This window comes from Bradyrhizobium sp. CIAT3101 (assembly GCF_029714945.1).
GTDB lineage: Bacteria > Pseudomonadota > Alphaproteobacteria > Rhizobiales > Xanthobacteraceae > Bradyrhizobium.
The window spans coordinates 5890950-5945688 of the sequence record NZ_CP121634.1 but is presented as its reverse complement, the minus strand read 5'-3'; the positions used below and the strand labels follow the sequence as shown (position 1 = coordinate 5945688).

Sequence of the window (54739 nt, the reverse complement as noted above, 5' to 3'; positions counted from 1 at the left end):
AGGAGAAGGACGCCTTCAAGGCCAAGTACGGCTACGACCTGGCGCCGCCAAAGACCTGGAAGCAATATCTCGATATCGCGGAGTTCTTCCAGCGCCCCGACAAGGGTCTCTGGGGCACGGCGGAAGCTTTCCGCCGCGGCGGCCAGCAGTTCTGGTTCTTCTTCAGCCACGCGGCGGCCTACACCAACAACCCGAACTATCCGGGTGCGATGTTCTTCGACCCCGAAACGATGGACGCCCAGATCAATAATCCGGGCTGGGTGAAGGGACTGGAAGAGTACATCCGCGCTTCCAAGCTTGGCCCGCCCAATGCGCTGAACTTCTCGTTCGGCGAGGTCAATGCCGCCGTGGCCGGCGGCCAGGTGGCCGAGTCGATCGGTTGGGGCGACACCGGCGTGATCGCCGCCGATCCCAAGCAGTCGAAGATTTCCGGCAAGGTAGGCTCCGCGGTGCTGCCCGGCTCTGACGAGATCTGGAACGCCAAGACCAAGAAGTGGGACAAGTTCCCGGCAGTGCTGCCGGCACCCTTCATGGCGTTCGGCGGCTGGCAGATTGCCGTGCCGAAGGTGGGCAAGAACCAGCAGGCGGCATGGGATTTCGTCAAGACGCTGACAAGTCCTGAAGTCTCTGGCCAGGCCGCGATTACCGGCGGTACGGGTGTCAACCCATACCGCAAGTCGCACACCGCGAATCTGGAGCTGTGGAGCAAGATCTTCTCGCCGCAGGAGGCCAAGGAATATCTCGGCGCCCAGGCCGACTCCATTAACGGCAAGAACGTTGCGCTCGACATGCGTCTGCCCGGCTATTTCTCCTACACCGAGGTTGTGGAGATCGAGCTCGGCAAGGCGTTGGCCGGCCAGACCACGCCGCAGGCCGCACTGGACGCGGTCGCGAAGGAATGGAATCGCCTGACCGACGAGTTCGGCCGCGCGAAGCAACTTGCCGCCTATCGCGCGGCGATGGGCCTTCCGCCCAAGAACTAACTGAAGAACTGACCTCCGCTGAGACTTCCCCGGATGATGCGTCAGCATCATCCGGGCTTTGTTGGCCGTCGATATGAGGGACGGAAAAAGGAATCCATGGCGCACGTCGAGATCGAAAACGTCAGCAAGGCATATGGGCCCTACAAGATCATCGAGGGGCTCGATCTGAACGTCGCCGACGAGGAGTTCGTCGTGCTTGTCGGCCCGTCCGGCTGCGGCAAGACCACGACGTTGCGCATGATTGCAGGGCTGGAGGCGGTCACCAGCGGAAACATCCGCATCGGCAACCGCGACGTGACGCAGCTGCGTCCGGGCTTGCGCAATTGTGCGATGGTGTTCCAGAACTATGCGCTCTACCCGCATATGACGGTCGGGGAGAACATCGGCTACGGCATGAAAGTGCGGGGCGACTCGCGCGCCGGCATCGCGAAAGCAGTCCAGGACGTGGCGCGCGTTCTCGACCTCGAGCAATATCTGGACCGCAGGCCCAAGCAACTCTCCGGCGGGCAGCGCCAGCGCGTTGCGATCGGCCGTGCCATCGTGCGCAGCCCGGACGTGTTTCTGTTCGACGAGCCGTTGTCGAACCTCGACGCCAAGCTCCGTATCGAGATGCGGACCGAGATCAAGGCGCTGCATCGCCGTCTCGCCAAGACGATTGTCTATGTCACGCACGATCAGGTCGAGGCGATGACCATGGCGGATCGTGTCGTAGTGATGAATCGCGGCCGGATCGAGCAGGCGGCCGATCCGATCACGATCTACGAGAAGCCCAGCAATCTCTTCGTCGCGGGCTTCATGGGCGCACCCAGCATGAATTTCATCCATGGCGAGATTGCCGCACGCGATGGCGCGCTGGTCTTCACCGAGCCGTCGGGGACGTCGTTAAGATTGCCGAAGTCCCGCGAGGCGGCCTATGCAGGGAGCGTCGGCAAGCCGGTTGTGCTCGGCGTGCGGCCCGACCATGTGCTCCGGCAGGATGCGCCGATGGGCTCATCCGTCCGCTTGATGGTGAAGGACGTGGAGCCGCTCGGGCCGCATACGCTCGTGATTGGAACCGTAGGCGCATTTCCGTTCACGGCTCAGATGCCGGTCGGTGTCGCTGCGGCGCCGGATCGCCTGATAGACGTCGCTCTTGATCTCGAGCGAACGCACCTGTTCGACAAGGTCTCGGGGAAGGCCATTAGTTAGCCTTCGGTTCTCGCGGGCGTCGTTTCCTTGCGTTCGCTTCAGTTCTCTGCGGGGACCTGGCGGTTCCCGCCGGGCCTCAGAGCATCGGCTCGAACTGGCAGTGCACGAGCATCTCGGAGACCGAGGCGTTGTTCGGCAGCATGAGTGCGGTTTCCACCATGCCGGCGATGTCGTCCGGCTGGCTCATCTCGTGGCGGGGGATTTCGTCGTCGTTGAGCGTCATGTCGGTGGCAACGTAGCCCGGGCAGATCACCGTCGCCCGAATGCCGGCCGCGCGTCCCTCCCGGCGAATGCCGTGGGTGAGTGCAACAATTGCGAACTTGGTCATGGCGTAGCCGACGTTGCTCCCCACGCGCTTTCCGGAGAGGGACCCCAGATTGATGACCCGGCCGTGACCGCAGACGGCCAAATGAGGGAGGGTGGCTCTGACGAGGCGCAGCGGACCCTTGACGTTGACGCGCCACATTTCATCCAGCTCGTTCTCGCCTTCGTCGGAGACACGGACCTTCGGATTGATGCCGGCGGTGTTGACGATGGCGTCGACGCCGCCCCACCGCGCAACCGTTGCGTTGACCCAGGAGCCTGGGCTCTTGGCGTCCTCGGCATCATAGCGGTGCGTCATGAGCCTCTCGCTCTCGGGGAGGCGGCTTGGATCGCGAAGTCCGGCCGATACCCGGAAGCCCGAGGCCAGGAGCCGTTCGACGACGGCGCGTCCGATGCCGCGCGAAGCCCCCGAGACCATGACGATCCGATTGCCGACTTCCAACATCCTGATCCGTCTCCCATGGGCGAGCGAAGAGCCTCGGAAAATCTAAGGGGATACGTGCGGCGACGAGTAAGAGAAATTCACTCTGCCTGCATCGGGTGTGCTTATGGCTCGCGCCCCCGACGACGCTCGGCCGGGATATTGGATGTCCTTATGAGGGCAGAACAAATCTGCTGTATGCCTGCCTCGGCCTCCGCACGTAACTTTCTGCCGCTCTGGCTGACGGCAAGAGAACCTTGCGGATGGGATTTTCGGACTATCGAACGGCGTTGGTGACGGGCGCGTCCTCAGGTATCGGGGCTGCGACGGTTCGGCGCCTCCGCGCCGAGGGGCTCGAGGTGCACGCACTGGCGCGCGACGTTCGCCGGCTGGCCGGCCTGTCGGCCGAGACCGGATGTCGTACATGCGCGGTCGATGTGAACGATCTCGACGCCCTGAATCATCTTGCGAGCTCGGCCGAATTCGATGTCCTCGTCAACAATGCCGGCCAGTCGCGGCGCGGCAATATCCTGGATACGGCGCCTGATGATGTCGACACCCTGGTCGACGTCAATCTGCGCGCGGTCCTGCATCTGACGCGGTTGATCGCTCCGGGCATGGCGAGGCGCAATCGCGGCCACGTGGTCAACGTCTCGTCGATCGCCGGCCACTATGCCTTCGGCGAGAATGCCACGACATTCAATTCATCCGTGGCCTATCACGCGACGAAGGCGGGCATTCATTCGCTGTCGCAGCAATTGCGCGTCGATCTTTACGGCACCTGCGTTCGCGTCACCGAAGTCTCGCCCGGGCGGGTGGCGACGAGCATCTTCCAGAACCAGAACGCCGCCGACAACCCGGATGCCCGCTTCGTCGGGGGCTTCGAGACTTTGCAGTCCGAAGACGTCGCGGATGCCATTGCGTTCGCGGTGGGGTCGCCGGCGCGGATGAACGTCGCCACGATCGAGGTCGTACCCACGTTCCAGGTCGTCGGCGAATTGCGATTTGCGAGCCGATCCGAGGCCGCACGTTTGAAAGACATGAGAAGTGGAGCTGACAATGCCTGAACTCGCAAACCGCCTCAAAACCGTGAAGGTGTCGGCCTCGGCGGCGATGACGGACAAGGCGCGAGAGCTCCGCGCCGCGGGCGTCAAGATCGTGGGCCTGTCGTCCGGCGAGCCCGATTTTCCGACGCCGTCGCACGCGATCGAGGCCGCACATCGGGCGGCTCTTGCCGGCGATACCAAATATCCGGCGCAGCCGGGAACCATTGCCCTGCGGACCGCCGTCCAGCGCAAGTTCAAGCGCGAGAACAATCTCGACTATGCCCTCGACGAGATCCTGATCGCCAATGGCGGCAAGCAGATCATCTTCAACGCGCTGTTCGCGACCTGCAATCCCGGCGACGAGGTCGTCATCCCGGCGCCGGGCTGGATCACCTATGCGGACATCGTTCTTCTGGCGGAGGCGACGCCCGTCGCGGTGCCGTGCCCGGAGAACAACCAGTTCAAGCTCCGTCCGGCAGACCTTGAGGCGGCGATCACGCCCAGGACGAAGTGGCTGATCCTTAATTTTCCCAACAATCCGACCGGCGCGGCATGCACCCGCGAGGAGATGCGCGCGATCGCCGACGTCATGCTGAAGCACCCCGACGTCTGGATCCTCACCGACGACATCTACGAACATCTCACCTATGACGGTTTCGAGTTCTGCACTATCGCCGAGGTCGAGCCGAAGCTGAAGAATCGCGTCGTGACCGTGAACGGCGCCTCCAAGGCCTACGCCATGACCGGCTGGCGGGTCGGCTATTGCGGCGGCCCCAAGGACCTGATCGCGGCGATGAACAATGTCCACGGTCAGGCGACCGGCGGAATCTGCACGGTGAGCCAGGCCGCGGCCGTCGCGGTCCTGGACGGGCCGCAGGACTACCTGAAGGAACGCGCTGACATTTATCGCGACCGGCGCGATCTGGTGGTCAAGCTCCTCAATCAGATTCCGGGCATCACTTGCCACAAGCCGGAGGGGGCCTTCTACGTGTTTCCCAACATCACGGGCTGCATCGGCAAGACCACGAAGGGCGGGCGACGGCTGGAAACCGATGCCGACTTCATCTCGGCGCTACTGGAGGAGCAGCATGTCGCTGCGGTACCCGGGGGCGCATACGGCATGAGCCCGTATTTCCGCATTTCCTATGCGACCGATACCGAATCGCTGAGGGAAGGCTGCCGGCGTATCGCGAGCTTCTGCGAAAGCCTGCGCTGACCGGGCATTGATATGTCAGGAGGCTTGGCCCTCGGTGGAGAAGGAAAGATGCACCCGGCGGCATTCGTCGACCAAGATCGGAGCAGTATGCCGAACCAATTGTCATAATCGTTCCTAATGCCCCTAAACGAAGATGTTCTTGGTCCTGTAGGATGTCGACGCATAAGCTTTGTGCAAAGAGGGGTATTGCCTTGGTATCGCGCAGTCGAGGACGGCCAGCGATGACCACCAGCGACGATGCGGTGGCGGTCTTAGGTGTTCAAGCTCCACCGGTCACCGGGCGGGCATCGCGGTGGCGTCTGGCTCTGCCGGTCGGGCTTCTCGCCGTCCCGATGCTGGCATTCCTGACGTACTTCTTCTTCTATCCGGCGCTGGGACTGCTGTTCTCGAGCATCCAGACGCAGGACAGCCGCGGCATCATCGGCCGTCCCTTCACCCTTGCGCACTACGCCCGTCTGATCAACGTCGAGCTCTACGCCCGCGTGCTGTGGACGACGCTGCGGATCAGCATCATCACCTCCGCGCTCGCGACGGTGCTCGCCTATCCCGTTGCGCTGGTGATGGTCAAAAGCCGTCCGATGGTCACGCGCATCATCACCTTGATCGTCATCGCGCCCCTGATCGTCAGCGTGGTCGTTCGTGGATACGGCTGGCAGCTCGTGCTCCAGAACGGTCCGAAGGGCATGCTGAACTGGATCCTGATGACGCTGCATATCGTCGATGCGCCGATATCGGTCCTCTACACCGAGGTCGCCGTCGTCATCGGGTCGCTGCATGTGTTCTTCCCGATGATGGTTCTGCCGCTGGCCTCGGCGCTCGGCAAGATCGATCCCAACCTCGAAGACGCAGCCCGGATGCTGGGCGCGCCGTGGTGGAAGGTATTTCTTCGCGTGACGCTGCCGTTGAGCATGCCGGGCTTCGTGGCGGGCTTTACCCTGGTGTTCTCGCTCACCGCCGGCTCCTTCGTCATTCCAGCGATCCTGGGCGGGGCCTCGGCGGTCATGCTCGGCAATCTGATCGAGCAGCAGATCTTCGTCGTCTATGACTGGCCGTTCGGCGCCGCGATTGCCGTCGTTCTCGTCGGCCTGGTCCTCGCGGTCAACGGCGTCTCGATGTGGCTTCTGGAAGGACGGCGTCTCAGGAGGCCCGACTGATGGACGAGCGGTTTTCCGGCTTCGGCGCCTTCATCCTCTACACCATCACTGCCGGCATGATGCTGTTCATCCTGGCGCCGCTGCTCCTCGTCATGGCGGTGTCGGTTTCCGATTCCTATTTCGTGACGTTCCCGCCGCAGGGCTTCACGCTGAAATGGTATGCCAAGGTTCTCCAGGACCGCGACTTCCTCGAGGCGATGCGGCTGAGCATTCTGCTCGCGCTCGGCACGACGGCGGGCTCGCTGCTGTTCGGCGTGCCCGCGGCCTTTGCGCTGGTCCGCGGCAGGTTCTTTGGGCTGGCAGCGATCAAGGGTTTCCTGCTGTCGCCGCTGATTTTCCCGGCGCTGGTCACGGGCCTGGCGCTGCTTCAGGTCCTGACCAAGCTCGGATCGCAGGATGCGCGGCTCAACCTCCTGATCGGGCATGTGGTCGTGACGTCGCCCTATGTCATCCGCACCGTCGTCACCAGCCTCCAGCTGGTGGATGAGAACCTGGAGGATGCGGCGCGGACCCTCGGCGCAAACCGGCTGACGACATTCTGGCGCGTGACGCTGCCGCAGATCGCCTCGGGCGTCGCCGCCGGCGGGCTGTTCGCCTTCATGGTGTCCTTCGACAATTATCCGGTCACGATGTGGCTGGCGAACTCGGAATATTCGCCCGTGCCGCTCGTGCTGATGCGGCAACTGGTCAACGTCTTTGATCCTTCCGTGCCGGCGATGTCGACGATCATCATCCTGATGGCGATGGTCGGCGTGCTGCTGCTGGAGAAACTGGTCGGCCTTCGCCGCGCGCTGGCTGCCTGATGTGCATTGGTAGATGGAGATTAGACCCATGAAGCTGACACGTAGGACTCTCATTAAAGCCGGTGCATCCGCGGTAGCCTTCCCGACGATCATCAGCCGATCGTGGGCGCAGGACGCCAAGCAACTGCACGTCGGCGTCTACAACTCCGCGCTGGGCAAGTTGATCCAGAAGGAGGTCATTCCGAAATTCGAGGCCGAGTTCAAATGCCGCGTCTTCACGATCGAAGGCGCCACGCTCTCCAACATCGCCGCCCTCCGTGCCACGCGCGATACGCCGCGCTTCAGCATGATGATGATGGACGATGTCGGCATCCCCCAGGCCAAGCAGGAAGGGCTGATCGACAAGCTCGATGCCGCCAAGATTCCGAATCTTGCCAAGGTCTATCCGCGCTATCTGTTCGAAGAGGATTATGGCGTCGGCTTCTCGATCTCGAGCGCTGCCCTGTTCATCAATCCACAGGTGACGAAGCCGATCGAAAGCTACGAGCAGATCTTCGACGCAAAATACCGCAAGCAGATATTGCTCAACACGCCAAAGAACACCCAGAGCGTGCTGATGCTGATCGTGGCGACGGCGCTGACGACGGGCAAGTCGCTGAAGGAAGCGCAATATCTCGTCGATAGCGGCTGGGACAAGCTCGCGACCCTCAAGCCCAACGTCCTCACGATCTACGACAGCGAGGCGCAGGTGCTCCAGGTGGCCCAGGGCCAGGCGACGATCGGCGGTATCGAATATTCGAAGGCCATCTATCCGCACACGGCCAAGGGCATGCCGCTCGACATGACGTTCCCCAAGGAAGGCGCCTTCACCGGCATCAACAGCATGACGCTGGTCAAGAATGCGCCGGAGCCCGAGCTTGCCTGTGCCCTGATCAACCGTATTCTCGAGCCATCGGTCGCCAAGATGCTGTCCGAGCAGACGCTCAGCGCGCCGTCGGTGAGCGGCATCGACTTCAAGCCGGAGACGGCCAAGTTCCTGGCCTATCCCGACACCAAGGCCGCCGATCTCGGACTGTTCACGCCGGATTGGAAGTTCATCGTTCCGCGCCGCGGCCCGTGGCTGGAGCGCTATAATCAGGTGTTCACGAGCTAGGACAGGTTGTCATGAGGTCTTCCGAAGTCAGGCTTGACCACCTGGTCAAGGAATATAACCGCACCGTTGCGGTGGACGACGTCTCGCTCACGATCGAGCCCGGCCATATGGTCGCGCTGCTCGGTCCGAGCGGATGCGGCAAGACGACCTGCTTGCGCATGATCGCCGGGCTGATCCGCCCGACATCCGGCGATGTCTTCGTCAACGACCAGAAGATGACCGGCGTTCCCGTGCATCGCCGCAATGTCGGGATGCTGTTCCAGAACTATGCGTTGTTTCCTCATCTGACCGTCGAGGAGAACATCGCCTTCGGCCTCGAGATGCGCGGGATCTCCAAGGCCGATGCCGCAAAGAAGGTCGGCGAAGCCCTCAATCTCGTCCAGCTGTCCAGCTTCGGGAAGCGCTATCCGGCGCAACTCTCAGGCGGCCAGCAGCAGCGCGTCGCATTGGGGCGCGCCCTGGTGATCGAGCCGGCCATGCTGCTGCTCGACGAGCCGCTCGGGGCGCTCGACAAGGGGCTCCGCGAGAGCATGCAGGTCGAGCTGCGCGCCCTTCAGCGCAGGCTCGGTTTGACCACCGTGATGGTGACCCACGATCAGGACGAAGCCCTGACGATGGCCGACAAGATCGTCGTGATGCGCGACGGCAAGCTCGAACAGGTCGGCTCTGCAACGGAAATCTACCAGCGTCCGACCTCGAAATTCGTTGCGCAGTTCATCGGCGCGTCGAATCTGTTCGAAGGACCCGTCGAGCAGCGCAACGGGAGCGGGGCGCTCGTTCGTGTCTCGCCCGAATTGAGCCTCCAGGTCGACCAGATCCCGCAATCGGCAAGCGACGTGATGGTCTCGATCAGGCCGGAAGCAATCGTGGTCGAGCGCATCGGCCAGAGCCCGGCGGCGCAACGCGCCAACAGCGTGATGGCGCGTGTCGACCAGGCCATCTATCGCGGGTTCGTCAGTCACTACTATCTCAAGACGCTGAGTGGCGGCCAGATCATCGTATTCGAGCAGAACCAATCGCAGCAGGCCGGTCTTCGATACGCGGTGGGCGAGGAGGTCGTGGCGCGGTGGGAATCGCCCAGCAATCACGTCATCGCGCGTCACTGAAGCAGGGGACGAGCGCGGCGTCTTGCGGGCAATCGACATCCCTTATACCCGCAGACGAACATCGTCTTGGATCGGCTTGTGTCGCTTGGCTAGATTTGATCGTGGCAGCGCCACGGGCGTTCGACCAGCGAGGCCCTTTTGTCGATTAATCAGCCCAATGCTCCCTTTGTCGGCACGATCGAGAAAAGCCCGAAGATCAGCCTGATCGGCACGCTTGCGATGCTGGTCGAGGCGCCGGGTGACTTCGACCTGGTGCAGCAAGGACGCATCTGGGCTTTTGCGGATGCGGTTTCGACCTGGCCCGACGTCCAGGAGGCCGTCATAGGCGTCACCAATGTGATGCTCGTCTTCGAGCAGCCGCCGGCGGATATCGGCATGCTCAGCGCTTCAATCGTCGAATTGTGGCATCGCGTGCCGAGTCGCAAGGCCGACGGCAAGCTCATCGAGATCCCCGTCGTCTATGGCGGGGAGCTCGGCTTCGACTTGCCGGCGGTTGCGGACCGTGCCGGATTGTCCGCGCGTGACGTCATCCGGATTCATAGCGAAGGCGAATACACCGTCTGCGCCGTCGCGAGCTCGCCGGGGTTCGGCTACCTCCATGGCCTCGATCCGCGCATCTACATGCCGCGCAAATCCGTGCCGTCGCTCAACATGCGCGCAGGTTCGGTGACGATCGGCGGAATGCAGACCGGCGTGGCGGTGCTGACGAGCCCGAACGGATGGAACGCGATCGGATGGGCCTCGGTTGCGATGTTCGACCCGACGTCCGAACAACCGTCGCTCATGCTTCCGGGCGACCGTGTCCGATTCAGAATCGATCGGGTCGAGCTGTGATCGAAATATTGGCCAGCCCCGCTTTCAACACCATCCAGGATCTTGGCCGCCACGGCGCGCGTCGTTTCGGTGTGAGCACGTCGGGCGCCATGGATCCCGTCGCGCTCGCCGCCGGCAACGCGCTGCTTGGCAATGACGACAATGCGGCCGGCATCGAGATCCAGACCTTTCCGTTCCGCCTGCGCTTCCAGACAGATGCCGTGTTTGCGCTTACGGGCGCCGATCACGATTCGACCCTGGCGGCGGCAACCGTCCGGCCGTGGTGGTGCATGCAGGCCAAGGCGGGCGAGGTTCTCGCGATCACCGCGCCGCGGCGTGGCGCGCGGATCTACGCGACGTTCGGCGGGGGCATCGATGTTCCGCGCGTGCTGGGCTCACGGAGCACGCATCTGCGCGGCGGCTTCGGCGGGCTGGAGGGCCGCACCTTGCAGGCCGGCGACGTCGTGCCGGTCGGATGTTCGCCGCACAGGAGCGACGGCCGCTTCGGCTTCGGCGTTGCGCCGCCTGATGTCGCGATCGCGGGCGCCGCTCCCGCGGATGACCGCGTGCTGCGGATACGTGTCCTGCGGGCCGGCGAGTATGATTTGTTTTCGGAGGCGATGCAGGCGGCGTTCTGGTCCACGACGTGGAAGATCAGCGCCCAGAGCGACAGAGGCGGCTATCGGCTCACTGGCGGCAAGCTGACATTGGACGCACCCGTCGAGATGCGCTCGCATGGCGTCGTGACTGGCGTCGTGCAGGTGCCGCCGAGCGGCGAGCCGATCATCCAGATGAGCGACGCCAATACGGCCGGTGGCTATCCGAAGATGGCAGCCGTGATCCAGGCCGATCTCTGGCGCCTCGGCCAGGCGGCGCCGGGCTCGTTCATCGCCTTCAACGAGGTGAGCTACCAGGACGCGGTCGCGGCCATGGCTCCCGTCAACGATTACCTCGCGAAGTTGCGTGCGACCGCGGATCTCTATCGAGCGCTTTAGAGCATGATCCGGAAAAGATCATGCTCAAACAAAAGTGGACGTCAACGATAACAAGAGCAGGGTACGAACATGAAAATCGGCATCAATTCGGACATGGGCGAAGGCTTCGGCAATTATCGCATCTGCGACGATGAGGCGCTGATGGGCATCATCTCGTCCGCCAACGTGGCGTGCGGCTTCCACGCCGGCGATCCCATCATCATGGATCGCATGGTTCGCCTGGCAAAGCAGAAGGGGGTCGAGGTCGGTGCCCATCCTGGCCTGCCTGATCTGCTCGGGTTTGGCCGCCGCGTGATCCAGATGGATGCCGCCGAGCTGGAGAAACACATGGTCTATCAGATCGGCGCCTTGCAGGCGATCGCGGCCAATGCGGGTCACCGCGTGACTCATGTCAGCTTCCACGCGGCGATGGGCAACATGGTCAACGCCGACCCCGATATGGCCGATGTCGTCGCTCGCGCGATTGCGACCATCAATCGCGATTTCATCGTGTTCTCGCAGCCCGACGCCGCGATCGTGCACGCTGCGCGCAAGGTGGGGCTGCGCATCCTCACCCTGTTCCTGGCCGACCGCGCCTATGACGAGAACGGCCATCTGGTGTCCCGCAAGCTTCCCAACTCTGTCATCACGTCGACCGAAGCCGTGGCCGAACGGGTCAAGCGCTTTCTCGATAGTGGCACCGTGCGGACGATCGAGGGCAAGTCGATCAAGGTCGAGGCGCGCTCGATCCTGATCCACAGTGACACGCCTGGATCGGTCAACCTCGCCGGCACGGTGCGCCGCGTGATCGAGCAGGGCGGCGGCGAAGTCACGCCCGCAACGGTCCTGCTCAATTGATCGAGCTGCCCTCGGGCAACGGGCGGATGCGTGCGATCGCAGTGCCGTAGCCGACCGTTGCGCCGGGCTCCGCGATCACGGCATCGACGATGCCGGTGGCGGGCGCCACGATGGGCGCATACAGCAAGCCGATCCTGACGAGGCCGACGATCGCGCCGGCCTCGACCCGCTGGCCCGGTGCGATGAACGGCTTGTCCCGCCAGGGATGGGCCGCGAGGAAATGCCCTGCGACGTCGGCTTTGGCGATGACGGAATGGTCGACAGCCGGGGCCGCAAGCATCGGTGACTCTGCCATGCGTGGGCCGGTGTCGACGACAAGCTTCAGGGATTGGCCGGGCTCCTCGATTTCGATCGTGTCGGCGCCGGACCTTTCGAGGATTTGCGCGAGACGCGCGATCTCGGTCAGCTCTATCGGCATGTTCTGATCTCCTCGATGAGACGCACATGGGTCCTGAGCCGCTCGAGATACGCTGACATCTCGGCCTCGGCCGCAAGTGCGTCGACGTAAGCCGTCTGCTCGAACCGCAGCTTGCTTCCGAGCTGCGCCTGCCCGACGCGCCACAGGTCAGCCCGGATCACGGTTGCGATCTTCGGATAGCCGCCGGACGTCTGGGCGTCGCGCATCTGGATGATCGGCTGCCCGTTCGGCGGAATCTGGATCACGCCGGGGACGATGCCGTGCGAGCGCTTCTCGATCGGTGCTTTCGGCTTCACGGCGGGGCCCTGCAGGCGGTAGCCGTAACGGTTGCTCTGCGGCGTGATCTTCCAGCGACTGGACCAGAACAGCGCCTGCGTGGCGGCGTCGAACCCGTCATATTCGCCGGCGATCACGACCCTGACGACGGTCTCGTCTGCGGCAGCGTTCGGCCGCGCCAGCGTGATCTCGGCCGGCTGGACCCCGAGATCCCCAATGATCGCGGGCGAAGCGACGCAGGGCAGGATGTCGCCGGGCTGGAGCGGCCGTCCGTGCCAGCCGCCGAACTCGCCGCGAAACTGCGTGCTGCGGGAGCCCAGCACCATGGGCACGTCGATGCCGCCGCCGAATGCCAGATAGCTTCGTGCGCCGCGGGGCATCGCCTTGATGATCAGGATATCGCCGGCGCGGGCGTGCGAACGCCACCATGGCGGAATCGCGCGTCCTGCGATCTCGGCCTCGACATCGGCGCCGGTGAGTGCAAAGGCCGTGTCCCGGTCGAAACGAAGCTTGAACGGCAGCATCGGAATTTCGATGCCGGCCGCGTTCTCGTCGTTGCCGAGAAGGATGTTGCCGGTACGCAGCGCGACATCGTCCATCGCGCCCGACGTGCCGACCCCGAAGCGATACTGGTCGAAGCGGCCGAGATCCTGGACGCTCGCAGGCCCTGTGACTGACAGGATCTCGATCACCGGATCACCCGTTCGATCTCGAAGCGGATGGTATCGCCCGGTGCGAGTGCGGCTGGCGTCGGCCAGGACGGATCGAAGAAGGTCCAGCTGGTATGTCCGATGGCGTGCCAGCCGCTCGGTCCGGGCGAAGCGGAGACCCCGGTCTGCGATCCGCCGATCGACACTGAGCCGCCCGCGGAGCGTTGCAGCGGAGTCTGCCGTCGCGGCATGGTGATGCGCGGGTCCATGCCGCCGAGATAGCAATAGCCGGGATGGCTGCCGAGCGCGAACACCGTGTAGAGCGGGGCGGCATGGATCGAGATCACGTCGTCGACGGACAGGCCGCAATGGTCGGCGACGGACTGAAGCTGCGATCCGATCTCGCCGCCATAAGTCACCGGCAGCCTGATCTCGCGGCCGCCGATCGCGAGGCCTTCTGCCGCGTCCCAGCCGTCGTTGAGCGCGGCAATCAAGGTGTCGAGCTCGCAGGGCGGCGTGTCGAAGGTCAGCATCAAGTTGGTGATGCCGGGAATGGCCTCGCGGATTCCTGGCCATTTCGATGCGGTGGCCGCCAGCGACCAGATGCGCCGCTGGTGCGGCAGGTCGAATGCGCCGGGCGCCTCGAACAGGAGGGCCGATGTTCCGAGCAGGCTGATCCGCGGCCGGTCCGGCGTCGTCATGGCGCGGCCACCCGCGCGTTCATCCAGTGTTCGAGATGATGGATGTCGTAGCCGCCGCGGCAGAACGCCGGATCGGCGAGGATCGCCTGGTGCAACGGCACGTTGGTTCGGATGCCTTCGGCGCGCAGCTCGGACAAGGCGACCCGGGCACGCGCGAGCGCTTCCTCACGGGTGCTGCCATGGGCGATGAGCTTGCCGATCAGCGAGTCGTAGTGACGGGGAACGGTGGCGCCGGCGGCGATGTGCGAATCGACGCGGATGCCGATGCCGCCGGGAATGTCCCAGCGGGTCACCGTGCCGGGCGAGGGCGCGAAGGTTGAGGGGTCTTCGGCATTGATGCGGAATTCGACGGCATGGCCGACACGGGCAATGTCGCCTTGCGCAATCCCCAGCGGCTCGCCTTGCGCGATGCGGATCTGCTCTTTGACGATGTCGATCCCCGTCGTCATCTCGGTGACGGGATGCTCGACCTGGACACGCGTGTTCATCTCGATGAAGAAGAACTGCCCGTCCTCGTAGAGGAACTCGAACGTGCCGGCGCCGCGATAGCCGATCCGCCGGCACGCCTCGACGCAGCTTGTGCCGACCCGCTCGATCAGCGCGCGATCGATGCCGGGCGCGGGGGCTTCCTCGACCACCTTCTGGTTCCTGCGCTGGAGCGAGCAGTCGCGGTCGCCGAGCCAGAGATGATTGTCGTGCTGGTCGCACAGCACCTGAATCTCGATATGGCGGGGCTTTTCGAGGAATTTCTCGATGTACACCGCAGCGTTCTTGAAGGCCTTGCTGGCTTCGGCGCGGGTCAGCGCCAGCGCCTCGTCCAGCGCGGCTTCGCTGCGCACGATCCGCATGCCGCGCCCGCCGCCGCCGCCGGCGGCCTTGATGATGACAGGATATCCGATGTCCCGGGCGATCGCGCGAACCTCGGCCGGATCATCCGGCAGGGCGCTGTCCGGCCCCGGCACGCAAGGCACGCCCGCCAGTCGCATCGCGCGCTTGGCCGCGACCTTGTCGCCCATGGTCCGGATACAATCCGCCGGAGGGCCGATGAAAGTGAGGCTGGCGCGCGTAATCCGATCGGCGAACTCCGCGCTCTCCGAGAGGAAGCCGTAACCGGGATGGATCGCCTGGGCGCCGCTGACTTCGGCTGCGAGCAGGATTGCCGCAATGTTGAGATAGGTGCCGCTCGCCGGCGCGGGCCCGATGCAGAGTGCCTCATCGGCGAGTGCGACATAGCGTGCGTCGCGGTCCGCCTCCGAGTGAACGACGACCGTCTTGAGGCCCATCGCCCGACAGGCGCGCTGGATGCGAAGCGCGATCTCGCCGCGATTGGCGATCAGGACCTTGTCGAACATCAGGGCGAACCCACAGCACCGATCCGGAACAGGGCTTGCCCTGCTTCGATCTCGTCACCATTCTCCGCGAGGATGGCAAGCACGACACCGGGCGCTTCGGCGGCGATGTCGATGAAGGTCTTCATCGCCTCGATGATGCAGATCTTCTGCCCGGCCTCGATCCGCGCGCCGACCTCGACCAGGGGCGGCTCGTCCGGCGCGGCAGCCCGGTAGAAGACGCCGTGCATCGGTGCCGGCACGACGACGTCGGCGGCAGCGTCGGGAGCAGGGTTTTCCTGGTGATCGAGAGCAGGGGCCTCGACCTTGTACGCCGTCGCAGGCTGTGCCGGGGCCGCAGGCGGTCCTGCGGGCGCGCGCTTGAGGATGCGAATGCGGGTGCCATCTTGCGTGAGCTCCAGCTCGGCGATTGCGGAGCGCGTCACGAGATCGACGAGTTGTTCGATTTTGGCGAGATCCACAGTCACGCTCCGCGTTGGCGGCCTGCCGAGTTCGAGGCGTTCATGCGTCACTCGGCCGGCGGCCGGCTCTTCTGTGCAAAATTGAGGCCGCCGACGACCTGCTGGGTCGGCAGAACTTCCATGAAGGCGACATTCATGCGCGCCGGCGATCCGACCGCGAATGCGATCGAATTGGCGATGTCCTCGGGCTGAAGCGCATCATAGTCGTCGAAGAAGCGACGCTTGGCTTCGGCCAGATCACCGAGCAGCCGGCCGAACACCTCGGTCTCGACCCGGGCCGGCGATATCTCTGTGACGCGAACCCTGGTCCCGTAGAGGTCGACGCGCAACTGCTGCGATAGCGAATGAATGCCGGCTTTGGTGGCGTGATACACGGTGTTTCCGCCGCCAAATGCGTAGTGGCCGGCGATGGAGGAGATGTTGACGACGTGGCCTCGATCACGATGCGCCATGCCCGGCACGACCAGCCGCGTCAGATGTAGCACCGCCCGCAGATTGACGTCGATGAGCGCGTCCACGTCTTCAGGTGTCGTGTCCAGGATATTGCCGCGCCGGGATTGGCCGGCGTTGTTGACGAGGACGTCGAACTCGGCCGACTTTGCCAGGGCCGCAAGCGCATCGAGGTCGCTGATGTCGACGGCGCAGGGTCGGCATCCGGTCTCCGCAGAGAGGGCGCTCAGGCGGGTGGCGTCGCGGGCCACGGCGTAGACTTCGAGCCCTTCCGCACTCAGGCGGCGAACAGTCGCAGCCCCTATTCCGGAGGATGCGCCCGTCACCAGGGCCGTCCGATAGTCCGAAAATCCCATCCGCGGGGGCTCCTCTGCTACCGTCCGACCCGCTGGAGGCGTCGGCTGCAACGCGAGCGGCGGACGAGTTCAGCACTAGCTATAGGCCCCTCAGGTTCCCAGTGGTAAGAACAATTCCTTCTGATCCCATAGCTTCAGCCTATTGCTGCTGCACTGCTCCCTGACTGGATATCCGGAGACGCCGTATTGGATACGAAACGCTTGGAGGCCTTCATCAAGGTCGTGGATCTCGGCAGCATGACGAGCGCGGCGAAAGTGCTGAATGTGGCGCAGCCGGCGCTGAGCCAGCACATTGCGAGCCTGGAGGCCGATTTCAAGTGCAAGCTGCTCGACCGCAGCGCCCGCGGGGTTAAGCCCACCGAGGCCGGACGAATCCTCTACCGCTACGCCAAGTCGATCCAGCGTCAGATCGAAGAGGCCAGGCGCACCATTCTGGACAACAAGCCGGAGCTGACCGGCAACGTCACGATCGGTCTGGCCCCGCTCAGCTCGGCGGCATTGCTGGCGACCCCGCTGCTGATGCAGGTCCGCGCACGCTATCCCGGCATCGTGCCGCACATCTACGACAGCTCCGGGATCATGCTCAGCGAGATGATGCTGAAGGGGAGCATGGACATGGCTGTCCTGTACGGCGATCGCCCGGTGACCGGCCTCGATTACAAGCCGCTGATGCGCGAGTACTTCTATCTTGTCGCGCCCCGCAGCATCTATCCGGAGCAGATGCCTCTGGAGGAGGTTTCGGCGGCGGAGGTCGCGCAATTCGACCTGCTGCTTCCGTACCGGGAATCCTTCCTGCGGCAGACGGTCGAGCGGGTCTGCGCCGAGGTGGGACTTCGCCCGCGCATCGTCGCCGAGATCCATTCCCAGTCGACCCTCTCTTCGGCTATTGCAGCCGGCGTGGGGGCGGCAGTGCTGCCCATGTCGATCGCAAAGGAGTTGCCGAACCTCGACGAGCTCTGCATTCGGCGGATCAACGCGCCGTCGGCCTCGCAACAGATGTCGCTTTGCATTTCCGACAATGCCGCGTTGTCCGATGCTGCATTCGCCGTCTACAAGATATTGCTCGAGATCATCGTCAAGACGTGGGGGCCGTTCGATCTCCACCTCGGCTCGGCGACCGCCGTCTTGGGCGGCGCAGCGTCGGCTCTGGATGGTCCGAAGGACGAGCCATAACGAAACACGATGCGGCAATCCTAAAATCTGAATTTGCCGCCTCAAGGCGGTTGGATATGGAGGAGTAACGAAGATTGCGACCGCAAGGAGGTTATCATGGTGCATGTGATCAGGACATTCGATCGGCCCGCCGCCGAGCTTGTCGAGCGCATCAAGAAGTTTCCTCCGTCCACCCTTCATGAGGCGCAGGGGCGATTGGGCGCCCTGACATCCCGCATCAAGCCGATCTATTCCGGGATGCGCGCCTGCGGACCGGCGCTGACGGTGAGCTGCCACCCGGCCGACAACATCATGCTGATCACGGCGATTTCGCTGGCCAAGCCCGGCGACGTGCTCGTGGTGAGCGCGGGCGATCATCCCGAGCAGGGCGGCTTCGGCGAGGTGCTGGCGACGGCCTGCGTTGCCAAGGGCATCGTCGGGCTGGTCACGGATGCCGGCGTTCGCGACGGCCTTGCGGTACGCGACACCGGCTTCAACGTCTTCTCCTACGGCCTCTGCATGAAAGGGACCGTCAAGGAAACTCTCGGCACCATCAATCAGCCGATCGTCATCGGCGGCATTGCCGTCCGCCCCGGCGATATCGTCAGCGCCGATGACGACGGCGTCGTGATCGTGCCGAAGGAGAACATCGCCGACGTCTGCGCCAAGTCGGCGGCACGCGAGGACAAGGAAGCCGGCGTGATGAAGGCGCTCAAGGCCGGCGGCGACATCCTCGAACTTTCCGGCATCGGAAAGGTGCTGGAAGCCAAGGGCTGCACGTTCGGCTAAGCGGCCCGCGCCGCACATTTGCAATGATGGGAGATCAGGTGGCAGCCATTCTCGGCTCGGGCGAGCACCGCTACCGCGTCGTCGACAATTGGGCCAAGCTGCCGGATGGCTGGCAGCTCACCGACGTTGCATCCATCGCCGTCGACAGCAAGGATCGCATCTACGTCTTCAATCGCGGCGCCCATCCGATGGTGGTGTTCGACCGCGACGGCAATTTTCTGCGCAGCTGGGGCGAGGGGCTATTCTCCCGCGCGCACGGCCTGCATATCGATGCCGACGACAATCTCTACTGCACCGATGACGGCGACCACACCGTGCGAAAATGCACGACGGACGGCAAGGTGCTGCTGACGATCGGCGTCCCCGAGAAGCCTGCGCCGTTCATGAGCGGCGATCCCTTCCATCGCTGCACTCACACGGCTTTGTCGCCGCAGGGCGAGATCTACGTCTCCGACGGCTATGGCAACGCCCGCATCCATAAATTCACGCCGGACGGCAAGCTGATCAGGAGCTGGGGCGCGCCTGGCACCGATCCTGGCCAGTTCAACATCGTGCACAATATCGTCGCCGATGCCGACGGCTGGGTCTATGTCGCCGATCGCGAGAACCATCGCGTGCAGGTGTTCGACGGCAATGGAAAATACGAGACGCAGTGGAACAATCTGCACCGGCCGTGCGCGCTGTGCCGTTGCGGCGGCGGCAGGAATCCCACTTTCGTCATTGGTGAGCTCGGCCCCGCCATGCCGGTCAATCGCAAGGTGCCCAATCTGGGTCCGCGGCTGTCGATCGTCGATGCCAAGGGCAAGCGCATCGCGCGGCTCGGCGGTGAGGATGGTCCCGGTCTTGCGAGTGGAAAATTCCTCGCGCCGCATGGGATCGCGCTGGACTCCAGAGGCGACATGTATGTCGGCGAGGTCGGAGTCACCGACTGGAAGACCAACTTCCCGGACGAGGACATGCCGGACGTTGTTCGCACCTCGCGCTGCCTGCAGAAGCTGGAGCGCGTAGCTGAGGTCGCTCGTTAGAAGCTACCGGCCGGCGCGCTTCTCGACGCCGGCGCAGCGCCCATGCGATCTCTGAGAGCACTTATTCCACCGCCACGAGCGGAATCGGCAGCGCGGTGATCGACTTGATCTTCTCCATCGCGAAGCGCGAGGTGACGTTCTTGAGCGGGACGGCGTGGATCAGCTTCTTGTAGAACACGTCGTAGCTCTGCATGTCCGGGATGACCACGCGCAGCATGTAGTCGACATCGCCGGCCATCCGGTAGAACTCCATCACCTCGGGCATGGCGCTGACCGCAGCCGCGAAGCGCTTCAGCCAGGCATCGGAGTGGTCGGAGCTCTCCACGGAGACGAACACCGAGAGGCCGAGGCCGATCTTGTTCTGGTCGACCAGCGCAACGCGCTTCTGGATGACGCCATCGCCCTCGAGCCGCTGAATGCGCTTCCAGCACGGCGTGGACGACAGGCCGACCCGGTCACCGATCTCAGCGACGGAAAGCGAAGCGTCCTCCTGAAGCACCGTCAGGATCTTGCGGTCGATGGCATCGAGGCGACGGCCAGTCTCGGCGAGCTGCAACGCAGCGTCGGTCATGTCTTGTTACCTTTATATCGGGAGAGGCGCGGGGCTGGCACTTGGACAGAATAGTCAGCCGTGAGGCGCGAACAGGAAGATCTCGTAAAGGTCGTCCTGATAGTCGCTTTCGCCGCCGGTCTGCGGCCGCAGCGAGCGGCGCATCCATCCGCGTGCCTGTTTGAGCCGGCTGGCGAAGCCGAGATGCAGCGAGACGATGTGGCTCATGTTCACTCCGGACGACATTGTAGGGCGAGAACCCGGTAACGCTATCACGGGTGACGAGAGGTTGAACATCGGCAGGCCTAGGCAACGATCAGTTTGGTTGGTTCGTACTGAAGCGGTCATGTGTCCCAGCAGAAAATTCCATGGCGACGTTTCGCGGGGGACGATTTTCATGAGGTCCACCTGGCGCAAAGGTGTCGGATCAGTCGTTCGCGAGCAGCGCGAGGATGTCGGCGTGCCGCAGCTGTTGTATGGAACCAGCGTTCAACGGTCGGCGACATGAGTCCGACGTCGCCACAAGCATGGGCATGCCCATGCTGCCGAACGATGCGTAGGGCGGGTTCCGGTCGGCGCGCGCGTGCAGATGCGCTCCCGTCATGAGGCCGAGCCCGAACAGGAACGCAATCGTCAGGACCACCGGCACGATCAAGGCCTCATGCCTGCCGATATGGTCCGTCACGGCTCTCGCCTCGATCGCCCGCTCTGCGGGAGAACGAAGGTTGGTCCATTCCAGGGTGAACTCGAACATGCCGGCGCCGTGTCTTGCTCTGTCGCTTCCCCTCACTTCATGTAGTCGGGCAAGGTGAAGCCGTCATAGAAGCGGTCGGCCAGGATCGCCGTCTTGAACGCCGGCGATTTGTAGCCGGCGACGATGTCCTGCGCCCAGTCGGCATTTGCGTTGGCCTTCTTCACGGCGAGAACGTTGACATAGGGCGTCGTCATCTTCTCCAGCGCGAATGCGTTGGTGAGCTTCAATCCGCTGAAGATCGCGAAATTGCCCTGAACCGCGGCGAAATCGACGTCGTCGAGCGCGCGTGGCGCCTGCGCGGCTTCCAGCGGCACGATCTTGATGCCGCCCGGATTCTTGATGACGTCGAGCTCGGTGACGTCGACCGGCTTGCTGTCGCGGATCTCGATCAGGCCGAGATCGCGCAAAACCCACAGCGCGCGCTGCAGATTGACGGGATCGTTCGGCACCGCGACGCTCGAGCCCGGCTTGATCGGCGTGCCCAGCGGATGCTTCTTCGAATAGAGACCCATCGGAGGTGTGGGGACGTGGACGATGCCGACGAGATCGGTCTTCTGCCGCTCGTTGTAGGAATCGAGGAAGATCGTGTGCTGCATCACATTGGCATCGATCTCGGACTTGAACACCGCGTTGTTGGCTTCAAGGCCGGTCGAGAACTCGACATAGCGGATCTTGTAACCCTTCTTCTTCAGCTCCGGCTCGACGCCAATCTTGAATTCGTCGATGTACGGTCCTGGCACGAAGCCGACCCGGAGCTCCTGTTTTGCGGGTTGCTGTGCCAGGGCGTCTCCGGCGGCGAGAGGAGCAAGGGCCAAAAGGCCGGAGAGGAGAAACAACGCTGTCTTCATGTCTGCTTACTGGTCTCAGGTTGGAATATGAGTGCGGAAGCGGCGTCAGGCGATGGCCTTGACCGCGTTGGAGTAGATGCTGGCGGGACGTGCGAGGCCGTAATGCTCCCGCAGCGTTGTTCCGGTGTAGTCCTCGCGGAACAGGCCGCGCTTGCGCAGGATCGGAACGACCTGCTCGGCAAAGACGTCGAAGCCGCCGGGCAGCCAGGGCGGCATCACGTTGAAGCCGTCCGCCGCGCCGCCCTCGAACCAGGTCTGGATGTTGTCGGCGATCTTTTCCGGCGTGCCGGCAATGACCCAATGTCCACGCGCGCCGGCAAGCCGCTGTACCAGCTGGCGAATGGTCGGCTTCTCGCGATCGACGATGTCGACCACGAGCTTGAAGCGGCTGGCAACGCCGCGCGCGCTCGCGGTGTCGATGAGATGGCGCGGGACGGGACCATCGAGATCGTAGCCGGTGAGATCGAGGCCGATCATCTGGCGCAATTGCGTCAGGGAATATTCGGGCTGGATCAGCGCGTTGAATTCGTCCTGGAGGCGGTCCGCCTCGGCTTGCGTGCTGCCGATGAAGGGACTGATACCGGGCAGGATCTTGATCTCGTCGGGGCCTCGGTCGAAGGCGCGGGCCTGGCGCTTGATGTCGGCATAGAACGCCTTCGCCGAGTCCAGGGTTTGATGCGCGGTGAAGATCGCCTCCGCGTATCGGGCGGCGAAGGCGCGGCCGTCGTCGGAGGCGCCGGCCTGCACATAGACCGGCCGGCCCTGTGGCACGCGCGAGATGTTGAGAGGGCCGCGCACGCGAAAATGCTTGCCGACATGATCGAGCGTGTGGATCTTGCTGGTATCGGCGAAGATGCCGGAGCCGGGATCGTTGACGAGCGCGTCATCCTCCCAGCTGTCCCAGAGCCGCGAGATCACGTCGAGATATTCGCGGGCACGCTCGTAGCGCTCGTGGTGCGGCGGATGTTCGGGTAGCCCAAAATTCTGCGCGGCCTGGGGCGCGCTGGTGGTGACGATGTTCCAGCCGGCGCGGCCGCGGCTGAGATGGTCGAGCGATGCGAACAGGCGCGCCAGATTGTAGGGCTCTGTGTAGGTGGTCGATGCCGTCGCGATCAGGCCGATGCGTTTCGTCACGGCTGCGATAGCCGCGAGCCAGGTGATCGGCTCGAAGCGAAAGCGCTGGGCGTAGCGGACGTTGTCGGCGAGCGCCGGGCCATCGGCGAAGAAGATGGCGTCGAACTTGCTCGCCTCGGCGCGCTGCGCCAATTCCTGATAATAAGTGATGTCGAGAATGCGGTCCGGCTCAGAGCGCCTGTAGCGCCACGCGGCCTCGTGGTGGCCGCCGGGATAGATGAAGAGATTGAGAACAAGCTGCCGTTGATTGCTCATATCGAAACGCCCCGAGTTCGGCCTGCGCAAAATCTATGTCGCCGATCGCGTCATTGTCGATGGAATGGATTTGCGTTGTTGAGTGCGATGCGAGCATGAAGTTGCGGGAAAGCCGGCGAACGGAGATGGTGCGTGATGCGCCCGCCGATCTATTCGAGATGTGTATGTTCAGGACAGGCATCGCGGTGGCCGCGATGCCGTGTCCTCAGGCGAGAGCGGCTCGGCGTTTCGCCGCTGATGTTTTCGCGAATGCAACTATTCCCCGAGCCGTTCAATCTTTGGAAGCCATTTCCGAAAGCGCTGAGTTAGCATCCTCTGACTGAGTACGACGCTGCATTGATGCAGCCACTACGGAAAGATCCCGCCAGACGCGATCGCCGCCAGAGCAGACGGCGAGCGCGCAAGAGGATCGATCACCATCATCACCTGTTCTCACTCCGCCATTGCATCAGCGATCGGCGAACGGCGGAGCTTTGTCCAAATGGATCGCGGTCTCGGGGAAGATGACATGACTGACGGAATCACCATCGACAACGTCATTCCGCGCGCGGATATCGTCAAACGGTCGGCGCGGATCGGCGCAGAGATCAGGAATATCAGGCTCTCGGGCGATCTGCCGGACCAGACGATCTCCGCGATCAACCGGGTGCTGCTCGAGCACAAGGTCATCTTCCTTCGCGACCAGAACCATCTCGACGACGCCGAGCAGGAGCGCTTCGCCGTTCGTCTCGGCAAGCTGGTGCCGCATCCGACCGTCGGTGCGACGAAGGGAACGGCGTCGATCCTGGAGCTTGATTCCGGCCGGGGTGGCGGCCGGGCCGACCAGTGGCATACCGACGTCACCTTCGTCGACGCCTATCCAAAGATCTCGGTTCTGCGCGGCGTCGTGATCCCCGAGTTCGGCGGCGATACGATCTGGTCGAACACGGCTGCGTCCTATCTCGATCTGCCGGCTCCGCTTCGCAAGCTCGCGGATGAGCTGTGGGCGGTGCACAGCAATGCCTACGATTATGCGGTCAAGACCCGCGCGAGCGAAGCCGATCGCAAGCAGTTCGAGGAGGTCTTCACGGCGACCGTCTACGAGACCGAGCATCCCGTCGTTCGCGTCCATCCCGAAACCGGCGAACGGACGCTGGTTCTCGGCAACTTCGTCCAGCGCTTCGTCGGCCTGTCGAAATATGACAGCCAGAAATTGTTCGACCTGTTCCAGTCGCACATCACCGCACCCGAGAACACCGTGCGGTGGAACTGGCGGCAAGGCGACGTGGTGATCTGGGACAATCGAGCGACCCAGCACTACGCCGTGAACGACTACGGCGATCAGCATCGCGTGGTCCGGCGCGCCACCATCGATGGCGAGGTGCCCGTCAGCATCGACGGCCGCAGCAGCGTGACCCGCGTCAAGGCGGCGAAGCCGCAGGCGAAGGCGGCCTGAGCAGAGCAAGGGAGCGAAGACAATGAAGATCACGATCTCTGCGTTGCGTCGTTTGGTTGCCGGCCTGCGGGAAAGGAGCCGGCAGCTCGGTTTGGCCGGCCTCGGCTTGACCGCTCTCGTCGGCAGCGCCGTGGCCGAGCCACAGCTCGAAAAGTCCGAAATCCGTTACCAGGGCTGGGCCGGGCAGGTGACCTTTGTCGAACTGGCCGACGATCTCGGCTATCTCGCCCCGCTCAAGCTGAAATGGGTCGGCAACACCATCAGCGGTCCGCAGGACATCCAGACCGTCGTCACCGGCGACATCGACATCGGCGGCGCCTTCTATGGCGCGATCATCAAGCTGATCGCCGCCAAGGCGCCGATCAAGGCGGTGGTCGGCTATTACGGCTCGGACGACAACACATACAACGGCTACTACGTGAAGGAGGATAGTCCGATCAAGAGCGCGCGCGACCTGATCGGCAAGAAGGTCGCGGTCAACACGCTGGGCGCGCATCTGGAGTTCGTGCTGCGCGAATACCTCGCCCGCAACGGCTTGACGCCGGCCGAAGCCAAGCAGGTGACGCTGGTTGCGATCCCGCCGGTCACCGGCGAGCAGGCGCTGCGGCAGGGGCAGGTTGAGGTCACCACGCTCAGCGGCATCCTGCGCGACAAGGCGCTGGAACGCGGCGGCCTCCGCAGGCTGTTTGCGGACTCGGACATCTTCGGAAACTTCACGGGCGGGTCCTATGTGCTGCGGGACAAGTTCATCAAGGACAATCCCAACACGTCCCACAAGCTGATCGAAGGGGTGTCTCGTGCCATCGCCTGGGCGCAGACGACGCCGCCGGAAGAGGTTCGCGCCCGGTTCGAACGCATCATCGCGGAGCGCAAGCGCAACGAGGACGCCACGCCGATCAAGTACTGGAAGAGCACGGGCGTCGCGACCAAGGGCGGCGTGATCGGCGATGGCGAGCTCCAGGTCTGGATCGACTGGCTGGTGAAGGACGGGCTGCTGAAGCCCGATCAGCTCAAGCCGTCGGACATCTACACCAACGAGTTCAACTACTTCCGTCCCGGCAAGACCGCGGAGGCCAAATGACCACCGCCAAGATCAGATTCGAGCATGTGCGGAAGGAATTTCTGGTTCGCGGCAAGGACGGTGGGCCGGCGCAGAGCTTCACCGCGCTTGACGACATCACGCTCGATGTTCGGGCCGGCGAGTTTCTGGCGCTGGTTGGGCCGAGTGGCTGCGGCAAGTCGACCTTGCTCGATTTGCTTGGTGGACTGACGACGCCCAGCAGCGGGCGCATCCTGCTCGACGGCAACGCCATCGAGGGGCCGGCACGCGATCGCGGCATCGTGTTCCAGCAATACGCGCTGTTTCCCTGGCGTACAGCTGCGCAGAACGTCGAGTTTGGGCTCGACATCGCCGGCCTGAAAGCCAGGGAGCGGCGTGAGCGAGCGCTGCACTACCTCGATCTGGTCGGACTGTCCGGTTTTGCCGACCGCTATCCGCACGAGCTCTCCGGCGGCATGAAGCAACGCGTCGCGATCGCGCGAAGCCTCGCCTACGATCCGGAGGTGCTGCTGATGGACGAGCCGTTCGCGGCGCTGGACGCCCAGACGCGCGAGACGCTGCAAGGCGAGCTGTTGCGGATCTGGCGCAGCACCGGGAAGACCATCCTGTTCATCACCCACGGCATCGACGAAGCCGTCGTGCTCGGCCAACGCGTGGCGGTGATGACCTCGCGTCCGGGCCGCATCAAGCAGATCGTCGATATTCCCGCAGAGCTGCACAGCGAGACCGGGGACGTCCGCTCGCTGCCGGAGTTCGGCCATGTCAGGCACGAGGTGTGGTCCTTGCTGCGCGACGAAGTGTTGAAGGCGCAAGGCGCCCAGGTCCGCGCGCCGGAAGACGCGCGCGTGGCAAAGGCGAAGGAGTTGGCCCATGTCTAATCTGGAGATACTGACGCTGCTGGAGCTCGCGGAGGGGAGCCCGAAAGACCGGGCGGCGCAACGGGCCGGTGCGGTCGCCGCGGCGACGGGCGGCCTGGTGCGATGGTTCGGCGTCATAGGGCAGCGGTCTTTGCTGGTCGTGTTGTTTCTGGCGATCTGGGAGGTCGTGCCGCGGTTGGGACTGGTGGATGTGACATTCCTGCCGCCGTTCTCGGAGGTGATTGCGGCGGGCTGGCAGCTTGCTCAATCGGGCGAGCTCTACGACGATGTCGCCGCAAGCCTGTTTCGGGCGCTTGGCGGCTTCGTGATCGCAGTTGCCCTGGTGGTGCCGCTCGGCTTGGTCACCGGATGGTATGCCCGGCTCGGTGACGTCCTGAACCAGGTCATCGAGATCGCGCGCAATACGGCGCCGCTGGCGTTGCTGCCGGTGTTCATCCTGCTGCTTGGGATCGGCGAGCTGTCGAAAGTGACCATGGTGATCTACAGCTGCGCCTGGCCGCTGCTGCTGAACACGATCGCTGCGGTTCGCCAGGTCGATCCGCTTCTGGTCAAATCGGCGCGGACGATGGGGGCGACGCCGAGTCAGCTATTCCGGAAAGTGATCCTGCCGGCGTCGCTGCCGACGATCTTTGTCGGCATACGCCTGGCGAGCGCCTCGGCCATGCTGGTGCTGGTGGCCTCCGAGATGGTCGGCGCGAAGTCCGGGCTCGGTTATCTCATCATCAACAGCCAGTACAGCTTCCTGATCCCGCAGATGTATTTCGGCATCCTCGCCATCACCATGATCGGCCTCGCTCTCAACGCGATCCTCGAGGCGCTGGAGCGCCGCCTGATGCGCTGGAAGGCGCCGGCAACTTAACCCTGCTTGTTGCGGGCGGTGGCCTGCGTCACGATGCTGTTCGGCGGCACGTCCTGGGTCACCCAGACATTGCCGCCGATGGTCGAGCCCCGGCCGATCGTGATCCGGCCGAGGATCGTGGCGCCGGCATAGATCACGACGTCATCATCCACGATCGGATGCCGGGCGTCGCCCTTGATCAGATTGCCGTCGTCGTCGGTCGGGAAATGACGGGCGCCGAGCGTCACGGCCTGGTAGATGCGGACATTGTCCCCGATGATCGCGGTCTCGCCGATCACCACGCCGGTGCCGTGATCGATGAAAAAGCCGGATCCGATCCGCGCGCCCGGATGAATGTCGATGCCGGTTCGGGTATGGGCGATCTCGGCCACCAGCCGCGCAATCAGCCGCGCGCCGAGCTGGTGGAGGATGTGCGCCAGCCGGTGATGGATGATCGCGGTCATGCCGGGATAGCCGATCAGGATCTCCGGAAAGTTCCGCGCGGCGGGGTCGCCGACGAAGGCGGCGCGGAGATCGCTGATGATCAGGCCGCGCACGTCCGCAAGCTCAGAGGCGAATTTGCGTGTCAGCTCGATCGCGTCGTCGCGCCGGAAGCCGGCCGTGAGCTCGTCGCCGATGAAGAGCGCGGCACGGTGAACCTGGTCGCACAGGCTGTCGAGCGCGATGCTGAGACGGTTGCCGACGAAATAGTCGATATTCTCCCCGTCGAGATCGAACTGGCCGTAATGGCGTGGAAACAGCGCCTCGGTCAGGCCGTCCAGGATCGCCTGAAGCGCTTCACGCGACGGCGCGCGGCGAGCTTCGCCATCCCGGCGGATGCTGTGGGTCTCCTCGCGAGAAACGCGGAGTGCGGCGACGAGCTGCTCGAGCTGCCAGCGCTTCTGGGGCGGCCTGTCGAGACCCTTGTCGTCGGACGGTTCGTGAGGGAGTTCGTGCTTCATGCGGTCTCATCTGACATGTGCCAGCGGAATGCTGATCTCGGCGAGCAAATCGAGGTCGAAATCGTGTTTGATCTCGATGTATTGCCCGTTCCAGTATACCAGCCCCGACAGCTCGCGCGAGAGGTCGAAGCTCAGGAGGCTGCCGACGATGATTCCGTGAGAATAGCGCTCGATGATCTCCTCGACCTGGCATTCGACGGTCGCCAGCGAGTGTCGGAGCAGCGGCACGCCCGAGGTGCCGGCAGACCAGGGCACGCCCTCGAAGCGCTGGGGCCCCTTCAGGCGGCTGTCGCTGAAGCGGTCCGCCAGCTCCTGCTGGTCGGAGCCGAGAATGTTGATGCCGAACGTGCCGAAGCGCTGGATCAGCGCAAAGGACGATGCCTGTCGGTTGACGCTGACCAGCACCCGGGGCGGGCTTGCGCTGAGCGACGTCAGGGACGTCACGGTCATCCCCGTGATGTCGTCGTCGCGGCCGGCCGTGATGATGCTGACGCCGCCGGCGAGGCGGCGCATCACGGCGCGGAACTGATGTTCGATCTCGTTGCCGTCGGTGACGAGATGGATGTCCGATCTTCCCATGTCCTGACCTCCTTGTGTCGGACGCGAGGGCGTTGTCCTGTCTAGAAGAAGCCCTTCGCCGGCAGCGGTGTGCCGCTGATCTCGTATTGGCCGATCGAGCGGGCCTTGTAAGTGGTTGGATTGTGCGAGGACAGTGTTCGCGCGTTGCGCCAGTGGCGGTCGAAATTGGTGACCTTCTTGGTCGCTGAAGCGCCGCCGACGTCGAACAGCAGGCTGCCGCCACGGATGGCGAAATCGTCCGCGATGATCTTGGCCTTGGCCGAGAGCAGCGCGGCGGTGTGGGCCGCATCCGCCGCATTGGTGGCACCGGCGTCGAACGCGTCAGTCGCGACGTCGAGTGCTTCGGCGGCGGCCAGCACCACGGCTTCGGCCGCGAAGGCGCCGCTGGCGATCTGGCCGACGGTCTGTTGAAGCAGGGGATCGTCGGTCGGGATCTCGGTCGGCGCGTAGTAGAAGGTTCGCTTGCGGGAATGGATGAGGGCCGTGGCGTCGCGCAGGGTCGCTCGCGCGATGCCGGCAACGACCGCGGTCAGGAACAGCTGGGCGAACGTGTTGGAGTAGGGCACGCCATAGCCGGAGTCGGGCTCGTCGAAGACCACTTCCTTGCGTCCGACTTTCACATTGTGGAAGTGGGTCGTGCCGGTCGCGGTGAGCCGCTGCCCGAGCCCGTCCCAATCGTCGACCAGCTCGATGCCCTCGCGCTTGATCGGAACGATCGTCGCGCCGGTCGCCCCGGACGGATCGGCCGCGCGGACCAGGACGTAATCCGAGTACAGCGTGCCGGTGCTGTAATATTTGGTGCCGTTCAGCAGGTAGTCACCGCTGCCATCGGGTGTAAAGGTCGTACCCGGCGTCACGTTGCCGACGCGGGGGCTTTCGAGCTCGGTCGTGGCAAGCCCGATGATCGCGCCTCCCGCGACCGCCTTCTGCCAGTCACGGCTCTGCTCGTCCTTGGGCGTGCGTACCAGCCGCTCGACCACGCTGAAATGATTGCGCAGGATATGCGCGACATTGGCATCGGCCTCGCCGAGGCGGATGACGAAGGCGAAGAGATCGCGGATCGTGCTGCCGGCGCCGCCGGCACTCACGGGAAGCCGCAATGCGCCGAGACGGGCGCGGCGGATGAGGTCGATCACCTCGAAGGGCAGCGCGCGATCGCGTTCGCGTACGCTCGCGCCCTCTGCGATCTGGTTGAGCAGCGCCTCCAGTCCCGGCGAGCCGGTCTTGAGCGGCTCGGACGCGTTCAGGGAGGGGGCGGATACGGATTTGTTCATTGTCCTGGCCTGTTGAAGTGGTCTCAGAGCTGCGCGAGGTGATCGGTCACCTTGACCGGTTCGGGCAGAACCTTGCGGGCGACGAGCCAGTCGGCGGCCCTTTGCAGCTCGCCGACGAACTGCTCATCATTGACGGCGAAGTAGCGGTACTGGCGCTTGAGCGCGATGAATTGGTCGCGGACGGCGTCGCTGTATTTGCCGATCTTCTGCGCGATGTATTCGGCCTCCCTGGCATTCTCGGAGATCCATTTGCCTTCGGCACGAAACGCGTCGTTGACGGCGCGCACCAGCGCGGGATTGTCGGTCGCGAATTTGCGGGTGGTGAGATAGGACGTGTAATCGATCTGGAAATCGAGATCGCGTCCTTCCAGAAAAAGGTCGTGCGCCTTGTATTCGAGCCGGGCGATATCGACGCCGGGACTCCACATCGACCAGGCGTCCACCTTGCCGGAAGCAAGTGCGGGTGCCGCGTCCGGCGGATTGAGATAAACGAACTTCACCGCGGAGCGGTCGACCTTGTGCTTCTCGAGGGCTGCGACCAGCAGGAACTCGCCGAGGCCGGAGCGGTTGACCGCGACCGATTTTCCGACGAGGTCCTCGATCCTGTCGAGGCCGGAGCCGTCCTTGGCGATGATCGCCGTGGTGCGTGGTTCGTAGACGACGAACTGCGTGAATACCAGCGGAGAGCCGGCGATGATCGCGGCCAGTGCCGGCGTGGTGCTGCCGCCAAAACTGAAGTCGGCGCTGCCGCCGGTCACCGCCTGCAAGGTCGGCGCATGGTTCGGGAACGGGCCGAGCCACTCGACCTTGATACCATCCTTGGCCAGGACTTTCTCGAATTCACCGCGTTCCTTGGCGATCACGTTGAGGCCGCCCAGACCCCAGGTGATGCGTACGGTGTCCGTGGTACGACCGGGGGCGGCATGGGCGAAATCGCCGATGGTCATGCCGGCAAGCGCGCCGACGCCGAAGGCTGCCGTGCCAAGGAAGCTGCGCCGGGACGGTTTGGCGATCGAGGAGCGAGACATAGGAGCCTTCCGGTAACCTAGTTGGTGGAATGAGAGTTCACGCCAAGCTCGCCGAGGAGCTCCGCGCGGGAAATCGTCGTCGATGCGTCGCGCACGGCGCGGTGCTCGAACGCAATGGCACCGTTCCGCATCACCAGGATGCGGTCGGCCAGCGCGATGGCCTCGTCGACATCGTGGGTGACCAGCAGAACGCCCGGCTGATGATTGGCGACGAGCTCGCGAACGAGCTGATGCATGCGGATGCGGGTAAGCGCATCCAGCGCGGCAAAGGGCTCGTCGAGCAGCAGGAGCTCGGGCTGCTGGACCAGCGCGCGAGCAAGTGCCACACGCTGGGCCTGTCCGCCGGACAGGTTGCGCGGCCAGTCATCGAGCCGGTCGCCGAGGCCGACCTCGGTCAGCGCTTCGGCGGCGCGTTCGCGTGCATGCTGCAGCCGCAAGCCGAGCGAGACGTTGCGCCAGAGGCTGTCCCACGGCAGCAGCCGATGCTCCTGGAACACGACGGCCGGCCGGCGCGGTGCCACGATGCGCCCGCCCTGAATCGAATCGAGGCCGGCGAGCGCGCGCAGCAACGTGGTCTTGCCGCATCCGCTTTCGCCGAGCAGGGCGACGAATTCGCCGCGTTCGATCCGCAGGTTCAGCCTGTCGATGACCACGCGGCTGCCGTAGCTGCGCACGAGGTTGCTGACGACGACCGCCGGACCGGATTCGAAAGAGGTGCGCGATCGCGGAGCGACATGAACATTCATCGTGCCGCTCCGTAATTCGGATGCCAGGCGAGCATGCGGCGTTCGAGGAAGCGTGCAATGGCGTCGGCTGCGACGCCGATCAGCGCATAGATCACGATCGTCAGCACGATCACGTCGGTGCGCAGGAATTCACGCGCGTCCATGGCGAGAAAGCCGATGCCCGATTGCGCGCCGATGGTTTCAGCCACGACCAGCGCGAGCCACGCCGTCGCCAGCGCATAGCGGATGCCGGTCAGGATCGACGGCAGCGCGCCGGGCAGGATGATCCGGCGGATCAGCTCGATCGAGCTCAGGCCCTGGACGCGGCCGAGCTCGAGCAGCTTTGGATCGACCTGGCGGATGCCGAGCACGGTGTTGATGTAGATCGGGAAGGTGACGCCGAGCGCGACCAGGAAGATCTTTTGCGTCTCGCCGACGCCGAGCCAGACGATGACGAGCGGCAGGACAGCCAGAAACGGCACGGCGCGGATCATCTGCACGCTGCGATCGATCGCAGCTTCCGCGATCTTGGAGAAGCCGACAAGGGTGCCAAGTGCGGCGCCTACGACCGATCCGATCGCGAATCCCGCCGCCGCGCGCAACAGGCTGACGCCGAGATCGTTCAACAGGGTTCCGGTGGTCGCCAGCTTGAACGCGGTCCGGATCACCTTGCTTGGTGCGGGAAGCACCTGGGGCGAGAGCCATCCGGCCTGCGCCAGCCATTCCCAGACGATAACCAGCACCACGGGTGCGAGCCACGAGAGGAGCTGAAGACCACGCGGGCCAAGCTTGATCCTGATCGAGATCGGAGCGCGTGCGCCATCGCTGCTCTGTGACGTCGATTTGTCGTCGATCGTCGCGCGGTCGATGTCGCTCAGTTCGATATTGCTCAAGACCCGAGACCTCGTTTCACGCACTGCAATCGACGCAGCAGCTGCGACGCCGGTGACTTGCCGTCGCCGCAAAATGTCCCATGAAATCGAGCCGACAGAAATAGAGCGGTATTTCAATTGTCGTTCGGTCCGGAGTGATCCGCTGTCGTCGCAGCGCGCATGCGCGACAAAGAAAATCTTTTGATGTCTCGTCTGCTTGATCTTGCGCCAGGCATTGGCGAGAACGCCTCAGGTCCAAGGGATTTACGGGAGAGCACGATGACGACCGCACCTCTTCGCTTCGGCATCTGGGCGCTGGTGCACGGGCCGCGTGCCGCGCATCAGGACCCGGAAGAGCCCTACGATGCATCCTGGGAGCGCAACCGGGATCTCATCCTGGCGGCCGAGGAGCTTGGCTACGACTCCACGCTGATCGCGCAGCACACGATCAACCCGCATCAGGAGGATCTCGATCAGCTCGAAGCGTGGAGCGCTGCAGCTGCAATCGCGGCGCTGACCAAGCGCATCGAGATTATCGCTGCGATCAAGCCGTATCTCTATCATCCCGTGGTGCTGGCAAAGCTCGCGCTCGGGATCGAGAACATCAGCCGCGGCCGGCTTGCGATCAATCTGGTCAATGCCTGGAACCGTCCGGAGCTGGAGAAGGCAGGGATCGGCTTTCCGGAACATGATGCGCGTTATGCCTACGGCAAGGAATGGATATCCGTGGTGTCCCGCCTGATGGAGGGTGAACGCCTCAATTTCAGCGGCGATCACTTCAACGTCGCCGACTACGCACTGCGGCCGACCAGCCTTTACCGCAATCGACCCCTCATCTATGTCGGCGGAGAATCCGGGCCCGCGCGTGATCTCGTCGCCGGCCATGGCGACGTCTGGTTCATCAACGGTCAGCCGCTCGACGATGTCGCCGGCCTGATCGCGGATGTCGCGGCCCGTCCGCGCGGCTCGGCGCCCCCGTTGCGCTTCGGTCTGTCTGCCTTTGTTGTCGCGCGCGAGACCCGCGAGCAGGCGCAGGCCGCCTATGAGCGGCTGCTGAGCCTGGCGGCAAAGGATGCGCCGATGAAAGCCATCCAGAAGCAGAACACCGATCCGAAGGTCGTGATGATGCAGACCATGCAGAAGACGCCGCGCGTCGGCAGCAATGGCGGGACGGCCGCGGGGCTCGTCGGCAGCTACGACGAGGTTGCGGAGCGCATCGAGGCCTTCCATGCCGCCGGCATCGAGCTGTTCATGCTGCAATTCCAGCCGTTCGAGACCGAGATGCGGCGCTTTGCGCACGAGGTCATCCCCCGTGTGCGCGCCCGGCAATCGACCGGGCCTTCCGGGAAGCTGGCCCAGTCGCTCGGGTGAATCAGGCTGACGCGACCGCCGGCGCTCGCTTTGCGAAGCGGCTCGCCGGCCGCGGTAGACCAAAATGCTCGCGCAGCGTCGTGCCGGTGTATTCGGTCCGGAACAATCCGCGCTTTTGCAGGATGGGTACGACGCTGTCGACGAAAGTCTCCAGCCCAGTTGGCAGCACATCCGGCATCAGATTGAAGCCGTCGGCGGCGCCGGCCTTGAACCAGGCCTCGATGTCGTCGGCGATCTGCTCCGGCGTACCGACGATGATGCGATGGCCGACGCCGCCGCCGAGCGCACGGATCAATTGACGGACGGTGAGGTTGCCGCGCCGCGCGAGGTTCACCGTACCCTGGAACATGGTGTGATTGGCGTTGACAGGTAAGGGCAGAGGGTCGGGCAGGGGCTTGTCGAGCTCGAGCAGGGCGGGATCGATCTGAAGCGTGCCGGCAAGACGTGCCAGGCTGTACTCGATCGGCACCAGCTCCCAGAGTTCGTCTTGCCGCCGCTTCGCCTCGGCCTCGGTGCTGCCGATGACGGTCGCGAGTCCCGGCAGAGTGACGATGGAATCCCCAGGGCGCCCGTAAGCCGCGGCCCGCGTGCGCAGGTCGCGTGCGTACGCGACACCCTCCTCAATGCTCTGGGCGAGCGTGAACACCGCTTCTGCATAGGCCGCCGCGAAATCGCGGCCGTCACTGGAGCCGCCCGCCTGCACCGTGACCGGTCGTCCCTGCGGCGAGCGTGGCACGTTCAGGGGGCCGGCGACCGAATAATGCGGGCCGCGATGAGCGATCGGATGCACTTTCGAAACATCCACGAATCGGGCGCTCGCCTTGTCGCCGACGAAGGCGTCGTCCTCCCAGCTGTCGAACAGGGCGTGGACGACATCGGTGAATTCCTTGGCGCGCTCGTAGCGGGCCTTGTGCTCCAGGGCACCGGTGAGGCCGAAATTGCGACTTGAGGCGGCATCCGCCGTCGTCACCGCATTCCATCCTGAGCGGCCGCCACTGGCGTGGTCGAGCGTCACGAAGCGGCGCGCAATGTTGTACGGCTCGTTATAGGTCGTGGACACCGTCCCGATCAGTCCCACGTGCCTTGTCGCGGCGGCGACCGTTGCCAGAATGATGGTCGGCTCCAGCGATGTAAACGACCGGTAGTCGATGCGATCGTTCACGGCCGGCGAGTCCGCGAGAAAGATGGCGTCAAACTTCCCGCGCTCGGCAATCTGCGCCACCCGCACATAATGACCGAGATCGAAGAAGGCGCGCGGATCGCTGTCCGGCAGGCGCCAGGCCGATGGGTAGACGCCGGAGTGAAGCAGATTGACGTTCAGGTGCAGTTGGCGTTGCGGCATGAATTTTCCGAAAGTCGGCGGTCTAGGAGTGGCGGAGATCAAGACCCCTTCGGGGACCAGATCTTGATGGCGGTGGTGTCGATCTTCACGGGAATCAAGCCTTCGGCGTGGAACGCATCGGCAATGCGCTGCTGCTCCGACAGGCCCGGGGCCGGTGACCGCGCCGACCTGATAGGAGCGATGGCTGTTGGCCTCCTCGACTGTTGCCGCATCGATGCCCCAGAGCCCGGCGAGCAAGGTCGCCGCGTCCTTCGGCTGGGCCTTCACCCATTTGCCGGTCTCGGAGAGCTTTGCGAAGATCACGTTGAGCACTTCGGCATGCTTGTCCGCATAGGCGGCCGAAGCGAGGTAATAGCGCTTATAGCTTGCAAGGCCATTGCTGCCATCCGACAGGATCCGACCCTTCGTCTGGTGCAGGGCACTGGTCAGGAACGGATCCCAGGCGACCCAGGCATCAACATTGTTGCTGACAAAGGCTGCGCGACCATCCGCCGGTGTCAAATAGGCCGGCGTAATGTCCTTGAAGCTCAGCCCCGATTTCGCCAGTGCCGCAAGCAGCAGGTAATGGCTGCCGGCGCCCTTGGTCACCGCGATCTTCTTGCCCTTGAGTTCGGCAATGGTCTTGATGGCCGAAGCTTCAGGCACCACGATTGCCTGCGCCGCCGGGGAGGCGGCCTCTTCGGCGACATAGGCGAGCTTGGCGCCGGCGGCTTGCGCAAAGATCGGCACCGTGTCGGCGACGTCAGCGCCGAAATCGATGCTGCCGATGTTGATGGCTTCCAGTAGCGGCAGGCCGCTGGTGAATTCGTGCCAGGAGATGGTGACGCCGAGTGGCGCTAGCGCCTTCTCCAGTTCCCCGTTCGTCTTCAGGATCGCCGTGAGGGTCGAGGATTTTTGATAGCCGATGCGAAGCTCCTCGGACATCGCGGGCTGAATGGAGGCCATGGCAAGGAAGCCGAGCGCAGCCGTGGCGAGGGCTCGCAGGCGGAACGTGAGATGATGCATTTCGAATATCCGGTTCAACGTAACGGCCTTGCCGTCCCGATCTCTGTCTGGGGAGGCCGGGACGAGTCACTTTGCCGGCAAACGGGTCCGCGTGGCAATTTCGCAGTCCGGCGCAGAAGGGAAGGAACATTCTCTCGCGCGACGAGAATTGAGAATGGAGTTTTCGGTGCGGAAAAGACGTTGTCGCGGTGCACTGCCTGGACGCATCCGATCAGGGTGACGAGCGAGGAACACAACGCGGCTCAGCGCAGTTCGACGCGGCACGCTTCCGTGTGGCAAAGCTTTCGCCAAAGATCAGGAAACTCGCCAGGGCGATGATCCAGACGGATAGCCCGCCATAGAGCATCACGAGCCTGAACCCATGGATCAGTGCGTCCTGCACGGCAGCATCCGCTGCCGGAAGGAGGCTTAGCTCGGGGATATCAGACAGGCGGCCGGTGCCGCCGGCGATGCGTTCCGCGAGATATTGGAGACGATCGGCATCGAGCCAACCGGGCAGTGCGCTGCGAAGCCAGGAGGAAATGCCTGCGATCAGGATGAAGCCCATCAAGGCGATGTTGATCGCCAGTGAAATCATGCGGGCGCTCATATCGATGCCCGATGCCATGCCGGCCCGAGTGCTCGACACAGCCCCCGTGGTGACGTTGGTCACGGGCGTGTTGGTGAGGGCGAGGCCTATGCCCGCAAGTAGACATCCTGGCGCCAGCGTCAGCCAGGTGACATGCTCGACGCCGCTGCCAACCCACATCGATAGGAAGCCGAGGCCGATGACGAACAGGCCGAGGGGAATGGCGATACCGCCACCGAACCGCAGCAATATTCGTTCGCCGAGCGGTGGAATCACCAGCGTCGGGAGCGTGTAGGTCAGCAGAGCGAGACCGGCCGTGAGATTGTCGTAACCAAGCGCGCTACGAAAGAAGATCGGTAGGTAGATCATGAAAGACCAGAAGCTGAAGTTCATGCCGGCCGATCCCAATAGAGCCCCTGAAAACGCGCGTATCCGGAACACCGAGAAGTCGAACATCGGTCGCGCGCTACGCAGCTCGACCAGCACGAAGGCAACGAGGCTGAGAAGGGCCGTCGCGACGATCGCAACGCCGGTCAGGCTGCCGAAGCCGAAGTCGGGGCCTTCCGTGATGTAGAAGGCGACGCAGAAGACCGATGTCGAAAGCGTCACGATGCCTGCGATGTCGAGGTGCTTTGCCTCGGGATCGCGGGACTCTCGTACGCCCGTAACGGCAAGCGCGATCGTAACGATCGCGATGAATGCGTGGATCAGGAATACCCATTGCCAGCCGGAGACGGCGACGATCGCCGCGCCGATGATCGGTCCGAAGCCAAGCCCGATGCCAAAAATGATGCCCCAGGCGGCGAAGGCGCGTGCGCGCGGTGCGCTCTCCTGAAATTGATGCGAGAGGACCGCGACTTGGCAGATCAGCATTGCGCCGCCGCTCATGCCCTGAAGGAAGCGGCTCACGATGAGCAGGAGCGCGTCCTCCGCCAGTCCGCAGATCAGCGAAGCCAGGCCGAACACGGCGATGCTGACGACGAACACCCGCTTTCGACCGTAGCGATCCGCCAGCGTCCCGGTCGCCATCAGAACGGTCGTGACCGCGATGGTGTAGGCATTCATGATCCACTGCAGTTGCTGGAAATTGGCATGCAGCACCGTCTCCAGCGTGGGAAGAATCGTCGGAACGCTGGAGATTTCCAGGCCGAACATGAGGGAGGCGAGGCACGCTGCGGCCAGCGCGATCGTGTTTCGTCGTGATGGTGAGACCGTCAAGGCTGTAACCTCCAATCGTCATGCGGATTGCCGGCGAGGGCGCGCGACGTCGCGCGCTCCGGGAAAGCATGGTGTCCCGTGCGCCACGTCCGGGTCAGGCGGGGCGAACATAGGGGCCCCTTGACCACAACAAAATCCGATCAATATAGATTTCAGAGACAACAAAGCCGGATGATGGAATGCTCTCGCTCGATGTCGATGCCGTCAGAGCCTTTGTGATGGTGGCGGACCTTCACAGTTTTACGAGGGCCGCCAAGGCGCTGGGGACCACGCAAGGGGCGATCAGCGTCAAGCTGAAGCGGCTGGAAGATCGCGTCGGGCATCGATTGCTCGAACGCACGCCGCGATCGGTGCGGCTGTCGGCACAGGGGACTGCGTTTCTGCAAGGGGCGCGCGAGCTCATCGCGGCGCACGAGCGCGCACTCGCCGGGCTCAACGCGCCGCCGCGCCATTTCGGCCTTGGTATTGCAGCGCATGTCGCGGGCCCGGAAGTCCCGGGCCTGCTGTCACGGCTGCACGCGCACGATCCGAATCTGACCATCGAGGTCCAGCTCGACAATTCGCGCAACCTTCTCGACCTGTTCGATCAGGGACGGTTGGACGCGGCCATCGTCCAGCGCGAGGACGATCGCCGCGATGGCGAGACGCTGGCGCACGAGCGCTTCGGCTGGTTTGCAGCGCAAGGGTTCGAGCACCGTCCGGGAGAGCCTTTGCGTCTCGCCGCGCTGGCCCCGACCTGCGGCGTCCGCAATGTCGCCACACAGGCGCTGGATGCGGCCGGCATCAAATGGACCGAGGTGTTCCTGGGCGGGGGCTCCTCGGCGGTCCATGCCGCGGTCGTGGCGGGGCTTGCGATTGCGCCGCTGTCGTATCGGATCGCGCCGGCAGGCACCATCGACGTCGGCGCCAGGCTCGGGCTTCCCAAGCTGCCACCGTCCGAGGTGGTGCTTCATTCGTCCTTGACCGACCGCCGGTCGCGGGCCGCGCTGGGAGCCATCGCGGCGGCATTCCGCGAACATCGCACGCAGGCGTGAGATTCGCGCCGCTATTCGGCGGCGTCGGATTGGACCGCGGCCATCGAAGGCGAACGCCGAAAACGAGCGCCGGGATGCGTGCCGTGCAGCCGCGGACCGCGCCCCGGGAACAGCTTTTCGCGCAGCGTGCCGTCGCGATAGGCGGTCTTGTAGACTCCGCGCGATTGCAGCTCCGGTACCACGAGATCGACGAAGGCGTTCAGCGACTCCGGCACGACCAGGCGGAATAGGTTGAAGCCGTCGACATCGGTCTCGTCCGCCCACGCGATCAGCTCGTCGGCGACGTCCTGCGGCGAGCCGACCACGAAGGGCGAGCGGGCGCCGGCGCGGCTGAGGCTCGCGAGGTCGCCGACCTTGACCGGCCGCTCGCTTCGCACCGTGAAATTCTCGACCATCGACTGGATGGCGTTGCTCTCGACATATTCGATCGGCTGGTCGGGCCGGTAGGTCGAGAAGTCGATGCCGGTCCAGCCCGACAACAAGGCGAGCTGGCCGGTCTGGTCGACATGCCGCGCATAGTCCTCGAGCAGATCGTTCGCCTCGGCGCGCGTCCGCGCCACGATCACAGTCGCGCCGGCAAACATGCGGATGTCATAGGGATCGCGGCCATAGGCCTTGGCCGCCTCGCGGATCTCGCGGACTGAGCGCGCCAGGATCGGCCTGGTCTGGCCATTGAGAAAGATCGCTTCCGAATGCTGGGCCGCGAAGGCGCGACCGCGTTTCGAGGTGCCGGCCTGATACAGCAATGGCGTCCGCTGCGGCGAGGGCTCGGCGAGATGGATGCCGTCGACCTTGAAATAGGGGCCCTCGTGCAGCACGCGGTGGAGCTTTGCGGGGTCGGTGAAAATGCGCCTGTCGCGATCACGGCGGACGGCGTCGTCCTCCCAGCTTCCCTCCCACAGCTTGTAGGCCGCGGTGAGGAAGTCCTCGGCCGCGTCATAACGATCATCATGGGCGCGGCCGGCCGGAAGCCCCATGCCGCGCGCGCCGCTGTCGAGATAGCCGGTGACGATGTTCCAGCCGATCCTGCCCCTGGTCAGATGGTCGAGCGTCGAAAACGTGCGCGCCAGTTGATAGGGATGCTCGAAGGTCAGGTTCGAGGTGATGCCGAAGCCGAGGTGGCGGGTGACGAGCGCCATCGCGGACACCAGCAGTGTCGGGTCCGCGTTGGGAAGTTGCACGCCATGCTGTGCGGCAGCTTCGGCATTGCCGCCATAGACATCGTATACGCCGAACACATCCGCCAGGAAGATGCCGTCGAGCAACCCTCGTTCGGCGGTCCTGGCGTAGTCGGTCCAATATTCGAGCGTGTTGTAATCGATCGATGCGTCGCGCGGATGAGACCACAGGCCGGCCCAATTGTGGCTCGGCGCAGTCATGTTGAAGGCGTTGAAACGCAGCTCGCGCGGTCTCGTCATGGTCGGGGCCCGATCATCAATTGCGAAGCAGATCCGCTCCGCGTGGCCATTTTTAACATTTCGCGCGAGCGAGTTTGTTTCCAATTCGGCGAAGGAGCCGAAAGAAACGCGTTACGAAGCGACGGTGACGCAGCACGCGCATCGCTATTTTTCGGACACGCTCGACAGCCGCGGAATCCGCCCGCATCATTTTCGTCGACAAGCACGGCTTGCCGCGCAGGTTGCGCGCTCTCGAGATGAGATAAGGGAATTGCAGATGACGTTGGAGACCCGGAACTTCGAGACGCTCGCGTTGCATGGTGGATCGTACCGCACCGACCCCGCCACTGGTGCGGTGGCGGTTCCGATCTATCAGACCACGTCATTCCAGTTCGAAAACACGGACCACGCCTCGCGCCTGTTCGCGCTCGAGCAACTCGGGCCAATCTACACCCGCATCGGCAATCCGACCCAGCAGGCTTTCGAGGACCGGCTTGCCGCACTCGAGGGCGGGGCGGCTGCCCTCGCAGTTGCCTCCGGACAGACGGCGTCGGCCTTCGCGATCTTCAACATCGCGCAGGCCGGCGACAACATCGTGTCGTCGACCGATCTCTACGGCGGGACCTGGACGCTCCTCTCGCAGACGCTGAAGCAGTTCGGCATTGAGGTCCGGTTCGTCGATCCCGCGGACCCCGAGAATTTCCGCCGCGCAACCGACGCGAAGACGCGGGCCTATTTCGGTGAGACGCTTCCCAATCCCAAGCTGAACGTATTCCCGATCAAGGAGGTCGCGGACATTGGCCGTTCGCTGGGCGTGCCGCTCATTCTCGACAATACGGCCTCGCCCCTGATCGCGCGTCCGTTCGAGCACGGCGCCGCGGTGGTGGTCTATTCGACCACCAAGTATATCGGCGGCCACGGCACCGCCATTGGCGGGGCCATCGTCGACGGCGGCAATTTCGACTGGGCCGCGCATGCGGAGCGCTTCCCGCTGCTGAACAAGCCTGACGAGGCCTATCACGGCGCGATCTGGACGGAAGCCGCGAAGCCGCTCGGCCCGATCGCCTACATCCTGCGCGCCCGCGTCAAGCTGCTGCGTGATCTCGGCGCATCGATCGCGCCGCAAAACGCCTTCCAGTTCATCCAGGGCATCGAGACCCTGCCACTGCGGATCCGGCAGCACAATGAGAACGCGGTGAAGGTCGCGAACTTCCTCGCCCAGCACGCCTCGGTCGCGAGTGTGATCTTTCCCGGACTGCAAAGCGGGGAGAACCGGCGCAGGGCGGACGCCTATCTGAAGGGCGGTTTTGGCGGGCTGGTCGGCTTCGAGCTGAAGGGGGGCGTCGAAGCCGGCCGGCGGTTCATCGATGCGCTCAAGCTGTTCTATCACGTCGCCAATATCGGCGACGCGCGCTCGCTGGCCATTCATCCGGCGTCGACGACGCATCAGCAACTCACCGCGGCCGAGCAGCTCGCCGCCGGCGTCACGCCCGGCTATGTCCGCCTGTCGGTCGGGATCGAGCATCCCGACGACATTCTGGCCGATCTCGGCCAGGCGCTGGCGCATGCCGAGGCCGGTGCGCGCAAGGCGGCGTGAAACGCGTCATCCGAATTGAAACGGGAATTGGAAGTCATGAGAATCCTTCGTCGTACCGCGCAAGCCGCGGGCCTTTGGCTCGCATTCACAGCGGCGGCCTTCGCCGGCGAACCGCTGAAGATCGCGACCAGCGCCGGCCCTGTCGCGCAATTGGCGTCCTTTGCCGCCAAGCTCGCCAAGGAGAAGGGGCAGGACGTCAAGATCGTCGAGCTGTCGGACTGGGTGGCGTTGAACGAAGTCGTCAACAGCGGCGACGTCGACGCCAATCTGTTCCAGCATGCGACCTACCTTGCGCTTCAGAACAAGCAGCGCGGCTTCAATCTGGTGCAGGTCGACAAGGTCGGCGTCATCGCGCCGGTCGGCCTGTTCTCGAAGAAGATCAAGACGCTCGACGAGATCAAGTCGGGCGACAGCGTCGCCATTCCGAACGAGCCGCTCAACGGGGCCCGCGGTCTGATCCTGCTGGAGCGGGCCGGGCTGATCAAGCTCGCGCCCGGCAAGGGCTTTTCGGTCAGCAAGTTCGATATCACCGACAATCCCAAGAACCTCAAGATCGTCGAGCTCGACCCGGCGCAGACCTATCGTTCGCTCGACGACGTGACGCTGGCACTCGTCAACATCACCTATCTCATTCCGGCCGGCGGCGACCCGAAATCGGCGCTCATCATTGATCGCACCGTCGACGAGGGTCTGGTGCTGCGCTTCACGGCCCGCCCCGACAAGAAGGACGATCCGCGGCTGAAAGCCTTCATCCAGGTGTTCAATTCGCCCGAGGTGAAGCAGTTCATCGAGGAGAAGCTGCCGGCGTTCATTCCGGCCGGGTTCAGCAGCTGAGAGCACGCGCGGCGCAAGGACATGACGCCATGATCTATGTCGTCGACGTCGATCACATGAGCCTTGCGTTCGCGGCGAGCAGCAAGATGCAGGCGGCGGAGATTGCTGGCTCGCCGCGGTTTGCGCGCGCGATCGGTCGGTCTTGGCGGGATCGACGGGGTGCGAAGACGTCAAGCCATCAGCCGCGCGTCGCGACGGTTCAGGAGCGTGTCGCCTTCCACGATATGTCCGCCGAATTCGCCGATGCGGCGGCGGATGTCCTGGTTGCCCGCGTCGGGTAGCCGTCTCAATCAATCATATCGCTCGACTAGGAGAACATAGATCATGAAGCGTCGCTTGTTCCTCGTGATGGCCGCCGTTGCCCTGTTCACGGCGCCGGCTTCCGCGGATCAGAAGATCAAGGTCGGGATATCGGGTGGCGATTCCGAAATCGTCTGGGCAAAGGTGAAGGAGATCGCCGCCAAGGATGGCCTCGACGTCCAAGTCGTCGTCTTCAACGACTATCTGCTGCCCAATGCCGCGCTCGATGTCGGCGATCTCGACGCCAATGCCTTTCAGCACAAGCCTTTCCTGGATAACCAGATCAAGACGCGCGGATACAAGATCGTTGCCGTCGGCGAGACGATCGTCGCCCCGATCGGGCTCTATTCCCGGAAGGCGAAATCGGTTGCCGAGATCAAGGACGGTGCCTCGATCGGCATCCCGAACGATCCGTCGAATGGCGGTCGCGCCTTGCGGCTGCTTGAGGCGGAGAAGCTGATCGCGCTCAAGGACGGGGTAGGGATCCTGCCGACCGTGCTCGATGTGACCGGAAATCCCAAAAAGCTCAAGATCCGGGAGATCGACGCCGCCCAGCTGCCGCGCAGCCTGGATGACGTCGACGCCGCCGTCATCAACACGAACTACGCCGTCCCGGCGGGCCTCATCCCGGGCAAGGATTCCATCGCGATCGAATCCTCGGTCAACAATCCCTACAACAACTTCATCGCCGTTCGCGAGAAGGACAAGGATGCTCCCTGGGTCGCGAAGCTGGTGCGCGCCTATCAGAACGATACGGTCCGCCAGCTCATCAAGGACAAATTGCCCGGACAAATCCCGGCATTCTGAACAGGTTCAATCCGGAGACGAGCGATGACGAATTCATCTGGCGGTGCCGAGAAGCTGTCGAGTTCGGCAGGTTCGATTGTGTTCGACGCCGATGTGCTGGTGCTCGGCGGCGGTCCCGCGGGGACGTGGGCCGCGATCAGTGCTGCCAGGCACGGCGCACGCGTCGTGCTGGCGGACAAGGGATTTTGCGGCACGTCAGGGGCGACCGCGGCGGCCGGCACCAGTGTGTGGTACGTCGACCCCGCTCCCGAACGCCGGGAGGCGGCGATGGCCAGCCGCGAGAAGCTGGGCGGCTATCTCCAGGATCGCCGCTGGATGGCGCGGGTGCTGGACCGCACCTACGTCCAGAGCAACCAACTCGCCGACTGGGGCTATCCTTATCCCGCCGATGACGACGGCAAGCCGCAGCGGAATTCGCTGCAGGGCCCCGAATACATGCGCCTGATGCGCAAGCGGACCAAACAGGCCGGCGTCACCATCCTCGATCATTCGCCGGCGCTAGAATTGCTGGTCGATGGCAGCGGCGTGGTTGCGGGCGCTGCGGGCCTGCGTCGTCAGAAAGGCGACCGCTGGGTGGTCAACGCCAAGGCCGTGGTGATCGCAACCGGCGGATGCGCATTCCTCAGCAAGACGCTGGGCTCGAACGTGCTGACCGGTGACGGCTATCTCCTTGCGGCGGAAGCGGGTGCGGAATTCACCAGCATGGAGTTCTCCAACGCCTACGCGATCTCGCCGGCCTTCGGATCGGTGACCAAGACCCTGTTCTACAGCTGGGCGAGTTTTACGGATCAGCGGGGCAGCGTCATTCCCGGAGCGTCGTCGAAGGGCGGCCGGTCGGTCATTGCGCGCGCGCTGCGGCAGGGGCCTGTCTATGCCCAACTCGACCAGGCCGATGCCGAGACCCAACGGCACATGCGCGCGTCGCAGCCGAACTTCTTTCTCCCGTTCGACCGCACCGGCATCGATCCCTTCGCGCAACGTTTCCCGATCACGCTTCGCCTCGAGGGGACCGTTCGCGGGACGGGCGGTCTGCGCATCGTCGACGATAGTTGCGCGACCACCGTTCCGGGCCTCTACGCGGCAGGCGATGCTGCGACCCGCGAACTGATCTGCGGCGGCTTCACCGGCGGCGGCAGCCACAACGCGGCCTGGGCGATGTCTTCGGGCTATTGGGCCGGCGAGGGCGCCGCCGAGTTTGCGCGTCAACTGGGCACGACGATCGGGCGTCAGGCGTTCCGACGCGGCACGGTTGGTTTGCACGACCGCAGCGGGCCGCCGTTGCACGGCGGCGCGCTTGCGCGGAGCGTTCAGGACGAGGTGTTCCCCTACGAGCTGAATTATTTCCGCGAGGCCGGGCGACTGGGCGACTCTCTGCGTCGTCTGGATGGCCTGTGGTCCGAGGCGTCGCGCGCCGATGCGCCGGACGACCAGGAGCTGCTGCGTGGACGCGAGGCCGCTGCCATGCTTGCGACCGCGCGCTGGATGTATCGCAGCGCGCTGGCGCGCCAAGAAAGCCGGGGAATGCATCGCCGGGACGATTATCCCGAGCCGGATGATCGCTACCTGCATCTCGTGACGACCGGCGGGCTCGACGATGTCTGGACATCGACGCGTCCGCTCGCGTCTGCCCATTATTCGGAGGCCGCCGAATGATCGAGGTCATCGATACAGAGCGGTGCACGGCCTGCGACATCTGCGTCAACGTGTGCCCGACCAACGTCTTCGACAAGACCGACGGCATTCCCGTCATCGCCCGCCAGGGCGACTGCCAGACCTGCTTCCTGTGCGAGCTCTATTGTCCGGAAGATGCGCTGTTTGTTTCTCCCTTTGCCGAAGCGCCGCAAGCGGTCGATGTGGCCGCACTGAAGGAAGCCGCCGTGTTGGGAAGTTACCGGCGCGCGGTCGGCTGGACCGATGAGAACCGGCACCTCCGGGCGGCCGATCGGAGCTATCGGCTGTTCGGTCATTGAAGTTTGCGCCAACCGGACCGCACGTCGGCGACGACGGGCGTGTCAGGCGGGTGCGCGAGATAAAAGCGGAGATCATGGTGTCGTCCTCGCTCGAAGAGCTGTCGATCACGGCTGACGTGCTGATCGTCGGCGGCGGAATGGCCGGCGCATGGGCGGCGGTCTCTGCTGCGCAGGCGGGGGCGAGGGTGGTCCTGGCCGACAAGGGCTATTGCGGCACCAGTGGCGTCACGGCCGCCGCGGGGCCGGGCCATTGGTGGGTGCCGCCGGATCCTCCCACGGCGCGGGACGCCGTTGTTGCCAATCGCGTCGCCGCCGGGCTCGGCCTTGGCGAAGCTGAATGGATGTATCGCATCCTCGACCAGACCTGGCGCACGCTGCCGACGCTTGCCCCGTCCTACAAATTCGGCGTGGACGACGAGGGCAGAGTGAACTACCGCGCAGTGCGCGGGCCGGAATATATGCGGGCGCTTCGCCAGCACGTGCTGAATCACGGGGTCACTATTCTCGATCATTCGCCCGTGATCGAGCTGCTGGCGCGCGCCGATGGATCGATCGGCGGTGCGCGCGGGCAGCGCCGGCAGGATGGTGGCCGCGCCTATCGGATCGAAGCGGGCGCGGTGGTGCTCGCGGCGGGCGGGACCAGTTTTCTGTCGCATCTATTGGGATCCCGCACGAATACCGGCGACGGCTACCTCATGGCGGCCGAGGCGGGCGCGGAACTGTCCGGCATGGAGTTCACCGCCGCCTACACCATTGCGCCGGCGCATTCCACGATGACGCGCAGCATGGCCTATGCCTTTGCGACCTACTCCGACGCCGATGGCAACGAGCTCGACCTGCCGTTTGGTCCCGATCAGACAGTCCGTCTTGCCCGGGCACTGCAGCGCGGGCCGGTCTACTGCTTGCTGGACCGCCTGCCCGACGACATCAAGGTGCGGTTGCATACGATCTCGCCGAACGTGCCGCTGGTGTTCGACCGCTGGGGAGTGGACCCCTATCGCGACCGGTTCGAAGTCACGCTGCACAATGACGGCACCATCCGCGGCATCGGTGGCGTGCGCGTGCATGATCTGGATTGCGCGACGTCGGTTCCGGGACTGTTCGTCGCCGGCGACAATGCATCGCGCGAGAAGGTCGCCGGCGCGATCTCCGGCGGCGGCAACGTCAATTCGGCATGGGCGCTGTCGTCCGGCACTTTCGCGGGCCGCGCAGCCGCGCGCGTGGCGCGCGGCACGAAAGCTCGCTTGACGGAGCTGCGGCCGCTTGGCCGGGCCGGGCTGCGCCCGCGCGGTCTGCCCAAGGCCGTTGATGTTGCGTCAGCCAGAGACGTCGTGCGCGCCCAGATGCACCCGTTCGACAAGAATCTGTTCCGCACGGAAAAAGGGCTCACGGAATCCGCGCGCGTCCTGGAAGACCTGTGGCGTGAGGTGGCAAATCACGGCCAGGACGGTTCGATCGCGCTGCGCGAAACCGCGGCGCTGCTGGCCACGGCGCGCTGGTCGGTGGCCACGGCGGCTGCGCGCAAGGAGAGCAGGGGCCTTCATCGGCGTGAGGACTATCCCGCACGGGATCCGCAATTGGCCGGTCGCCTGCTCAGCAGCGGACTGGACCAAGTCCGGGTCGCGCTCGACCGTCCATCAGCAAGCGTCCGGCCGGATCAACTCGAGGCAGTGTCATGATCGAACTCATCGTCGCGGAGCGCTGCACCGATTGCGGAGCATGCATCGAAGTCTGCCCGGCCAACGTGCTCGATCGCGGCGGCGACGGCCTGCCCATCCTCGCGCGCGTCGAGGATTGCCAGACCTGCTTCATGTGCGAGCTCTATTGTCGTGCAGATGCGATCTATGTCGCGCCCGATTGCGACCGCCGCGTCTCCGTGAGCAGGGAGGACGTGCTGGCGTCCGGTCGTCTCGGCCAATACCGCAAGCACTCCGGCTGGGACGAATGGGCGGAGCAGTTTCCCAACGAGCAATGGCTGATGGAAACCGTGTTCCGCCGCGCCGGCGAGGCCGCGGCTCGGCCCAAAGCGCAGCAGCCCGACATCGCCGGCAGGAAATAACAGAGCCGCGTGCAGAGACGAATCCTTGCGCCTCGTCGAGACCGGTCGTCCTGTTGTTGCCCGATGCCGTTGATCTTTGAAAAGACTATCTTGCATCGAGCGCCTAGCATGTCCGTCTCGTTACCATCATGAACGCGTGACATGAACACTCCTCGAATTGAAAGCCGGCGCGCCTCCACCAGCGTGCGATCGCCGATCATCGTCAATCAGCTTGGCGCGGAGGTTCGTGCCGCGCTGGCCGAGCACTGGTCGCGTCCGCTGATCATCGATCATCCCGCTGATCGTGCGGCGTGGGAGGTCGCGCCCGAGGCCGACGTGCTGCTGACACGGCCGCTGGCGGGTTGGCAGAAGGCGCCTGCGGAGAAGCCAGCAGGCTGGCCGTTCGGCCTGCGCTGGATCCAGACCGCATCGACGGGCGTCGATTTCTTTCCGGCATGGCTGCTCGACGGGCCCGTCGTCACGGTCGGCCGCGGCATCTCGGCCGATCCGATCGCGGAATATGTGCTCGCCGCGATCCTCGGCTTCGAAAAGCGCATCCACGAAATCCGGCCGCGCAATCGCGAGCAATGGAGGATCGCCCCGCTGGGCTCGCTCAGCGGCAAGACGATCGGCATCGCGGGTTTTGGCGCGATCGGTCGTGCCGTTGCCGAGCGGGTCAAGCCGTTCGGCGTGAACATCAGGGTTCTCAGGCGGTCGGCCTGGCCATACGTTCTTCCGGGCATCCAGCCCGTCCACAGCATCGAGCAGCTGGTCGAGGTCTCCGATCATCTCGTCCTGGCGCTGCCGGCGACGACGAAGACGGCCCGTCTGATCAACGCCGACGTGCTGGCGCGGGCCAAGGAGTCGCTGCATCTGATCAATGTCGCGCGCGGGCGGATCGTCGATCAGTCCGCGCTGCTGCAAGCCCTCGACGAGGGCCGGATCGCCGGCGCCACGCTCGATGTCACGGATCCCGAACCGCCGCTGGATGGCGATCCGATCTATCACCATCTCAAGGTCGTCCTCACACCGCACGTCTCGTGGACGGGAGGCGAGGACGTCAGACGGCTGGCCGACAAGACGCTGGTCAATCTCGATGCCTATGCGCATGGCGTGCCGCTGGCCGATGTCTTCGACAAGAACCTCGAATACTAGAGAAGGAGCCGCACCAATGAACAAGGTCGTCGAGAAACCCAAAAAATACTCCCTGGTCGAGCGGACGCCGGCGGCGACGTTCGAGGAGGAGCGGCTGCACCGCAAGCAGCGTCTCGCCGCGACGTTCCGGCTGTTCTCGCGCTACGGCTTCGATCAAGGCCTCGCAGGCCATGTCACCGTGCGCGATCCGGAGTTTCCGGAGCGGTTCTGGATCAACCCGTTGTCGAAGCATTTCAGCCAGATCAAGGTGTCCGATCTTCAGCTCGTCGACCACGACGGCAATATCCTGATCGGCGACAAGCCGATCAACCAGGCCGGCTTCGTGATCCACTCTGCGATCCACGCCGCTCATCCGGACGTGATCGCGGCCGCGCATACGCATTCGACCTACGGCAAGGCCTGGTCGGCGCTCGGCCGGCTGCTTGATCCGTTGACGCAGGACTCCTGCGCCTTCTACGAGGATCACGTGCTGTTCGATCCGTTCTCCGGCGTCGTGCTGGAAGCGGAAGAGGGCCGCAAGATCGCGCAGGCGCTGGGGTCCAAGAAGGCCGCGATCCTGCAGAATCACGGCCTGCTCACGGTGGGACCGACCATCGAGGCCGCGGCCTGGTGGTACATCGCCATGGACAACGCCGCGCGCGCCCAGCTGCTCGCGGAGGCCGCCGGCACGCCAAAGCCGATCCCGCACGAGATCGCCAGCTTGACGTCGCGGCAGGTCGGCACCCACAAGGGCGGCTATTTCAGCTTCCAGCCGCTGTGGGACTGGATCACCGAGGCGGAACCGGACCTGTTCAACTAGGCACACGGCGTCCGGGCCGGGCCGTTACCCGGTTCTCCGCGATTGCATCAGGCCGCGACATCGTGAGATATCACGATGCGCGGCCTGCTTCGTTCACGCAGGCCGATGCTGCAACGCTGAGGAGCAGGGCGACATGACCATTGGTCTGCCAAGCGAAGTCGAAGTCATCACGTTGTTCGTCGATGACATTGCGTCGGCGAAAGCCTTCTACGCGAAAGTGTTCGCGTCCGAGACGGTCTGGGAAGATGCGGTCTCATCCGTGCTGAGATTTGGTGGACTCCTGATCAACCTGCTCGACGTGTCTCGGGCACCGCCGCTTGTCGAGCCGCTGCCTGTCGCGCGGTCCTCCGCAGGGGCGCGCGCACTCCTGACGATCAGGGTCGGCGACGTCGATCAGGTCTGCTCAGCCCTGCGGGAGATTGGCGTCGATCTGCTCAATGGCCCGATCGACCGTCCGTGGGGACGGCGAACGGCGTCCTTTGCCGACCCTTCGGGGCATGTCTGGGAGATCGCGCAGCTGATTGGACGGACATAGCAGCCTGCTGGCCGGGCGTCGTTCGCTACAGCGTCCTGCCAACACGATTGACCAGTTCGATGAACCAGCGCAGCGCCGGGTCGGTCATGGCCCGGCGGGTATGGAGAAGGTCGATCGTGAACGCCTCCACATCGTAGGGCAGCGGAACGACGGATACGCCTGCTGGCGAGGCGAAGCGCCGGGCGATGCGTTCGGCCATGGTGGCCACGAGATCGGTGCCGGCAACCGCAAACGGCACGGCCACGACATGGGCGAGCGTGACCGCCGTGCGCCGTTTGCGTCCGTGCCGGGCCAGCATGGTGTCGATCGCGCCCGGAAGGCCGTCGCCGCCGGCCGACGAGAACAGGACATGCGGAAGCCGGGTGTAGTCGTCCTTGCTGAGCCGGGCCTTCCGCTTGGCGCGTCTGGCGTCGCGAATGCAGACGAAATGCTCCTCGAACAGCGTCGTCCGGGTGATGCGCGTGGAGGCGGGCAGATGGCCGCCGATCAATGCGTCGATATTGCCGTGCTCGAGGCTCGCGACGCTCAAAGCCGTGTCGATGATGGGACGCACCACGAGATCGATTCCGGGCGCTTCCCGTCGCAGTGCCGCGACCAGCGGCGGCACGACGACGAGGTCGCCATAATCGGTCACCGCAATGGACATGCGGCCGCGGGCTGTTGCCGGATCGAAGGCTGATCCAGGCGCGAGCACGCCTCTGATCTGTCCGAGTGCCTCGCTGATCGGCCGGGCCAGCGCGAGGGCCTTGGCCGTCGGCTGCATGCCCGACGCCGAGCGCACGAACAGATCGTCGCCGAACAAGGCCCGCAGGCGGGTCAGGACGCTGCTCATGGAGGGCTGTGCGAGACCGACGCGCGCGCCGGCGCGGGTCACGCTGCGCTCCTCCATCAGCGCCTCGAAGGCGACCAGGAGGTTGAGATCGACGGAAGCCAAATTCATTTGGGCAATGGTAGGCATATATAAAATCGATTTCAAGAATGCAGCAGAGAGTGGTCTATTGGGGTGGAAGACCCCGATTGGACGAGGCGTATGCAACCCTCCCTCCTGCGCCTCATCCCGCGCGGACCGACCTTGTTGGCCCTGGGCGTCCTGCTCGGCCTGGTGTGTCCGGCACTCGCGGATCTGGCGCGACCGCTGATGCCGGCGACGATCTTCCTGATCGTGCTCGGGACGCTGCTGCGAATCGATGGCGAAGCGGTCGTCGCCGCGTTGCGCCGGCCATCGCTGTCCGTGTTGTTGCCGGCAATTGTCATGGTCGGCTGTCCGCTGATGATCGGCGCGACCGGTCGTGCCGCAGGCCTTGCTCCGGAGCTCGCGCTTGCGATCGTGCTCGCCGTCTCGGCGCCGCCGTCGAGCGGTACCGCGGCGGTGGCGCGCATGCTCGGGCTCGACGGCGCGGTGCCGCTGGTGGTGACGGTGTTGTCCATGGTGCTGGCGCCGGTCACGATCCCGCTTCTCGCCGGTTGGTTCGGCGGGCTCGAGATCAGCGCGTTCGAGCTCGCGCTGCGTCTGGCGCTGTTGATCGGGAGCGCCGAAGGCCTTGCTTTCCTGCTCCGCCGCCATGCGGCGCCGATTCTCGCCGCCCATGGCGATGTGGTCGACGGGACCATCGTCGCCGCGCTTCTGGTCTTTGCGGTGGCGACCATGGCCGGCATTCGCGCGCAGATCGCCGCGGATGTGCAGGGTGCAACGCTGTGTGTTGCCCTTGCGTTCGCCTGCAATGTGGCCCTGCAAATTGCGGGGGCGGTGCTGCTGCCTGGAACTCTGCCCGAGCGCCTGACGGTGGGGCTGATACTCGGCAATCGCAATGTCGGGCTGGTCTGGTCGGCCCTCGGCGCTGCCGCCTCGCCACGCATGGCTCTATACTTCGCCGCGACCCAGTTCCCGATCTATATCCTGCCGCGCCTGATCGAGACCCTGATCGGCCGCGACAAACGAAAGGCCAGAGCATGACCACGTCCCGTCTCACCCGCGAACACGCGGCGCAGTTCGCCGGCATCGCCCTCGGCCATGTCGGGCGCGAATATCCCAACAATGTGGATCATGCGCTGGCTGAACCGGCCGATGCGCGCACGCCGAGCCAGCTGCATCCGATCTTTTACGGCAGCTATGACTGGCACTCCTGCGTCCACAGCTACTGGATGCTGGCGCGGCTGCTGCGCCGCTTTCCCGACATCGCGTCGGCAACCGACATTCGCGCGTTGTTCGACGCGCAATTCGTTCCCGACAAGGTCGCCGCCGAGTGCGCCTACTTTGCCCGCCCGACTGCGCGCGGCTTCAAGCGGCCCTATGGCTGGGCCTGGCTGCTGAAGCTGGCGACCGAACTCGAACGCCAGTCCGACGATCGCTGGGCGCGCAGCCTTGCACCGCTGGCGGAGGTCATCGCGCAACGCTTTCGTGACTTCCTGCCGCGCGCGACCTATCCCGTGCGCGTCGGTACCCACTTCAACACGGCGTTCGGCTTGCGCATGGCGGCTGACTACGCCGGCCTGAAACAGGATGACGCACTCGCCAGGCTGCTGCATGAAACAGCGCTGCGCTGGTATGGCGAGGATCGCGACTGTCCGGCCTGGGGCGAGCCCAGCGGCGACGATTTCCAGTCTTCCGCGTTGATCGAGGCCGAGTGCATGCGGCGCCTGATGCCGCCGGACGCATTCTTGCAGTGGTTCGACCGGTTTCTGCCGCGTCTCGCCGACAGACAGCCGGCAACGCTGTTCCGGCCTGCGACGGTGACCGATCGCTCCGATGGCAAGATCGCTCATCTCGACGGGCTCAATCTTAGCCGGGCCTGGTGCTGGCGCTCTCTCGGCGATGCCCTGCCGGCAGACGACGCGCGGCGCGCGATTGCCCATGCGGCGGCTCAGGAGCATCTGGCCGCGGGTCTTCCCCATCTCGCCAGTCACTATATGGGCGAGCACTGGCTGGCGAGCTTTGCTGTCCTTGCGCTCGATCGTGAGGAATGAGCCCTCTCGCTCAATCTCCAGCCATGGCCAGCTGAGGGCGCAGCCGCGGCGCTTGCGCGATACCGCTGCCACCTGACGGGATCGAAGCCAGCAGGGACCGGGTATAGGACTGCCGGGGATTGTCGAAGACTTCAGTGACGGTCCCGTGTTCGACGATGCGTCCGCGGTGCATCACCGAGACGGTGTGGGCGAACTGCCGTACCAGCGCGAGATCATGGGAGACGAAGACATAGGTCAGGCCGAGATCGGCCTGCAGCGAGAGCAGGACCTCGATGATGTCGGCTTGAACAGTGACGTCGAGCGCGGACGTCGGTTCGTCGAGCACGATCACGTCAGGCTTGAGGACCAGCGACCGGGCTATCGCCACGCGCTGGCGCTGGCCCCCTGACAAGGCTCCCGGCTTGCGGCCGAGCAAGTGCGCGCCGAGCCCGACATCGGCCAGGGCCTGGCGGACCCGTTCGTCCCGCTCCTTGTGCGATCCGATCTCGAACCGGTCGAGCGGTTCGCGAATGAGCCGCTCGATCGTCCAGGTCGGGTCGAGCGAGGTGAAGGGATTCTGGTAGATCAGTTGCAGGTGGCGCCACACCGTGCGCAGCGATTTCGGCGAGCGGTTGGTCAGTCGTTCGCCGGCGACCGAGATGGTCCCGGTGTCGGGCTGCTCCAGCCCGAGCAGCAGCCGGATCGTCGTTGTCTTGCCCGAGCCCGACTCGCCCACCAGCGCATGCGTGGTGCCGGCGGGAACAGCGAACGAGACGTCATCGACGGCCGTCAGCGTCTCCCCGTCGACCGCAAAGGTCTTGGTGACGGCACGGACCTCGATCTTCGGGGGCGCGCCGGGGTTCGTCTTGCGGAAGCCCGGGTCGCGCAGTCCCGCGTAACGATCGGGGTTCAGCGCCGGCACGTCGGCGTGCAGCTTCCTTGCGTAGGACGAAGCCGGCGAGGAGAACACCGTCGCGGTCTTGCCCGCCTCCTGGACGACACCGTCCTTGAGCACCACCAGCGATTTG

At 64.5% G+C, this 54739-nt stretch carries 56 protein-coding genes and 1 pseudogene (2 of these 57 only partly in view); 33 read left to right on the top strand and 24 right to left on the bottom strand.

Translation table 11 applies throughout. The features are described 5' to 3' along the window. Both QA645_RS28220 and ugpC read left to right on the top strand, forming a co-directional pair. A protein-coding gene (locus tag QA645_RS28220) for an extracellular solute-binding protein (protein ID WP_309144885.1) crosses the window boundary here: on the top strand, nt 1-983 show its 3' portion. It extends 457 nt beyond the left edge of the window; the window shows 983 of its 1440 coding nt (coding positions 458-1440); the start codon falls outside the window, past its left edge; its stop codon occupies nt 981-983. 96 nt (nt 984-1079) lie between these two features. Next, nucleotides 1080-2171 (top strand): sn-glycerol-3-phosphate ABC transporter ATP-binding protein UgpC, encoded by a 1092-nt coding sequence (gene ugpC, locus QA645_RS28215; RefSeq protein ID WP_254130424.1) that lies wholly within the window; start codon nt 1080-1082, stop codon nt 2169-2171. Nucleotides 2172-2247: 76 nt separating this feature from the next. On the opposite strand, the gene QA645_RS28210 is transcribed toward ugpC, so the two are convergent. Further along, nucleotides 2248-2940, bottom strand: a complete 693-nt coding sequence (locus QA645_RS28210; RefSeq protein ID WP_283044738.1) for an SDR family NAD(P)-dependent oxidoreductase — start codon at nt 2938-2940, stop codon at nt 2248-2250. Between the two features lie 239 nt (nt 2941-3179). Here QA645_RS28210 and QA645_RS28205 point away from each other — a divergent pair, with 239 nt between their 5' ends. The 9 genes from QA645_RS28205 (at nt 3180) to QA645_RS28165 (ending at nt 11979) form a co-directional block, all read left to right on the top strand. Beyond that, on the top strand, nt 3180-3983 hold the full coding sequence (locus QA645_RS28205) for an SDR family oxidoreductase (protein ID WP_283044737.1): 804 nt from the start codon (nt 3180-3182) through the stop codon (nt 3981-3983). Then, nucleotides 3976-5178 carry a pyridoxal phosphate-dependent aminotransferase gene (locus tag QA645_RS28200; RefSeq protein ID WP_283044736.1) on the top strand — a complete coding sequence of 401 codons (1203 nt, stop codon included), beginning with the start codon at nt 3976-3978 and terminating at the stop codon, nt 5176-5178. Before QA645_RS28205 ends, QA645_RS28200 begins: the two co-directional genes overlap by 8 nt. 221 nt (nt 5179-5399) lie before the next feature. Beyond that, nucleotides 5400-6332, top strand: coding sequence for an ABC transporter permease (locus QA645_RS28195; RefSeq protein ID WP_254130428.1), 933 nt, complete (start codon nt 5400-5402; stop codon nt 6330-6332). Further along, entirely contained in the window at nt 6332-7135 is an 804-nt protein-coding gene (locus QA645_RS28190; RefSeq protein ID WP_025576071.1) for an ABC transporter permease, read from the top strand. The genes QA645_RS28195 and QA645_RS28190 overlap by 1 nt, the downstream gene beginning before the upstream one ends. 28 nt (nt 7136-7163) lie before the next feature. Beyond that, nucleotides 7164-8228 carry an extracellular solute-binding protein gene (locus QA645_RS28185; protein WP_254130430.1) on the top strand — a complete coding sequence of 355 codons (1065 nt, stop codon included), beginning with the start codon at nt 7164-7166 and terminating at the stop codon, nt 8226-8228. Between the two features lie 11 nt (nt 8229-8239). Further along, nucleotides 8240-9334, top strand: coding sequence for an ABC transporter ATP-binding protein (locus QA645_RS28180; RefSeq protein ID WP_283044735.1), 1095 nt, complete (start codon nt 8240-8242; stop codon nt 9332-9334). 138 nt (nt 9335-9472) lie between these two features. Further along, a complete protein-coding gene (gene pxpB / locus QA645_RS28175; RefSeq protein ID WP_283044734.1) occupies nt 9473-10168 on the top strand; it encodes a 5-oxoprolinase subunit PxpB in 696 nt (231 codons plus the stop codon). Beyond that, entirely contained in the window at nt 10165-11142 is a 978-nt protein-coding gene (locus tag QA645_RS28170) for a biotin-dependent carboxyltransferase family protein (RefSeq protein WP_283044733.1), read from the top strand. Before pxpB (QA645_RS28175) ends, QA645_RS28170 begins: the two co-directional genes overlap by 4 nt. 69 nt (nt 11143-11211) lie before the next feature. Next, nucleotides 11212-11979, top strand: a complete 768-nt coding sequence (locus tag QA645_RS28165) for a 5-oxoprolinase subunit PxpA (protein ID WP_254130434.1) — start codon at nt 11212-11214, stop codon at nt 11977-11979. Here QA645_RS28165 and QA645_RS28160 read toward each other — a convergent pair. Genes QA645_RS28160 through QA645_RS28135 form a run of 6 tightly spaced genes read right to left on the bottom strand, consistent with a single transcriptional unit; the run spans nt 11972 to nt 16640 of the window. Then, complete coding sequence (locus QA645_RS28160) at nt 11972-12397, bottom strand: acetyl-CoA carboxylase biotin carboxyl carrier protein subunit (protein WP_283044732.1); 426 nt, start codon at nt 12395-12397, stop codon at nt 11972-11974. The two genes, QA645_RS28165 and QA645_RS28160, sit on opposite strands and share 8 nt — an antisense overlap. Further along, nucleotides 12388-13365, bottom strand: a complete 978-nt coding sequence (locus QA645_RS28155; protein ID WP_283044731.1) for a biotin-dependent carboxyltransferase family protein — start codon at nt 13363-13365, stop codon at nt 12388-12390. Before QA645_RS28155 ends, QA645_RS28160 begins: the two co-directional genes overlap by 10 nt. Then, entirely contained in the window at nt 13362-14024 is a 663-nt protein-coding gene (gene pxpB / locus QA645_RS28150) for a 5-oxoprolinase subunit PxpB (protein ID WP_283044730.1), read from the bottom strand. Before pxpB (QA645_RS28150) ends, QA645_RS28155 begins: the two co-directional genes overlap by 4 nt. Next, on the bottom strand, nt 14021-15376 hold the full coding sequence (gene accC, locus QA645_RS28145) for an acetyl-CoA carboxylase biotin carboxylase subunit (RefSeq protein WP_283044729.1): 1356 nt from the start codon (nt 15374-15376) through the stop codon (nt 14021-14023). Before accC ends, pxpB (QA645_RS28150) begins: the two co-directional genes overlap by 4 nt. Then, nucleotides 15376-15834, bottom strand: a complete 459-nt coding sequence (gene accB, locus QA645_RS28140) for an acetyl-CoA carboxylase biotin carboxyl carrier protein (RefSeq protein ID WP_283044728.1) — start codon at nt 15832-15834, stop codon at nt 15376-15378. Before accB ends, accC begins: the two co-directional genes overlap by 1 nt. Nucleotides 15835-15881: 47 nt before the next feature. Next, on the bottom strand, nt 15882-16640 hold the full coding sequence (locus QA645_RS28135) for an SDR family oxidoreductase (protein ID WP_254130440.1): 759 nt from the start codon (nt 16638-16640) through the stop codon (nt 15882-15884). 186 nt (nt 16641-16826) lie between these two features. Here QA645_RS28135 and QA645_RS28130 point away from each other — a divergent pair, with 186 nt between their 5' ends. The 3 genes from QA645_RS28130 (at nt 16827) to QA645_RS28120 (ending at nt 19606) form a co-directional block, all read left to right on the top strand. After that, nucleotides 16827-17813, top strand: coding sequence for a LysR substrate-binding domain-containing protein (locus QA645_RS28130; protein WP_283044727.1), 987 nt, complete (start codon nt 16827-16829; stop codon nt 17811-17813). 96 nt (nt 17814-17909) lie between these two features. Then, nucleotides 17910-18581, top strand: a complete 672-nt coding sequence (locus QA645_RS28125) for a 4-carboxy-4-hydroxy-2-oxoadipate aldolase/oxaloacetate decarboxylase (protein ID WP_254130442.1) — start codon at nt 17910-17912, stop codon at nt 18579-18581. A gap of 38 nt (nt 18582-18619) precedes the next feature. Then, the gene (locus QA645_RS28120) at nt 18620-19606 is read left to right on the top strand and encodes a peptidyl-alpha-hydroxyglycine alpha-amidating lyase family protein (protein ID WP_283044726.1); all 987 of its coding nucleotides are present in this window, start codon (nt 18620-18622) and stop codon (nt 19604-19606) included. Nucleotides 19607-19667: 61 nt separating this feature from the next. Here the strand turns inward: QA645_RS28120 and QA645_RS28115 are convergent, their stop codons facing one another. The 5 genes from QA645_RS28115 to QA645_RS28095 all read right to left on the bottom strand — a co-directional run bounded on the left by QA645_RS28115 (nt 19668) and on the right by QA645_RS28095 (nt 23147). Beyond that, nucleotides 19668-20177, bottom strand: coding sequence for an Lrp/AsnC family transcriptional regulator (locus QA645_RS28115; RefSeq protein WP_254130444.1), 510 nt, complete (start codon nt 20175-20177; stop codon nt 19668-19670). 54 nt (nt 20178-20231) lie between these two features. Continuing rightward, complete coding sequence (locus tag QA645_RS28110; RefSeq protein ID WP_283044725.1) at nt 20232-20384, bottom strand: hypothetical protein; 153 nt, start codon at nt 20382-20384, stop codon at nt 20232-20234. Nucleotides 20385-20583: 199 nt separating this feature from the next. After that, entirely contained in the window at nt 20584-20910 is a 327-nt protein-coding gene (locus QA645_RS28105) for a hypothetical protein (RefSeq protein ID WP_283044724.1), read from the bottom strand. A gap of 32 nt (nt 20911-20942) precedes the next feature. Then, on the bottom strand, nt 20943-21758 hold the full coding sequence (locus QA645_RS28100; protein ID WP_254192954.1) for a MetQ/NlpA family ABC transporter substrate-binding protein: 816 nt from the start codon (nt 21756-21758) through the stop codon (nt 20943-20945). 45 nt (nt 21759-21803) lie between these two features. After that, complete coding sequence (locus QA645_RS28095; protein WP_283044723.1) at nt 21804-23147, bottom strand: LLM class flavin-dependent oxidoreductase; 1344 nt, start codon at nt 23145-23147, stop codon at nt 21804-21806. A 508-nt stretch (nt 23148-23655) separates the two neighbouring features. Between QA645_RS28095 and QA645_RS28090 the strand changes: the two genes are divergently transcribed. Genes QA645_RS28090 through QA645_RS28075 form a run of 4 tightly spaced genes read left to right on the top strand, consistent with a single transcriptional unit; the run spans nt 23656 to nt 27379 of the window. Then, nucleotides 23656-24582 (top strand): TauD/TfdA family dioxygenase, encoded by a 927-nt coding sequence (locus QA645_RS28090; protein WP_254130449.1) that lies wholly within the window; start codon nt 23656-23658, stop codon nt 24580-24582. A 22-nt stretch (nt 24583-24604) separates the two neighbouring features. Continuing rightward, nucleotides 24605-25663: an ABC transporter substrate-binding protein gene (locus QA645_RS28085; protein ID WP_283044722.1), complete on the top strand. Its 1059-nt coding sequence runs from the start codon at nt 24605-24607 to the stop codon at nt 25661-25663. Beyond that, complete coding sequence (locus tag QA645_RS28080) at nt 25660-26520, top strand: ABC transporter ATP-binding protein (RefSeq protein ID WP_254192958.1); 861 nt, start codon at nt 25660-25662, stop codon at nt 26518-26520. Before QA645_RS28085 ends, QA645_RS28080 begins: the two co-directional genes overlap by 4 nt. Beyond that, a complete protein-coding gene (locus QA645_RS28075) occupies nt 26513-27379 on the top strand; it encodes an ABC transporter permease (protein ID WP_283044721.1) in 867 nt (288 codons plus the stop codon). Before QA645_RS28080 ends, QA645_RS28075 begins: the two co-directional genes overlap by 8 nt. Here the strand turns inward: QA645_RS28075 and epsC are convergent. The 6 genes from epsC to QA645_RS28045 are packed head-to-tail and all read right to left on the bottom strand — an operon-like array spanning nt 27376 to nt 32720. Beyond that, complete coding sequence (epsC, locus tag QA645_RS28070) at nt 27376-28320, bottom strand: serine O-acetyltransferase EpsC (protein ID WP_254130453.1); 945 nt, start codon at nt 28318-28320, stop codon at nt 27376-27378. The two genes, QA645_RS28075 and epsC, sit on opposite strands and share 4 nt — an antisense overlap. A gap of 6 nt (nt 28321-28326) precedes the next feature. Then, nucleotides 28327-28899 (bottom strand): flavin reductase family protein, encoded by a 573-nt coding sequence (locus QA645_RS28065; RefSeq protein ID WP_283044720.1) that lies wholly within the window; start codon nt 28897-28899, stop codon nt 28327-28329. A gap of 41 nt (nt 28900-28940) precedes the next feature. Further along, a complete protein-coding gene (locus tag QA645_RS28060; protein ID WP_283044719.1) occupies nt 28941-30173 on the bottom strand; it encodes an acyl-CoA dehydrogenase in 1233 nt (410 codons plus the stop codon). Between the two features lie 23 nt (nt 30174-30196). Continuing rightward, the gene (locus tag QA645_RS28055) at nt 30197-31201 is read right to left on the bottom strand and encodes an NrtA/SsuA/CpmA family ABC transporter substrate-binding protein (RefSeq protein WP_283044718.1); all 1005 of its coding nucleotides are present in this window, start codon (nt 31199-31201) and stop codon (nt 30197-30199) included. Nucleotides 31202-31218: 17 nt separating this feature from the next. After that, complete coding sequence (locus QA645_RS28050; RefSeq protein ID WP_283044717.1) at nt 31219-31947, bottom strand: ABC transporter ATP-binding protein; 729 nt, start codon at nt 31945-31947, stop codon at nt 31219-31221. Then, nucleotides 31944-32720, bottom strand: a complete 777-nt coding sequence (locus QA645_RS28045; RefSeq protein WP_283053376.1) for an ABC transporter permease subunit — start codon at nt 32718-32720, stop codon at nt 31944-31946. The genes QA645_RS28050 and QA645_RS28045 overlap by 4 nt, the downstream gene beginning before the upstream one ends. Before the next feature lie 357 nt (nt 32721-33077). Here QA645_RS28045 and QA645_RS28040 point away from each other — a divergent pair, with 357 nt between their 5' ends. Further along, entirely contained in the window at nt 33078-34169 is a 1092-nt protein-coding gene (locus QA645_RS28040; RefSeq protein ID WP_283044716.1) for an LLM class flavin-dependent oxidoreductase, read from the top strand. A gap of 1 nt (nt 34170) precedes the next feature. On the opposite strand, the gene QA645_RS28035 is transcribed toward QA645_RS28040, so the two are convergent. From QA645_RS28035 to QA645_RS28025, 3 genes and pseudogenes are all read right to left on the bottom strand, one after another. Beyond that, the gene (locus QA645_RS28035) at nt 34171-35511 is read right to left on the bottom strand and encodes an LLM class flavin-dependent oxidoreductase (RefSeq protein ID WP_283044715.1); all 1341 of its coding nucleotides are present in this window, start codon (nt 35509-35511) and stop codon (nt 34171-34173) included. A gap of 38 nt (nt 35512-35549) precedes the next feature. Then, nucleotides 35550-36456, bottom strand: a pseudogene (locus tag QA645_RS28030) (aliphatic sulfonate ABC transporter substrate-binding protein). A 271-nt stretch (nt 36457-36727) separates the two neighbouring features. After that, a complete protein-coding gene (locus tag QA645_RS28025) occupies nt 36728-38239 on the bottom strand; it encodes an MFS transporter (protein WP_283053374.1) in 1512 nt (503 codons plus the stop codon). Nucleotides 38240-38481: 242 nt separating this feature from the next. On the opposite strand from QA645_RS28025, the gene QA645_RS28020 reads away from it, so the two are divergent. Then, a complete protein-coding gene (locus QA645_RS28020) occupies nt 38482-39336 on the top strand; it encodes a LysR family transcriptional regulator (protein WP_254192966.1) in 855 nt (284 codons plus the stop codon). Between the two features lie 11 nt (nt 39337-39347). Here the strand turns inward: QA645_RS28020 and QA645_RS28015 are convergent, their stop codons facing one another. Next, nucleotides 39348-40754, bottom strand: a complete 1407-nt coding sequence (locus tag QA645_RS28015) for an LLM class flavin-dependent oxidoreductase (RefSeq protein WP_283044714.1) — start codon at nt 40752-40754, stop codon at nt 39348-39350. A 256-nt stretch (nt 40755-41010) separates the two neighbouring features. Here QA645_RS28015 and QA645_RS28010 point away from each other — a divergent pair, with 256 nt between their 5' ends. The 11 genes from QA645_RS28010 (at nt 41011) to QA645_RS27960 (ending at nt 50768) form a co-directional block, all read left to right on the top strand. Then, nucleotides 41011-42330 carry a PLP-dependent transferase gene (locus QA645_RS28010; RefSeq protein WP_283044713.1) on the top strand — a complete coding sequence of 440 codons (1320 nt, stop codon included), beginning with the start codon at nt 41011-41013 and terminating at the stop codon, nt 42328-42330. A 36-nt stretch (nt 42331-42366) separates the two neighbouring features. Then, nucleotides 42367-43164, top strand: a complete 798-nt coding sequence (locus QA645_RS28005; RefSeq protein ID WP_283044712.1) for a MetQ/NlpA family ABC transporter substrate-binding protein — start codon at nt 42367-42369, stop codon at nt 43162-43164. Nucleotides 43165-43193: 29 nt separating this feature from the next. After that, on the top strand, nt 43194-43445 hold the full coding sequence (locus QA645_RS28000) for a hypothetical protein (RefSeq protein ID WP_283044711.1): 252 nt from the start codon (nt 43194-43196) through the stop codon (nt 43443-43445). 43 nt (nt 43446-43488) lie between these two features. After that, nucleotides 43489-44271 carry a MetQ/NlpA family ABC transporter substrate-binding protein gene (locus tag QA645_RS27995; RefSeq protein ID WP_283044710.1) on the top strand — a complete coding sequence of 261 codons (783 nt, stop codon included), beginning with the start codon at nt 43489-43491 and terminating at the stop codon, nt 44269-44271. A gap of 24 nt (nt 44272-44295) precedes the next feature. After that, nucleotides 44296-45924, top strand: coding sequence for an FAD-binding protein (locus QA645_RS27990; protein ID WP_283044709.1), 1629 nt, complete (start codon nt 44296-44298; stop codon nt 45922-45924). Then, the gene (locus QA645_RS27985) at nt 45921-46241 is read left to right on the top strand and encodes a ferredoxin family protein (protein ID WP_254130467.1); all 321 of its coding nucleotides are present in this window, start codon (nt 45921-45923) and stop codon (nt 46239-46241) included. The genes QA645_RS27990 and QA645_RS27985 overlap by 4 nt, the downstream gene beginning before the upstream one ends. 74 nt (nt 46242-46315) lie before the next feature. Next, complete coding sequence (locus tag QA645_RS27980; RefSeq protein WP_283044708.1) at nt 46316-47920, top strand: FAD-binding protein; 1605 nt, start codon at nt 46316-46318, stop codon at nt 47918-47920. Then, nucleotides 47917-48300 carry a ferredoxin family protein gene (locus QA645_RS27975; RefSeq protein ID WP_283044707.1) on the top strand — a complete coding sequence of 128 codons (384 nt, stop codon included), beginning with the start codon at nt 47917-47919 and terminating at the stop codon, nt 48298-48300. The genes QA645_RS27980 and QA645_RS27975 overlap by 4 nt, the downstream gene beginning before the upstream one ends. 141 nt (nt 48301-48441) lie before the next feature. Beyond that, a complete protein-coding gene (locus QA645_RS27970) occupies nt 48442-49434 on the top strand; it encodes an NAD(P)-dependent oxidoreductase (RefSeq protein ID WP_283044706.1) in 993 nt (330 codons plus the stop codon). 16 nt (nt 49435-49450) lie between these two features. Then, a complete protein-coding gene (locus tag QA645_RS27965; RefSeq protein ID WP_254130471.1) occupies nt 49451-50233 on the top strand; it encodes a class II aldolase/adducin family protein in 783 nt (260 codons plus the stop codon). Between the two features lie 133 nt (nt 50234-50366). Next, nucleotides 50367-50768 (top strand): VOC family protein, encoded by a 402-nt coding sequence (locus tag QA645_RS27960; protein ID WP_283044705.1) that lies wholly within the window; start codon nt 50367-50369, stop codon nt 50766-50768. Between the two features lie 25 nt (nt 50769-50793). On the opposite strand, the gene QA645_RS27955 is transcribed toward QA645_RS27960, so the two are convergent. Further along, entirely contained in the window at nt 50794-51708 is a 915-nt protein-coding gene (locus QA645_RS27955; RefSeq protein ID WP_283044704.1) for a LysR family transcriptional regulator, read from the bottom strand. Between the two features lie 90 nt (nt 51709-51798). Here QA645_RS27955 and QA645_RS27950 point away from each other — a divergent pair, with 90 nt between their 5' ends. Together QA645_RS27950 and QA645_RS27945 are read left to right on the top strand one after the other, a co-directional pair. After that, nucleotides 51799-52722, top strand: a complete 924-nt coding sequence (locus QA645_RS27950) for a hypothetical protein (protein WP_283044703.1) — start codon at nt 51799-51801, stop codon at nt 52720-52722. Further along, nucleotides 52719-53732: a DUF2891 domain-containing protein gene (locus tag QA645_RS27945; protein WP_283044702.1), complete on the top strand. Its 1014-nt coding sequence runs from the start codon at nt 52719-52721 to the stop codon at nt 53730-53732. Before QA645_RS27950 ends, QA645_RS27945 begins: the two co-directional genes overlap by 4 nt. A 10-nt stretch (nt 53733-53742) precedes the next feature. Here QA645_RS27945 and QA645_RS27940 read toward each other — a convergent pair whose 3' ends face one another. Further along, a protein-coding gene (locus QA645_RS27940) for an ABC transporter ATP-binding protein (protein WP_283044701.1) crosses the window boundary here: on the bottom strand, nt 53743-54739 show its 3' portion. The gene runs 719 nt beyond the window's last position; 997 of the gene's 1716 nt are visible here — the last part of the coding sequence; its start codon lies beyond the right edge, outside the window — the gene reads right to left on this strand; its stop codon occupies nt 53743-53745.

What these genes read in the sequence shown, in the direction of transcription:
- QA645_RS28125 (WP_254130442.1), top strand. Translation starts at nt 17,910, where the DNA reads ATGGTGCATGTGATCAGGACATTCGATCGGCCCGCCGCCGAGCTTGTC.
- QA645_RS28105 (WP_283044724.1), bottom strand. Translation starts at nt 20,910, where the DNA reads ATGTTCGAGTTCACCCTGGAATGGACCAACCTTCGTTCTCCCGCAGAG.
- QA645_RS27955 (WP_283044704.1), bottom strand. Translation starts at nt 51,708, where the DNA reads ATGAATTTGGCTTCCGTCGATCTCAACCTCCTGGTCGCCTTCGAGGCG.
- QA645_RS28135 (WP_254130440.1), bottom strand. Translation starts at nt 16,640, where the DNA reads ATGGGATTTTCGGACTATCGGACGGCCCTGGTGACGGGCGCATCCTCC.
- QA645_RS28195 (WP_254130428.1), top strand. Translation starts at nt 5,400, where the DNA reads ATGACCACCAGCGACGATGCGGTGGCGGTCTTAGGTGTTCAAGCTCCA.
- QA645_RS27985 (WP_254130467.1), top strand. Translation starts at nt 45,921, where the DNA reads ATGATCGAGGTCATCGATACAGAGCGGTGCACGGCCTGCGACATCTGC.
- QA645_RS28010 (WP_283044713.1), top strand. Translation starts at nt 41,011, where the DNA reads ATGACGTTGGAGACCCGGAACTTCGAGACGCTCGCGTTGCATGGTGGA.
- QA645_RS27990 (WP_283044709.1), top strand. Translation starts at nt 44,296, where the DNA reads ATGACGAATTCATCTGGCGGTGCCGAGAAGCTGTCGAGTTCGGCAGGT.
- QA645_RS28055 (WP_283044718.1), bottom strand. Translation starts at nt 31,201, where the DNA reads ATGTCTCGCTCCTCGATCGCCAAACCGTCCCGGCGCAGCTTCCTTGGC.
- ugpC (WP_254130424.1), top strand. Translation starts at nt 1,080, where the DNA reads ATGGCGCACGTCGAGATCGAAAACGTCAGCAAGGCATATGGGCCCTAC.
- QA645_RS28165 (WP_254130434.1), top strand. Translation starts at nt 11,212, where the DNA reads ATGAAAATCGGCATCAATTCGGACATGGGCGAAGGCTTCGGCAATTAT.
- QA645_RS28110 (WP_283044725.1), bottom strand. Translation starts at nt 20,384, where the DNA reads ATGAGCCACATCGTCTCGCTGCATCTCGGCTTCGCCAGCCGGCTCAAA.
- QA645_RS27980 (WP_283044708.1), top strand. Translation starts at nt 46,316, where the DNA reads ATGGTGTCGTCCTCGCTCGAAGAGCTGTCGATCACGGCTGACGTGCTG.
- QA645_RS27945 (WP_283044702.1), top strand. Translation starts at nt 52,719, where the DNA reads ATGACCACGTCCCGTCTCACCCGCGAACACGCGGCGCAGTTCGCCGGC.
- QA645_RS27960 (WP_283044705.1), top strand. Translation starts at nt 50,367, where the DNA reads ATGACCATTGGTCTGCCAAGCGAAGTCGAAGTCATCACGTTGTTCGTC.
- QA645_RS28080 (WP_254192958.1), top strand. Translation starts at nt 25,660, where the DNA reads ATGACCACCGCCAAGATCAGATTCGAGCATGTGCGGAAGGAATTTCTG.
- QA645_RS28075 (WP_283044721.1), top strand. Translation starts at nt 26,513, where the DNA reads ATGTCTAATCTGGAGATACTGACGCTGCTGGAGCTCGCGGAGGGGAGC.
- QA645_RS28060 (WP_283044719.1), bottom strand. Translation starts at nt 30,173, where the DNA reads ATGAACAAATCCGTATCCGCCCCCTCCCTGAACGCGTCCGAGCCGCTC.
- QA645_RS28190 (WP_025576071.1), top strand. Translation starts at nt 6,332, where the DNA reads ATGGACGAGCGGTTTTCCGGCTTCGGCGCCTTCATCCTCTACACCATC.
- QA645_RS28005 (WP_283044712.1), top strand. Translation starts at nt 42,367, where the DNA reads ATGAGAATCCTTCGTCGTACCGCGCAAGCCGCGGGCCTTTGGCTCGCA.
- QA645_RS28160 (WP_283044732.1), bottom strand. Translation starts at nt 12,397, where the DNA reads ATGCCGATAGAGCTGACCGAGATCGCGCGTCTCGCGCAAATCCTCGAA.
- QA645_RS28115 (WP_254130444.1), bottom strand. Translation starts at nt 20,177, where the DNA reads ATGACCGACGCTGCGTTGCAGCTCGCCGAGACTGGCCGTCGCCTCGAT.
- epsC (WP_254130453.1), bottom strand. Translation starts at nt 28,320, where the DNA reads ATGAAGCACGAACTCCCTCACGAACCGTCCGACGACAAGGGTCTCGAC.
- accC (WP_283044729.1), bottom strand. Translation starts at nt 15,376, where the DNA reads ATGTTCGACAAGGTCCTGATCGCCAATCGCGGCGAGATCGCGCTTCGC.
- QA645_RS28025 (WP_283053374.1), bottom strand. Translation starts at nt 38,239, where the DNA reads ATGTTCGGCCTGGAAATCTCCAGCGTTCCGACGATTCTTCCCACGCTG.
- QA645_RS28000 (WP_283044711.1), top strand. Translation starts at nt 43,194, where the DNA reads ATGATCTATGTCGTCGACGTCGATCACATGAGCCTTGCGTTCGCGGCG.
- QA645_RS28185 (WP_254130430.1), top strand. Translation starts at nt 7,164, where the DNA reads ATGAAGCTGACACGTAGGACTCTCATTAAAGCCGGTGCATCCGCGGTA.
- QA645_RS28065 (WP_283044720.1), bottom strand. Translation starts at nt 28,899, where the DNA reads ATGGGAAGATCGGACATCCATCTCGTCACCGACGGCAACGAGATCGAA.
- QA645_RS28095 (WP_283044723.1), bottom strand. Translation starts at nt 23,147, where the DNA reads ATGAGCAATCAACGGCAGCTTGTTCTCAATCTCTTCATCTATCCCGGC.
- QA645_RS28205 (WP_283044737.1), top strand. Translation starts at nt 3,180, where the DNA reads ATGGGATTTTCGGACTATCGAACGGCGTTGGTGACGGGCGCGTCCTCA.
- QA645_RS27965 (WP_254130471.1), top strand. Translation starts at nt 49,451, where the DNA reads ATGAACAAGGTCGTCGAGAAACCCAAAAAATACTCCCTGGTCGAGCGG.
- QA645_RS28085 (WP_283044722.1), top strand. Translation starts at nt 24,605, where the DNA reads ATGAAGATCACGATCTCTGCGTTGCGTCGTTTGGTTGCCGGCCTGCGG.
- QA645_RS28100 (WP_254192954.1), bottom strand. Translation starts at nt 21,758, where the DNA reads ATGAAGACAGCGTTGTTTCTCCTCTCCGGCCTTTTGGCCCTTGCTCCT.
- QA645_RS28090 (WP_254130449.1), top strand. Translation starts at nt 23,656, where the DNA reads ATGACTGACGGAATCACCATCGACAACGTCATTCCGCGCGCGGATATC.
- QA645_RS28180 (WP_283044735.1), top strand. Translation starts at nt 8,240, where the DNA reads ATGAGGTCTTCCGAAGTCAGGCTTGACCACCTGGTCAAGGAATATAAC.
- QA645_RS28040 (WP_283044716.1), top strand. Translation starts at nt 33,078, where the DNA reads ATGACGACCGCACCTCTTCGCTTCGGCATCTGGGCGCTGGTGCACGGG.
- QA645_RS28210 (WP_283044738.1), bottom strand. Translation starts at nt 2,940, where the DNA reads ATGTTGGAAGTCGGCAATCGGATCGTCATGGTCTCGGGGGCTTCGCGC.
- QA645_RS28020 (WP_254192966.1), top strand. Translation starts at nt 38,482, where the DNA reads ATGCTCTCGCTCGATGTCGATGCCGTCAGAGCCTTTGTGATGGTGGCG.
- QA645_RS27950 (WP_283044703.1), top strand. Translation starts at nt 51,799, where the DNA reads ATGCAACCCTCCCTCCTGCGCCTCATCCCGCGCGGACCGACCTTGTTG.
- QA645_RS28050 (WP_283044717.1), bottom strand. Translation starts at nt 31,947, where the DNA reads ATGAATGTTCATGTCGCTCCGCGATCGCGCACCTCTTTCGAATCCGGT.
- QA645_RS27995 (WP_283044710.1), top strand. Translation starts at nt 43,489, where the DNA reads ATGAAGCGTCGCTTGTTCCTCGTGATGGCCGCCGTTGCCCTGTTCACG.
- QA645_RS28015 (WP_283044714.1), bottom strand. Translation starts at nt 40,754, where the DNA reads ATGACGAGACCGCGCGAGCTGCGTTTCAACGCCTTCAACATGACTGCG.
- pxpB (WP_283044730.1), bottom strand. Translation starts at nt 14,024, where the DNA reads ATGACGACGCCGGACCGGCCGCGGATCAGCCTGCTCGGAACATCGGCC.
- QA645_RS27970 (WP_283044706.1), top strand. Translation starts at nt 48,442, where the DNA reads ATGAACACTCCTCGAATTGAAAGCCGGCGCGCCTCCACCAGCGTGCGA.
- QA645_RS28035 (WP_283044715.1), bottom strand. Translation starts at nt 35,511, where the DNA reads ATGCCGCAACGCCAACTGCACCTGAACGTCAATCTGCTTCACTCCGGC.
- QA645_RS27975 (WP_283044707.1), top strand. Translation starts at nt 47,917, where the DNA reads ATGATCGAACTCATCGTCGCGGAGCGCTGCACCGATTGCGGAGCATGC.
- QA645_RS28200 (WP_283044736.1), top strand. Translation starts at nt 3,976, where the DNA reads ATGCCTGAACTCGCAAACCGCCTCAAAACCGTGAAGGTGTCGGCCTCG.